This window comes from Pseudoalteromonas sp. T1lg21, from assembly GCF_002964625.1.
GTDB lineage: Bacteria > Pseudomonadota > Gammaproteobacteria > Enterobacterales > Alteromonadaceae > Pseudoalteromonas > Pseudoalteromonas gelatinilytica.
The window spans coordinates 404218-461888 of record NZ_PQBX01000060.1 but is presented as its reverse complement, the minus strand read 5'-3'; the positions used below and the strand labels follow the sequence as shown (position 1 = coordinate 461888).

52 protein-coding genes and 1 other RNA gene (1 of these 53 running past the window's edge) are annotated in these 57671 nt (G+C 40.8%); 21 read left to right on the top strand and 32 right to left on the bottom strand.

The window, feature by feature from the left end; translation table 11 throughout:
* From C2M25_RS16090 to pgi, 6 genes are all read right to left on the bottom strand, one after another.
* On the bottom strand, nt 1-974 hold the 5' portion of the coding sequence (locus C2M25_RS16090) for a tryptophan halogenase family protein (protein WP_199775187.1). Its footprint begins 574 nt before the window's first position; the window shows 974 of its 1548 coding nt (coding positions 1-974); the start codon lies at nt 972-974; its stop codon lies beyond the left edge, outside the window.
* 156 nt (nt 975-1130) lie between these two features.
* Complete coding sequence (locus C2M25_RS16085) at nt 1131-3206, bottom strand: TonB-dependent receptor (protein WP_234003598.1); 2076 nt, start codon at nt 3204-3206, stop codon at nt 1131-1133.
* Nucleotides 3207-3259: 53 nt separating this feature from the next.
* A complete protein-coding gene (locus C2M25_RS22045; RefSeq protein WP_234003591.1) occupies nt 3260-3766 on the bottom strand; it encodes a TonB-dependent receptor plug domain-containing protein in 507 nt (168 codons plus the stop codon).
* Between the two features lie 656 nt (nt 3767-4422).
* Entirely contained in the window at nt 4423-5133 is a 711-nt protein-coding gene (pgl, locus tag C2M25_RS16080; RefSeq protein WP_054563611.1) for a 6-phosphogluconolactonase, read from the bottom strand.
* A 5-nt stretch (nt 5134-5138) separates the two neighbouring features.
* Entirely contained in the window at nt 5139-6611 is a 1473-nt protein-coding gene (gene zwf, locus C2M25_RS16075; protein ID WP_063706958.1) for a glucose-6-phosphate dehydrogenase, read from the bottom strand.
* Between the two features lie 269 nt (nt 6612-6880).
* A complete protein-coding gene (pgi, locus tag C2M25_RS16070) occupies nt 6881-8527 on the bottom strand; it encodes a glucose-6-phosphate isomerase (protein ID WP_063706956.1) in 1647 nt (548 codons plus the stop codon).
* A gap of 348 nt (nt 8528-8875) precedes the next feature.
* Between pgi and C2M25_RS16065 the strand changes: the two genes are divergently transcribed.
* Complete coding sequence (locus C2M25_RS16065) at nt 8876-9907, top strand: LacI family DNA-binding transcriptional regulator (protein WP_063706954.1); 1032 nt, start codon at nt 8876-8878, stop codon at nt 9905-9907.
* A gap of 65 nt (nt 9908-9972) precedes the next feature.
* Here the strand turns inward: C2M25_RS16065 and C2M25_RS16060 are convergent, their stop codons facing one another.
* The 3 genes from C2M25_RS16060 to C2M25_RS16050 all read right to left on the bottom strand — a co-directional run bounded on the left by C2M25_RS16060 (nt 9973) and on the right by C2M25_RS16050 (nt 13625).
* The gene (locus C2M25_RS16060) at nt 9973-12228 is read right to left on the bottom strand and encodes an aminotransferase class V-fold PLP-dependent enzyme (RefSeq protein WP_105181550.1); all 2256 of its coding nucleotides are present in this window, start codon (nt 12226-12228) and stop codon (nt 9973-9975) included.
* 118 nt (nt 12229-12346) lie between these two features.
* On the bottom strand, nt 12347-13414 hold the full coding sequence (locus C2M25_RS16055; RefSeq protein WP_105175172.1) for an AI-2E family transporter: 1068 nt from the start codon (nt 13412-13414) through the stop codon (nt 12347-12349).
* On the bottom strand, nt 13407-13625 hold the full coding sequence (locus C2M25_RS16050; protein ID WP_063706947.1) for a hypothetical protein: 219 nt from the start codon (nt 13623-13625) through the stop codon (nt 13407-13409). Before C2M25_RS16050 ends, C2M25_RS16055 begins: the two co-directional genes overlap by 8 nt.
* Nucleotides 13626-13780: 155 nt before the next feature.
* Here C2M25_RS16050 and C2M25_RS16045 point away from each other — a divergent pair, with 155 nt between their 5' ends.
* Genes C2M25_RS16045 through C2M25_RS16025 form a run of 5 tightly spaced genes read left to right on the top strand, consistent with a single transcriptional unit; the run spans nt 13781 to nt 17316 of the window.
* Nucleotides 13781-14446, top strand: coding sequence for a hypothetical protein (locus tag C2M25_RS16045; protein WP_063706945.1), 666 nt, complete (start codon nt 13781-13783; stop codon nt 14444-14446).
* Between the two features lies 1 nt (nt 14447).
* The gene (locus tag C2M25_RS16040) at nt 14448-15908 is read left to right on the top strand and encodes a M48 family metalloprotease (RefSeq protein WP_105181548.1); all 1461 of its coding nucleotides are present in this window, start codon (nt 14448-14450) and stop codon (nt 15906-15908) included.
* Nucleotides 15909-15962: 54 nt separating this feature from the next.
* Nucleotides 15963-16310 carry an arsenate reductase (glutaredoxin) gene (gene arsC, locus C2M25_RS16035; protein ID WP_063706941.1) on the top strand — a complete coding sequence of 116 codons (348 nt, stop codon included), beginning with the start codon at nt 15963-15965 and terminating at the stop codon, nt 16308-16310.
* Nucleotides 16310-16864 carry an NAD(P)H:quinone oxidoreductase gene (gene wrbA, locus C2M25_RS16030; RefSeq protein ID WP_063706939.1) on the top strand — a complete coding sequence of 185 codons (555 nt, stop codon included), beginning with the start codon at nt 16310-16312 and terminating at the stop codon, nt 16862-16864. Before arsC ends, wrbA begins: the two co-directional genes overlap by 1 nt.
* Entirely contained in the window at nt 16861-17316 is a 456-nt protein-coding gene (locus tag C2M25_RS16025; protein ID WP_062566939.1) for a DUF2069 domain-containing protein, read from the top strand. Before wrbA ends, C2M25_RS16025 begins: the two co-directional genes overlap by 4 nt.
* Before the next feature lie 83 nt (nt 17317-17399).
* Here the strand turns inward: C2M25_RS16025 and C2M25_RS16020 are convergent, their stop codons facing one another.
* The gene (locus C2M25_RS16020; RefSeq protein ID WP_063706937.1) at nt 17400-18737 is read right to left on the bottom strand and encodes an ankyrin repeat domain-containing protein; all 1338 of its coding nucleotides are present in this window, start codon (nt 18735-18737) and stop codon (nt 17400-17402) included.
* A gap of 301 nt (nt 18738-19038) precedes the next feature.
* Nucleotides 19039-19632, bottom strand: coding sequence for an MlaC/ttg2D family ABC transporter substrate-binding protein (locus tag C2M25_RS16015; protein ID WP_063706935.1), 594 nt, complete (start codon nt 19630-19632; stop codon nt 19039-19041).
* A gap of 235 nt (nt 19633-19867) precedes the next feature.
* Between C2M25_RS16015 and C2M25_RS16010 the strand changes: the two genes are divergently transcribed.
* Both C2M25_RS16010 and C2M25_RS16005 read left to right on the top strand, forming a co-directional pair.
* Nucleotides 19868-20404: an acyloxyacyl hydrolase gene (locus tag C2M25_RS16010; RefSeq protein WP_105181546.1), complete on the top strand. Its 537-nt coding sequence runs from the start codon at nt 19868-19870 to the stop codon at nt 20402-20404.
* 40 nt (nt 20405-20444) lie between these two features.
* Entirely contained in the window at nt 20445-20591 is a 147-nt protein-coding gene (locus C2M25_RS16005; RefSeq protein WP_105175176.1) for a DUF2897 family protein, read from the top strand.
* Nucleotides 20592-20624: 33 nt separating this feature from the next.
* Here the strand turns inward: C2M25_RS16005 and C2M25_RS16000 are convergent, their stop codons facing one another.
* Entirely contained in the window at nt 20625-21992 is a 1368-nt protein-coding gene (locus C2M25_RS16000) for a YjiH family protein (protein WP_105175177.1), read from the bottom strand.
* A gap of 71 nt (nt 21993-22063) precedes the next feature.
* Complete coding sequence (gene bamC / locus C2M25_RS15995; RefSeq protein WP_063706928.1) at nt 22064-23125, bottom strand: outer membrane protein assembly factor BamC; 1062 nt, start codon at nt 23123-23125, stop codon at nt 22064-22066.
* Nucleotides 23126-23493: 368 nt separating this feature from the next.
* Here bamC and C2M25_RS15985 point away from each other — a divergent pair, with 368 nt between their 5' ends.
* The 4 genes from C2M25_RS15985 to C2M25_RS15970 all read left to right on the top strand — a co-directional run bounded on the left by C2M25_RS15985 (nt 23494) and on the right by C2M25_RS15970 (nt 26262).
* Nucleotides 23494-24027, top strand: a complete 534-nt coding sequence (locus tag C2M25_RS15985; protein WP_105181545.1) for a glycine cleavage system protein R — start codon at nt 23494-23496, stop codon at nt 24025-24027.
* Between the two features lie 10 nt (nt 24028-24037).
* Entirely contained in the window at nt 24038-24517 is a 480-nt protein-coding gene (gene bcp / locus C2M25_RS15980; protein ID WP_055199277.1) for a thioredoxin-dependent thiol peroxidase, read from the top strand.
* Between the two features lie 217 nt (nt 24518-24734).
* Entirely contained in the window at nt 24735-25223 is a 489-nt protein-coding gene (locus C2M25_RS15975) for a DUF6622 family protein (protein ID WP_105181544.1), read from the top strand.
* Between the two features lie 73 nt (nt 25224-25296).
* Complete coding sequence (locus tag C2M25_RS15970) at nt 25297-26262, top strand: acyl-CoA desaturase (RefSeq protein ID WP_199775186.1); 966 nt, start codon at nt 25297-25299, stop codon at nt 26260-26262.
* 37 nt (nt 26263-26299) lie between these two features.
* Here C2M25_RS15970 and queE read toward each other — a convergent pair whose 3' ends face one another.
* The gene (gene queE, locus C2M25_RS15965; protein ID WP_063706915.1) at nt 26300-26965 is read right to left on the bottom strand and encodes a 7-carboxy-7-deazaguanine synthase QueE; all 666 of its coding nucleotides are present in this window, start codon (nt 26963-26965) and stop codon (nt 26300-26302) included.
* Between the two features lie 122 nt (nt 26966-27087).
* Here queE and queC point away from each other — a divergent pair, with 122 nt between their 5' ends.
* Nucleotides 27088-27768, top strand: a complete 681-nt coding sequence (gene queC, locus C2M25_RS15960; RefSeq protein WP_267894589.1) for a 7-cyano-7-deazaguanine synthase QueC — start codon at nt 27088-27090, stop codon at nt 27766-27768.
* 40 nt (nt 27769-27808) lie between these two features.
* Here queC and C2M25_RS15955 read toward each other — a convergent pair whose 3' ends face one another.
* From C2M25_RS15955 to C2M25_RS15940, 4 genes are all read right to left on the bottom strand, one after another.
* Complete coding sequence (locus tag C2M25_RS15955) at nt 27809-29983, bottom strand: exonuclease domain-containing protein (RefSeq protein ID WP_105181543.1); 2175 nt, start codon at nt 29981-29983, stop codon at nt 27809-27811.
* 66 nt (nt 29984-30049) lie between these two features.
* Nucleotides 30050-30238: a DUF3185 family protein gene (locus C2M25_RS15950; RefSeq protein ID WP_054553751.1), complete on the bottom strand. Its 189-nt coding sequence runs from the start codon at nt 30236-30238 to the stop codon at nt 30050-30052.
* 75 nt (nt 30239-30313) lie between these two features.
* The gene (locus C2M25_RS15945; RefSeq protein WP_105181542.1) at nt 30314-31723 is read right to left on the bottom strand and encodes a sensor histidine kinase; all 1410 of its coding nucleotides are present in this window, start codon (nt 31721-31723) and stop codon (nt 30314-30316) included.
* Complete coding sequence (locus tag C2M25_RS15940; RefSeq protein WP_062566930.1) at nt 31723-32397, bottom strand: response regulator transcription factor; 675 nt, start codon at nt 32395-32397, stop codon at nt 31723-31725. Before C2M25_RS15940 ends, C2M25_RS15945 begins: the two co-directional genes overlap by 1 nt.
* A 175-nt stretch (nt 32398-32572) precedes the next feature.
* Between C2M25_RS15940 and C2M25_RS15935 the strand changes: the two genes are divergently transcribed.
* The 3 genes from C2M25_RS15935 (at nt 32573) to C2M25_RS15925 (ending at nt 36557) form a co-directional block, all read left to right on the top strand.
* Nucleotides 32573-34516, top strand: a complete 1944-nt coding sequence (locus tag C2M25_RS15935; protein ID WP_105181541.1) for an LTA synthase family protein — start codon at nt 32573-32575, stop codon at nt 34514-34516.
* Nucleotides 34517-34531: 15 nt separating this feature from the next.
* Entirely contained in the window at nt 34532-36088 is a 1557-nt protein-coding gene (locus tag C2M25_RS15930; RefSeq protein WP_325051042.1) for a phosphoethanolamine transferase, read from the top strand.
* An 88-nt stretch (nt 36089-36176) separates the two neighbouring features.
* Entirely contained in the window at nt 36177-36557 is a 381-nt protein-coding gene (locus C2M25_RS15925; RefSeq protein ID WP_058586251.1) for a diacylglycerol kinase, read from the top strand.
* Here the strand turns inward: C2M25_RS15925 and C2M25_RS15920 are convergent.
* The 5 genes from C2M25_RS15920 to C2M25_RS15900 all read right to left on the bottom strand — a co-directional run bounded on the left by C2M25_RS15920 (nt 36554) and on the right by C2M25_RS15900 (nt 39828).
* A complete protein-coding gene (locus tag C2M25_RS15920; RefSeq protein WP_063706903.1) occupies nt 36554-36787 on the bottom strand; it encodes a hypothetical protein in 234 nt (77 codons plus the stop codon). The genes C2M25_RS15925 and C2M25_RS15920 overlap by 4 nt on opposite strands.
* Nucleotides 36788-36866: 79 nt before the next feature.
* Nucleotides 36867-37616: a hypothetical protein gene (locus C2M25_RS15915; RefSeq protein ID WP_158679733.1), complete on the bottom strand. Its 750-nt coding sequence runs from the start codon at nt 37614-37616 to the stop codon at nt 36867-36869.
* A gap of 3 nt (nt 37617-37619) precedes the next feature.
* A complete protein-coding gene (locus tag C2M25_RS15910; RefSeq protein ID WP_105181538.1) occupies nt 37620-38342 on the bottom strand; it encodes an SIMPL domain-containing protein in 723 nt (240 codons plus the stop codon).
* A 153-nt stretch (nt 38343-38495) separates the two neighbouring features.
* Nucleotides 38496-39341: an HDOD domain-containing protein gene (locus C2M25_RS15905; protein WP_063706899.1), complete on the bottom strand. Its 846-nt coding sequence runs from the start codon at nt 39339-39341 to the stop codon at nt 38496-38498.
* 187 nt (nt 39342-39528) lie between these two features.
* Nucleotides 39529-39828, bottom strand: coding sequence for a hypothetical protein (locus C2M25_RS15900; protein WP_063528276.1), 300 nt, complete (start codon nt 39826-39828; stop codon nt 39529-39531).
* 281 nt (nt 39829-40109) lie between these two features.
* Between C2M25_RS15900 and C2M25_RS15895 the strand changes: the two genes are divergently transcribed.
* From C2M25_RS15895 to C2M25_RS15885, 3 genes are all read left to right on the top strand, one after another.
* A complete protein-coding gene (locus C2M25_RS15895; RefSeq protein ID WP_105181537.1) occupies nt 40110-41900 on the top strand; it encodes an ATP-binding protein in 1791 nt (596 codons plus the stop codon).
* Between the two features lie 227 nt (nt 41901-42127).
* Complete coding sequence (locus tag C2M25_RS15890; protein ID WP_063706895.1) at nt 42128-42328, top strand: hypothetical protein; 201 nt, start codon at nt 42128-42130, stop codon at nt 42326-42328.
* Nucleotides 42329-42577: 249 nt separating this feature from the next.
* Nucleotides 42578-43957, top strand: coding sequence for an alpha-amylase family glycosyl hydrolase (locus C2M25_RS15885; protein WP_105181536.1), 1380 nt, complete (start codon nt 42578-42580; stop codon nt 43955-43957).
* Between the two features lie 165 nt (nt 43958-44122).
* Here the strand turns inward: C2M25_RS15885 and ffs are convergent.
* Both ffs and C2M25_RS15875 read right to left on the bottom strand, forming a co-directional pair.
* An RNA gene (gene ffs / locus C2M25_RS15880) (signal recognition particle sRNA small type) lies at nt 44123-44219 on the bottom strand.
* A gap of 136 nt (nt 44220-44355) precedes the next feature.
* Nucleotides 44356-45225 carry a DUF3014 domain-containing protein gene (locus C2M25_RS15875; protein ID WP_105181535.1) on the bottom strand — a complete coding sequence of 290 codons (870 nt, stop codon included), beginning with the start codon at nt 45223-45225 and terminating at the stop codon, nt 44356-44358.
* Nucleotides 45226-45359: 134 nt separating this feature from the next.
* On the opposite strand from C2M25_RS15875, the gene C2M25_RS15870 reads away from it, so the two are divergent.
* On the top strand, nt 45360-46505 hold the full coding sequence (locus C2M25_RS15870) for a patatin-like phospholipase family protein (RefSeq protein WP_063706888.1): 1146 nt from the start codon (nt 45360-45362) through the stop codon (nt 46503-46505).
* A gap of 7 nt (nt 46506-46512) precedes the next feature.
* Here C2M25_RS15870 and C2M25_RS15865 read toward each other — a convergent pair whose 3' ends face one another.
* The gene (locus C2M25_RS15865) at nt 46513-48486 is read right to left on the bottom strand and encodes a monovalent cation:proton antiporter family protein (protein WP_105181534.1); all 1974 of its coding nucleotides are present in this window, start codon (nt 48484-48486) and stop codon (nt 46513-46515) included.
* A gap of 139 nt (nt 48487-48625) precedes the next feature.
* Between C2M25_RS15865 and C2M25_RS15860 the strand changes: the two genes are divergently transcribed.
* Nucleotides 48626-49522, top strand: coding sequence for a GGDEF domain-containing protein (locus tag C2M25_RS15860; RefSeq protein WP_105181533.1), 897 nt, complete (start codon nt 48626-48628; stop codon nt 49520-49522).
* Between the two features lie 25 nt (nt 49523-49547).
* Here C2M25_RS15860 and C2M25_RS15855 read toward each other — a convergent pair whose 3' ends face one another.
* The 6 genes from C2M25_RS15855 to lpxB form a co-directional block, all read right to left on the bottom strand.
* Complete coding sequence (locus tag C2M25_RS15855) at nt 49548-49892, bottom strand: hypothetical protein (protein WP_105175187.1); 345 nt, start codon at nt 49890-49892, stop codon at nt 49548-49550.
* Nucleotides 49885-51195, bottom strand: a complete 1311-nt coding sequence (gene tilS, locus C2M25_RS15850; RefSeq protein ID WP_105181532.1) for a tRNA lysidine(34) synthetase TilS — start codon at nt 51193-51195, stop codon at nt 49885-49887. The genes C2M25_RS15855 and tilS overlap by 8 nt, the downstream gene beginning before the upstream one ends.
* A gap of 91 nt (nt 51196-51286) precedes the next feature.
* Nucleotides 51287-52243, bottom strand: coding sequence for an acetyl-CoA carboxylase carboxyl transferase subunit alpha (accA, locus tag C2M25_RS15845; protein WP_063706877.1), 957 nt, complete (start codon nt 52241-52243; stop codon nt 51287-51289).
* A 16-nt stretch (nt 52244-52259) separates the two neighbouring features.
* Nucleotides 52260-55751, bottom strand: coding sequence for a DNA polymerase III subunit alpha (gene dnaE, locus C2M25_RS15840; RefSeq protein WP_063706875.1), 3492 nt, complete (start codon nt 55749-55751; stop codon nt 52260-52262).
* Nucleotides 55751-56356: a ribonuclease HII gene (gene rnhB, locus C2M25_RS15835; RefSeq protein ID WP_105181531.1), complete on the bottom strand. Its 606-nt coding sequence runs from the start codon at nt 56354-56356 to the stop codon at nt 55751-55753. Before rnhB ends, dnaE begins: the two co-directional genes overlap by 1 nt.
* Entirely contained in the window at nt 56346-57503 is a 1158-nt protein-coding gene (gene lpxB, locus C2M25_RS15830) for a lipid-A-disaccharide synthase (protein WP_105181530.1), read from the bottom strand. Before lpxB ends, rnhB begins: the two co-directional genes overlap by 11 nt.
* Between the last annotated feature and the right edge of the window lie 168 nt (nt 57504-57671).

Genomic DNA, 57671 nt, shown 5'->3' with positions numbered 1-57671 from the left:
CCGATTTTCATTTTAATTAGACGTGGCTCACAATGGTCAAACTCTGACCCTAGATAGGTTCTAAGCTGTTGTTCTGCTTGCTGATGAGAAATATGATTACACGAATAAACATGCCCTACACCACGACGCTCTGATAATCCAATATCCCAAATCCAACCAGCAGTCTGTGCTGTTGCTATTGTATGACTTGCAATTGGGTGTTGCTCGTTAAGGTAAGGAACCTGAATAGCAAGTGCATGATCAGCAAATAAAACATCGCTTTTGTCGACAAAGTCCACACCCAATTTTTCGCCTATTAATAAAGCATTAAATCCAGTGCAATCAATAAATACATCAGCTTCTATAACACCATGCTGCTCTGTAAGCACAGAGGAAATTTCACCTTGTTCAGAGAGTTGAATATCAATCACTTCATCTTTGATATGCGTGACCCCCAATTTATTGACGGCATTTTCCGTCAGCATCATTGAGAACTTGGCCGCATCTAGATGATAAGCATATGCCGTATGCCCTTGATATTGTTTATCAGTTATTCTCTTTGGTGCCAGATTAGCGTCACAAATTGCGCCTTGCACAGCAACCGAATCAGCGAATTTAGTGGCTTGTTCTTGCATAAGCCAATAAGGTGTCGAGTTAAATTCGTTTATCAATGGGTAGTCAAATAAGTGATGATAATAGTGCTGACCTGCTTGTGCAGGATCGTGTGTCCAATTTACAAATTTGATACTTTGCTTAAATGTGGCATCACAACGACGAATAAACTCGCCTTCATCAATACCAAAATATCGCAAACTTTCGCGCATAGCCGGCACAGTGCCTTCGCCAACCCCTATAGTTGGAATATTTGGTGATTCAATTAGGCTAATTGCTATGCCATTTGGCTTAGCTAATTTCTTTGCTAAATGGTTAGCGGTTATCCAGCCTGCGGTACCACCACCCACGATTACTATTTTTTTTATGATTTTTTTTTGCACGTCAATACTCACCCTACCAGTAAATTACCATTACTAGATCGTTTACTTATTTAATATCACACCTTTGGGATGAGATTAAATAAACTTACCGTACTAAATCCAAGGCAAATAAAAAGGGAGTTGAACTCCCTTTTTATTGAACAGGTGCAGCTATGCTTAGAAGCGCACAGATAAACCTAAGTTGTAACGAGTTGCTTGCTCATACTCGTAAAGAGGGAATCCGTCAGTAAAGCCGCTATAAGGCATTGGACGTTGGTGATTACCAAATTGCTCTGAGCTTTCGCCTAAGATGTTTACCACGTCTAGTTTCACATCAACGTTATCTGTTACATGGTATACAGCGCTAAGGTCTAAGCTACCAAAACCTTCATGTAAACGGTTTCCATATGAACCTGCTTCACGCATCATGTACTCACTACGGTAGTTGTAAGATAAACGAGCGTAGAATAGTTCATTTTCATAATAACCAGATACGTTGAACGCATGATCTGAGCTATCAGTTAATTCGACATTCCAATCATCGAATACGCCAACTTCTACACCCTCTTCATTTTTATACGTTGCGTAATCAGCTTTAGCATCAGTGTATGTATAGTTGATTAACGTACCAAAACCATTACCAAAATCTTGTTGATACTGAAGTTCTAAACCAAGGACTTCACCACCTGGACCGTTTGAGTTCTCTTCGATTTGGTAACCAAAATCTTTTTCGTCACCCGTAAGCTCAGGAACACCAAATGCTGCTGCTTCTTCAGCAGTTGCATCACGACGACCGATTACGATGAAGTTTGATACATCTTTGTAGAATACAGTTGCAGCTAACAAAGAAGATTCGTTGAAGTACCACTCAATACCTGTTTCAAACTGATTTGCTGTAAATGGCTTAAGCGCTGGATTACCCACAATAATACGTTGGTTATTTGGTAGGTCGTCACTTACACCCATTAAACTTGGATTGAAGTACATATCGTTATATTGTGGACGGGTCATTGTACGCGCCGCATTCACACGCCAAATCATGTCATCAGAGATATCGTATGCAAAGTTTACACTTGGTAAAAATTCATTGTAATCTGCATCTTCTGATGTACGTGCATTTACATCTGCACCTTTATAGTATATTGATTTAGCATCAGTTGTTACATAACGAACACCAAAGTTACCACGGTATTTTTCGCCGCTGTAATTAGCCATAATGTAAGCGCCGATATTGGTCTCTTCGATGTGGCTGTATGCACCATAATCTTCTGTTTTACCAGTGATACTTGCTTTAGCCCACTTCTTCATCGCATCAACATCAAAACGCTGAATTTGGTAACTACCTGCGCCTACATCATAAGTGCCAGTAGAAGCATTTGATACGTCATAAACATTATCAAAACCATCAACTTGTGTGAATTCGAAGCGACGGCTTGTTGCTTCATGGTCAGCCCAACGAACACCTGTTTTAACAGAAGTAATAAAGTCATTGTCTAACATAAATTCGATATCGAATTGTGCAAAGCTTTCTTCATCTGTTTTTGGTGTCGCATTGAAGTTAGTACCCGTACCCATTACAAGTGTACCTGGGTTGTACTCAGACATATCAAAGTCTGCTGGCAGGTTCCAAGATTGGCCACCACCAGTGAAATCGTATGTACCGCCAGCTAGAGATGGATTTAAACCATCATCCATTACCATTTCAAAGTCTGTACCACCGCTTGATGTTGTTTTACCTGCAACAAACTTCATCTTATAAGTGTCACCAGTGTATTCTAAGTTGATATCAACAAAATCAGACTTCATCGTCGCTTCACGAGGACGCATTTGATAGAAAGCAATATTTAGAGGACCTGCAACTTGAACACCAGGGTTATCACCGGTGCCGTTACCACCTAACCAAGTCGTTTCGCTTTGGTCACCCCAAGTTGTATCAGCTTGAGTTAACCATAATGCATAGTTAGTATTGTCCGCTTCCATCTGCATGTCGATGTAGTTAACAACAATGTTTAACTGATCATTCGGTTGGTATTCAAGTGCAGTAGAGAATGCTGTACGTTTACGATCCTGTTCAAAACCAACTGGACCTGCACCCCATTGCCAGAATGCTTCGTTACCTTGACGCTGTAAGTTACGTTCTTGTGAAACTGCAGAAACTAAGAAACCGAAGTTTTCGTCTTCATTTTTCCAGCTGTAAAGACCTGAAAATTGTGGATCTGTTTCACCAGAATCATCAGAGTATTGTGCTTCGATTGAGCCATATACCGTGTGTTGATCTAAGTCTAAAGGAGTGCGAGTGTTAACGATTACGTACCACCAATACCACCTTCAATTAAGTCAGCTTGAGAAGATTTATAAACCTCAAGACCACCTACTAGCTCAGATGGTAATAAAGTGTAGTTGAATGAACGTTTTGCTGGCTCAAGTACGAACCAACCAGTAGAAGCTACATTTTGGCCATTTAACGTTGTTTTAGTGAAATCAGCACCAGCACCGCGGATTGAAACCGCATCTGCTTCACCAAATTGGCCTTGTACAGTAATACCAGGAATACGTTTTAGTGATTCAGCAACGTTCTTATCTGGAAATTTACCAATATCTTCTGCAGTAACAGCATCAACAACTGAATTTGCAAAACGTTTAGTGTTTAAAGACGCTTCAAGTGAACGGCGAATACCGCGAACTTCAATTACTTCAACATCTTCTTGAACTTTAGTTTCATCTGCTGCGTATGCAGCGCCAGTGAACCCAGCACTCATTACGAGGCCGATATTAACTGCTAATAAGCTTTTCTTAAAATTTTTAGCTAACACAGGATTCCCCTTGAATCATTTTGTTGGTTTTTTATATCACTTCTGCCCAGTGATGATGACAACGCTGTCATCTAGTAACAAACCATACACTCTAAATTACATTTGTGCTACATCTTTTTGGTTAATTTGTGCAAAAAATTTACAACGAAATAATCAAGTTATTGATATAACTAATATTTAATATTGAGTTTTTAAGAATTGTTACAAATAAACGGCGCAAATATAGCATGAGTGATATTGCAGATGAAAAGACCAAAAGGATGAGTTTTTGAAATTTGCTAAAAATCACATGTGTTTTTGTAAGCTTTAGTTTCCACTGAGCGTTTATTAACCATAACTAAAAGTTATATAAAACCTGTTATCTAACAATAAATTAGCTTAAAAAACTACCGTGTTTCTAAAAGCACGCTGTCATGTACAAATTATTTTTAACTTTTTCTGGGCAGAATGAGTTAAAGGGAATATTAAGAATAACAATCAATAACAATGACAGCGCTGTCATTTTAATTATATAGAGCCCTTTTGTACTTGTCTAACTCTTTATCGGGCTATTTAAAGAAAACGAGTTTATGCAAAACTGATCGTTAAAGGTGAGTATTTAAAAACAAAAAAGCGAGCATAATAGCTCGCTTTTGGCATAGAGTTTAATCTGGCGATTAAGGTGCCCAATAAACTTCAATATTGATATGTGGGTGATTCAATACAGCACGTAAAGGCATGTCAGCAACTGCACCGCCCTCTTTCGCTTGCTTGTAAACAGCGAGCTTTTCTTCACCACTAATTAAAAGCTTCACAACTTTAGAATCTGCAATCGCAGATAAAGTTAGTGTCATACGCTCAGTGATTTTACCTGTTACATCGCTTTCAATGGCATTAATTGCACATACTAAATCATCTGTTGCTAGACCGTGTTCAAGACCTTCGGCATGAGGGAAAAGAGAAGCCGTATGACCATCAGGGCCCATGCCTAAAATCGTCACATCAAAAGGACGCTTTAATGCTTTGTATGCAGCTTCACATTCAGCTACACCGTTTTGCGCCGTTAATGCGTCATTTTTCATTGTCACGAAATTAGCAGCTGCGCCATGGTTTTGTAATAGCGTGCTTTTGATAAATGCTTCATTACTTTTTTCATGATCAGCATCAACCCAACGCTCATCAACCATAGCAACATCAATGTTTGCCCAATCAAGTTCAAGGTTTGATAAGTGCTTATATGCAGGTGCTGGCGATGAGCCACCCGATACCATCAATACCGCGCGACCATCTTCTTTAATACCAGCAACAAGGCTTTGCTCAAGGCTTGAAGAAAGCTCAGCTGTTAATTCGTCTTTGTTTGCAAAGAATTTTTCAACAATTGTTGCCATCTTAATTACGCCTTATCGCCTGTGTTAAACCAAACATGGTTGTTTTCTTCTAAAAGCTCATCTGCATCTTCAGGGCCCCATGTACCAGCACGGTATAACGATGGTGCACCTTTTTCTTGCCAACGCTCAATGATTGGGTCAATCCATTTCCATGCTTGACGCACTTCATCACGGTGAATAAACAGCGATGGGTTATTTGCTGCGGCATCTAACATTAAGCGCTTGTAAGCATCTGAATGGAAACCATTACTATACGCTTGCGATAACTCAATGTTCATAGTAACTGGCTCTAATTGCATCTCAAGGTTATCAAGGCGCTTAGACATCAGTGTTAATTGAATTGTTTCTTCTGGTTGCAGACGAATAACAAGACGGTTTGGTTCAATGTTACCTACGTTGTCGGTATAAACGTTGTGAGACACTTTTTTGTATTCAACAACGATTTCAGCACAACGCTTTTTCATACGTTTACCGGTACGAAGATAGAAAGGCACACCAGCCCAACGCCAATTATCGATATGCGCACGAATTGCAACAAAAGTTTCTGTTTTACTCGCACCTTCGTTTAATTCTTCTAAGTAACCTGGGACGATTTTACCGTCTAAGTTACCTGGTACGTACTGACCACGGACAATGTTTGCATCAACATCTTCCGCCACTAACGGACGTAACGACTCAAGTACTTTTAATTTTTCAGTACGGATGCTGTTTGCGTTTAATTTGTTTGGTGATTCCATTGCCACTAAGCAAAGTAATTGTAGCAAGTGGTTTTGAACCATATCGCGTAATGCACCCGCTTTATCGTAGAAACCAGCGCGGCTTTCTAGACCCACTGTTTCTGATAAGCTAATTTGGATGTTATCGATTGATTTAGCATCCCATAGATTTTCAAACAGTGAGTTTGAAAAACGCAGTGCCATTAAGTTTTGTACGGTTTCTTTACCTAAGTAATGGTCAATACGGAATACTTGCTCTTCTTTGAAGTATTCAGCAATTTTTGCATTGATTGCTTCAGCAGATTCACCACAGTAACCAATTGGCTTTTCAACAACAACACGTGATGTTTCTGTGATTAAACCTTTCTTAGATAGGATTTCACAGCAGCTACCGTAAACCGCAGGTGGTAATGAAAGGTAAAAAACACGAGACTTATCAGCATCGTGTTCATTAAGAATATCTCTTAGTTTATCCCAGTCATCGTCGGCTTCTGTCACATTAGATACAACGGGTACAAGGTAAGCTGAAAACGCTTTCCAATCTTTTGCGTTGTACTCACCTTTACCTAAAAAGTCTTGTAACGCTTTATGTGCTGTTTCGATGTATTCTTTACGTTTGCTTTCTTCGCGTACCGTAGGAAGGATACGAGAACCTTGAGGAAGGTTGCCCTCTTGATAAGCGCGATACATTGCAGGAAGTAATTTGCGTAACGCAAGATCACCGCCGCCCCCAAAAATTACGATATCAAATGGATTTAACATATATCACTCTCTACATTGGCAATGCCATGTTAATCGACTCATGCAGTATGGCAGTGCGTGTTGTTATCTGGTTGATTTGGCTGTGTTAGATGATCCCTTTAACAAAGCCTGTTGAATTTTTTTGTAAGTAGCTTACTCATTATTCTTATGTTGGCTGAAGTAAATGAGTCTTAGGGGCTCTGTAAATCCTCTCACAAAAATACAGGCCCTAAGAACTCCAGCGCTACCCGTTCAAAGGTATTCGGTTTGCAGCTGTTGCTGCGAATCTATTACTGCTTACGATGTGTTTTATAGTAAGCGATCAGTCCATTGGTTGAGCTGTCGTGTGGATGACTTACTGCGTCATCAAATAATTCAGCTTCAATTTTAGAGGCAAGTCCCTTACCTAGCTCTACACCCCATTGGTCAAATGAACAGATTTCTAAGATAATGCCTTGGCAGAAGATCTTGTGCTCATAAAGCGCAATTAAACGTCCTACCGTTTTCGCATCAACTTTATCTAATAACATTGACGTTGTTGGGCGATTGCCTTGGTGAATCTTGTGATTCAATAATTCTGCAATTTCTGCTTCAGATTTACCTTTCGCGGTTAAATCTGCAGTTACTTGCTCTGCATCAACACCGGCCATCATTGCTTCGGTTTGTGCAAAGAAGTTTGATAATAAAATATCATGGTGCTTACCAACATTGACTTGCGGCTCAATTGAAGCAATAAAGTCAGCAGGTACAATCACATTACCTTGGTGCAGACATTGGTAAAAAGCATGTTGGCCATTGATACCTGTCATGCCCCAAATGATTGGAACCGTCGTGTAAGGAACCGTTTCACCTGCGAAAGTAACATGTTTACCGTTACTTTCCATCTCACCTTGCTGCAAATATGCAGGTAACATGTGTAGTGCTTGGTCATACGGTAAAATTGCTTGCGCCGTATAGCCTAAAAAGCTTGTGTTCCAAACACTTAAAAGCGCCATTAATAATGGTACGTTATTTTCAAATTCAGCATTTTTAAAATGCTCATCAATTTCAAACGCACCTTCTAGGATTTCTTCGAACGCATCGAAGCCTAGGTACAGGGCGATTGGTAATCCTATCGCACTCCATAAAGAAAAGCGACCGCCTACCCAATCCCACATTGTGAATACGTTTTCATCAGCGATACCAAAGGCCGCTGTTTTTTCTAAATTGGTGCTTACAGCCACAAAGTGCTTAGCAATATGCTCTTGTGCTTGGGCTGTTTGTAAAAACCACTCAACGGCTGATTTAGCGTTAGTCATGGTTTCTGAGGTGGTAAACGTTTTAGATGAGATTACAAATAATGTTGTCTCAACGTCTAAACCTTGTAAAACAGATGCAATTTGAACGCCATCAACATTTGATACGTAATGCACATTTAATGTGTCATCAGCATAAGCTGCAAGTGCTTCAGTTGCCATTTGCGGGCCTAGGTTTGAACCACCTACACCAATTGCAACAACATCTTTCACCGCTTTACCTGTGTAACCTAACCACTCGCCACTGCGCACTTTGCTAACAAAAGCTTTCATTTTAGCAAGCTCAGCGTTAACTGCGTCTGTTACGTTTTCGCCATCAACCATCACAGCTGTATTAGCACGGTTACGTAAAGCAGTATGAAGTACCGCACGGTCTTCAGTGAAGTTGATTTTCTCACCACTGAACATTTTTTCACGCCATGCGCTAATGTCACACTCTTTCGCTAAAGCAATAAGCTGTTCAAAAACCGTTTTATCAATTTGTTGTTTTGAGTAATCGAATAATACGCCTGGGATTTGAGCTGAGAATTGCTCGAAACGCGTGCTATCTTTGGCAAATAAATCTTTAAGATGAATTTGTTTCATCTTCTTGGCACTTTCAGATAGTGCTTGCCAACTAGCTAATTGCGAACGGCTGCTCATATATATAATCCCCTCAAAACTTGCAACAAACTGATTATTAACTATCTTTTTATTAATGTTGAATAAAGACAGCAATTAAAAACACGATGAAAATTAACACTAAGTTAAAATGACAACGCTGTCAATGTTCTACTTTTACATTTTATAGTCGAGATAATAGCGCAATTTTTCTCTTTTGACACCGGTATCATAAAAATTATCTCAATTATTTTACTGCTAATTTGGTAGAACATTAGATACACTAACTAACTTATATTAAATATTAATGTACCTATTCAGAAAAAGCGCTCTGGCGAACACTTTTCGATATTATTATAATACAAATATAACTAACTATAAAGTAACAGTATGAAAGTAACCATAAATGATGTAGCCAAGCTCGCGGGTGTTTCAATGAAAACCGTTTCGCGAGTGATTAATAAAGAGCCATCGGTCAGAAAAAAAACCTATGACATAGTGATGGATGCTGTTAACACGTTGAACTATCAACCAAATCTTGCAGCTCGTAACCTAGCAGGCACATCGTCTTTTACTGTTGGTTTAGTTTATGACAACCCGAATGCTTATTATGTCATCGACATGCAGAACGGTGTCCTTTCGCGTTGTAAAGAAGAAGGCTATGAGCTGGTTATTCATCCGTGTAATTATCTTGATGGCAACATGGAAGAAGACTTTAAAACCATGATCAAGCGCTCTCGCTTGGCAGGCCTTGTGTTAACGCCACCACTGTCAGAACAAAACAGTATCATCGAGATGCTTGATGAAATGGGCATTCATTATGTACGCGTGCTTTCTGGTCGCCCGACTGAAGAAAATCAAGATACCTGTATTTATGTAAATGACTACGCAGCTGCGTATGAAATCACCGCTCACCTACTGTCACTTGGCCATAAAAATATTGGTTTCCTGTGTGGTGATAAAGAACATAAATCAACAACTGAACGTTTAGAGGGGTATCAAGCCGCGTTAAAAGATCACAGCATTCCATTAAATGATGAGCTGATCTACGAAGGCCAATATTCATTTGAATCAGGTGTAGAAGGTGCAAAAGCATTGCTGGGTGAAAGTAATCCGAAAAACATCACCGCCCTTCTTGGCGGAAACGATGAGATGGCAGCAGGCGCATTATTCGCCTCACGCTTAATGGGAATTGAAATTCCGCAGCAATTATCAATTACCGGCTTCGAAGACTCACCGTTCTCGCGTCAAACTTGGCCAAAACTCACCACGGCTCATCAAGCCAATGATGTAATTTCACAGCATGCAGCGCGTTTACTGTTTAGAAAAACCCGTGGTGCACGCAATCAAGATAAAGACATCATCACAACCTTTACCCCTTCATTGGTGGTACGGGAAAGCTCAGGTCCTACAACAGCCTAATTTATACAAGTTACGAAAAAGCCGCTCTATAGCGGCTTTTTTAATGACTGAATTGATATTACTTATTAAAGCAATGCTAAACCGCCATTCAAGTTAAAAACGTTTTCAAAACCTAATTGCGACAAATTGTTTGCCGCTTGTTTTGAACGATTACCACTTCGACAAACCAAAATGTAGCTATGGTCTTTATCAAGCTGTCCTTGCACGATGGCGTTTGCCATACGGCTCAGTGGAATGTTGATCACTTTGCTCTCAGCAACAGTAAATAACTCGGCCAAATTATTCGCACCATGCTCATACGGCTCGCGAGTATCGATTAGGTAAGTCCCCTTATCGTCTAACATTGCTTTAGCATCGGTTGCAGCAAGCTGTTTCATTGGCGTACTTTCAAGTGTTTCAACATAGCCACATAAAGAGTGACTCATTGAATGCTTTTGCTCATCTGCTTGTTGCTTTAATTCAACAAACTGAGCATCTGATACTTGCTCGTTTAATAATTTTGCTAATAACGGTGTCGTTGCTTTTTGTGCATGCCAATCCATTGCAAAACATTGCTGATAATCATGACCTGAACAAATCACCGTTGAATCTTGTACTTCCAGTGCAAGCTGTTTTAATGACAAGGCCATTTTTGCTGCATCGCCGCCGCTAATTGCCGTATTTCCCAAGCCACCTGGTAAAATTAAATCACCACAGAAACAATAGCTAACATTACCACTTAGCGTATCTTTCAATAAATAGCTAACACTATCATCACTGTGACCCGGTGTCGCTACTTTGCTTAAATGTGCACCGCTTAATTCGATAGCTGCTGAATCTTTAGGCCAGCCAAGTTCATCTATTTCATTAACAACATAGCGCTCTGCTAGCTCTTTGGTTAATAGACAGCGAGCCGATAAACGCTCTTGGTGATTATGCGTATCGATAATTGCTTTTACTGTTAAACCTTGTGTTGCGACAATTTTCGCCATACGCGGAATAAGCTCAATAATAGGATCAATTACCACTGCATTTTTATCGCTGTCGACATAAAGCCAACAGCACGCAGCTTGATGGCGCAGTTGTGTTAAGCCAATCGCACAGACTTCTTGCTGAGGCGATGTACTATCAGACACAACCAAACAGTTTGCTTCTAGAATTGGTTTTAAAGAACGAATTTTTTCACAAGCAAAGTCAATTTCTTGCTGGCTTGCAGCTGGGCCAAATGACATGCGAATCGCATTTTCACTTTGCCAATCACTGGCTCCCATCGCATCTAAAACAAAACTACGATTTGCACCTGAGCTACACGCAGAGCCGCCACTCACACGGATACCCGCAGCATCAAATAAATCCATTACTTCTTTACTGGTTAATTCGTTCACCGCAAAGTTCAAGGTTGTTGGCACTGAATGCTCAAAACTGTGGTTAAAAGTAATACTGCCAAATGTATCTAATAGCGCACCCAGTAATTGCTCGCGATAAGCATGTAACTGCTCAAGCGGCTTAAATGTTTGATTTTGTTTATCAAGTAATAAAGAGAACAGCTTATTTAAACCAGCAATACCGGGTAAGTTCTCTGTGCCTGAACGCATTCCGCTTTCTTGGCCGCCACCGGCAATAAATGGCGTATACGCACTGCCTTTACGAATATAAAGTACACCAATGCCTTTAGGCGCATACAATTTATGACCAGAGAATGGGGCATAATCAATGGTTGTTTGGCTTAGCGCCAAGTTGGTTTTGCCTAATGCTTGTACACAGTCAACCATCCAAGCCACATTATTGTTTTCACTGCGAATAACTTGCTCAATTGCGGTTAAGTCTTGGAATACACCGGTTTCGTTGTTGACTGCCATAGTACAAATCATCAGTGCATTCGCAGCATGTTTACGAATAAACTTATGATCTAAAATACCATTTTTATCAACAGGGATTGCTAGCACCTGAGCGTTGATATCAAGCACACTGTTCCAATGCTTGAGCGTATTTGGCACCGCTTTGTGCTCTGTTGCACCATACAGTAATACCGGGTTTTCAACTTGATGATTTTTAGCTGCAATCAGTGTTGAAACAACCGCTGTTTGAATACCTTCGGTTGCACCTGAGGTAAATAAAATATCACCATCAGTCGCGCCAATAACTTCACGCGCTTTATTACGTGTTTGCTCTAATAAGTGTTTTGCTTGAATACCCGTAATATGAGAGCTTGATGGATTACCAAAACACACACGCATCGTGTGCGAAACCACATCGGCAATTTCAGGAAGTACAGGAGTCGTTGCATTCGCATCTAAATAAATTTGCTGATTAGCATCGTCAGGAAGGTAAAAATTTGCCATGTAAAACGCACCATATTACTAAAAGATATATCTTATAACCTATTTTACATTTTTCATGGCTAAATTATAATAATCAATTAGTCAGTAAAGTGCGCTTTCTATACTTTTTAAGACTAAGCTAACTTTCTATTAGCTCAACCTTCTTAGAAGACCAGGCATTTATAAGCGCTTTTACTAATGAAGCCAGCGGTATTGCAAAGAACACCCCCCAAAAACCCCACAAACCGCCAAAAAACAGTACTGCAACGATAATAAACACGGGGTTTAAATCGACCGCTTCAGAGAACAGTAACGGCACTAACACGTTGCCATCAAGTGCTTGGATCACGCCATAGATGATTAAAATGGTCCAAAATTGTGTTTCTAAACCAAACTGAAATAACGCCACGGCGGCTACAGGAATGGTCACCAATGCCGCCCCTACAAATGGAATAAGCACCGACAAGCCAACCAACACACCGAGTAAAGCTGCATAGCGAAGGTCAAGCACTGCAAAAGCGATAAAAGATGCAGTACCTACAATTAATATCTCAAACACCTTACCGCGAATATAATTCATGATTTGCTGATTCATTTCTTGCCAAACTTGAATGATCAAGCGGCGCTGTTTAGGCAATAAACGCTCAGCACTTTGCGTGAGCTCTAACTTATCTTTAAGCATAAAAAACACTAAGAGCGGCACTAAAATCAGATAAATCAACCATGCCGCCACGTCTTTTATCGAGGTTAACGACACAGAAAGGACTAACTGGCCAAATTCAATGGCTTTGGTTTCAACACTGGCAACAATTGATTTAACCTGATCTTCCGTAATTAAACTCGGGTAATCTTCTGGAAGGTGTAATAGCAGTGCTTTGCCCTTTTCGATCATATAAGGCGTTTCTTGAACAAGGTTACTGGTTTGCTGCCAAAGCACCGGCCCCATACCAACAATAATTGTGATCATTAATCCACTGAATACCAACATCACGATAATCGTCGCGGTAAACCGTTTTAAACCTAGCTTTTCTAAATGGGCAACGGGCCAATCAAGTAAATAAGCAATCACCAAGGCGACTAACACTGGTACGATTAACGAACCAAAAAAATAGAAAAATGCAAAGGTTGCAATAAGCAGTAACAACAAAGTTACTGAATGGGGATCTGAAAATTTATTTTCGTACCAGGCTTTTACATACTCAAACACGAATGGGCTCCACGGTTAGCACACCTAATTCTAGGTCAATTTTAAAATGGTAATGATGTTTTTCTAAAAATCGCTGCATATCGTCCGTTGCCTCTGCAGCATTGAATGTAAAAGTCACGGCTTGTTGAGCCGATATTGCCTTATTCAAGCCTAATTTAAACTGAATAAATTGTTGAGGACACTTATAGTCCCTTAAATCAACCGTTAACATAGCGAATCAACTGCGTTATTAATATGAATAATAAGTATAAGATGTCAGCATCTTGCAAAAATAAGTCTTTATAATGAGAAACAACTCATTTTTTTCTTAAAACACGCAAAACAATAGTTTATCCTTAATCAATAACTGGTAGTAAAGGAAACGAGATGCCTGCCTCGCATAATAAAGCGCAATTACCTGCGAATCCAACTCTTAAAGAGATTAACTGGTATAAAAAACAAATAAATTGGGGCGAGCTGCCGCCTTTTTATCATATGGTGGCATCTTCTGTTAGCGAATCTGAAGGGATTTTGGATCACGGCTTTGATAATGCGGTGAAACGATTAATTGATCCACGCAACTGGAACCTCGATTTATTAGACGGCTATGAAACCGACATGGGCGAAATTGTCTGTGAGCAAAAACCACGTATCGCATTACATCAAAGTTTTACCGACCGAGGCTTCGAATTATGGGCCTATCCTTATGCAAAAGATGTTACAGTAGATCAGTACATTAAAGACAATCGCTTTATGGAATTTAAGGTGTGGGATCCACACACCATGAAAAACCTAATTCGCTTTAACCAGCTTCATAAATTCATCGCTTTTTACTTTGAAAGAGGCGATAAAGCTGACAAAGCATTAATCCTTCATGCCCATAAAGTAGTGCATAAAATCATAACTTTTTTACAACGAGAGTTGAACGTTGTTAAGCTAGATGGAGTCACAATAAAAGATTTCTATCAATTGTGCGAAAAAGACAGCCGAGCATGCAGCGACGAAATAGACATAGCAAAAGTCATGTTAGGTGAGCAAATCAACAAGGAATAAGATGCGACTAAAATCAGCCTTTATTACACTATGCAGTGCATTACTCACATTTTCGATACTGCATAGTGAGCCGTTGAAGGCACAAACTAACTTTAAGCTGCCCGATTTAGGGACCTCAGCTTTACAAGCTTTGCCGATTGAAAAAGAACAAGCAATTGGTGAAGTGATGATGATGCAAATTCGTGGCTCATCACCCGTTGTAAGTGATCCTGTTCTTGATGAGTACCTGACCACTTTGGGCCGTCGTTTAGTCGCAAACGCCAACGATGTGCGTTTTCCATTTTCATTTTTCTGGTTAAACAACGCTGAGATTAACGCCTTTGCCTTTTACGGTGGCCATGTAGGTGTGCATACGGGTCTTATCGCTCAAGCGGATAACGAAAGCCAATTTGCTTCAGTACTTGGACATGAGATAGCTCACGTAACGCAGCGCCATTTAGCCCGTCGTATTCAACAACAGCAAGATAACAGTGCGTTAACCATCGCAGGTATGATTGCAGGTATTTTAGCTACCGTTGTGGCACCTGATGCCGGTATTGCAATTATCTCTGCAAACCAAACCCAAGCGGCATTTAGTCAATTAACTCACAGCCGTGCAGCAGAGCAAGAGGCAGACCGCATTGGTATGCAGACCTTAAATAATGCCGGATTTGATCCTCGCCAATCGAGTGAGTTTTTAACTAAACTTGCTGCACAAATCCGTTATAAATATAAGCCGCCGGCATTCTTGCTGACTCACCCATTACCTGAAAGCCGGGTTTCTGATGTGCGCTTGCGTGCCGAGCAATACCCAAAAAAACACTATGCTGATAGCTTAGAATTTAACTTAGCTAAGAGCCGTGTTATTGCCCGTTATCATCAAAAAGCCAAAGCAGCTGAAGATCTGTTTCGTAAATTAATGCGTGAAAACACCGTACATAATGATACGGCACTCAAGTACGGTTTAGGGATTAGTTTATTAGATCAGAAAAAGCTTGATGAAGCAGCCAGCATTTTGAATCCATTACTTGAGCAAGATCCAAAGAACTTATTTTATATCGATACCCACACCGACTTATTGATTGCACAAGGCAAAGCGAATGAAGCGGTAGAGTTTTTAGCTAAACTAGATATCGATAGACCAAACAATCAGGTGATTGCCTTAAACTATGCAAATGCCGCGATGGAAGCAAAACAATTTGACCTTGCTGAGCGTATTTTAAAATCTTACTTATTAGCGAAACCTGAAAACAATCTTGCAAAAGAGCTCATTGCTGATGTCTATAAAAAGCAAGAAAACATGGCTTCTTATCACGAAGCCCATGCTGATGTGCTTGCCCAATATGGCGCTTATTTAAAAGCAGCGGATGAAATTCAAAAAGCACTCAACTTTGTTGAGCCAGAAGAATTAGTAAAACAACAGCGTTTAAAAGCTCTACTCACGCAATACCGTCAATTACAAAAAGAGCTTGCGAGACTTTAAGTCTCGCAGCGCTTGCCCTAAAATAAGCCAAATTATTAAATGTGAGAACACACCATGTCTGTGACTATTTATCATAATCCGCGTTGTTCAAAATCGCGTGAAACACTTGCGCTATTAGAAAGCAATAACGTACAACCAAGTGTTGTTGAATACCTAAAAACTCCGCTTAGTGAACAGCAAATTGCGACTTTAATTAACCAACTTGGCTTTACCTCTGCCCGTGAATTAATGCGCACGAAAGAAGACATCTACAAAGAACTTGAACTTAAGAACGAACAAAACGAAGACAAGTTAATTGCAGCGATGGTTGCAAACCCTAAACTCATCGAGCGCCCTATTGTTGAGCACAATGGTAAAGCAGCCCTTGGTCGTCCGCCAGAAAACGTATTAAGCGTACTTTAATGGCTATAAACATTGTTGTGCTATATCACTCAAGCCATGGCTCTGTAGAAGCTATGGCGCATGAGATAGCCGAGTCGATTGAGCAACAAGGTGCTACAGCCTTGCTGCGCACATTTGTAAAGCGACAGCCACACGATATTGTGATCAGCAAAGATGATCTTATTAATTGTGATGGCTTGGCCTTTGGCACCCCTACGCGATTTGGCATGATGGCCTCACAAGCAAAAAGCTTCTGGGAAACCACCAGTGATCTGTGGCTTAAAGGTCAGCTGATAGATAAACCAGCTTGTGTTTTTTCGTCATCAAGCAGTATGCATGGTGGTAACGAAGCCACCTTGTTGAATCTATCATTACCACTGTTACATCACGGCATGATGTTGCTAGGTGTGCCTTATGAGGTGCCTGAATTACTTGCAACTGAAACCGGCGGTACGCCATACGGTGCAACTCATGTGGCCGGTAGCAATAACAGCAATGTATTAAGTAAAGACGAAATTAAAATTTGCCAAAGCGTTGGAAAACGCTTGGCACTGATTGCGAGTAAATTAAAATGAGCTTGGAACCTGAGCTGAATCAGCCTGTTGCCAAAAAACCAATTACAAAACGATTCCAACGTTTTGCGCTGATTGGCTATATCGGCTTATTAGTTTTAATGCCAATTTGGCTGTTTTTAATTGCCCCAAGAGAAGGCCACAGTAACGCCTTTATCTTTGTTGTATATATACTGCCTCTGCTGTTACCACTTAAGGGCATCATTCAAGATAAACCTTATACCTATGCGTGGGCGAACTTTATCGTAATGTTCTATTTCATCCATGGTTTTACATTACTATGGGTCGCACAAGAGCAGCTGATTTGGGTATTACTTGAGTTAACTTTTGCCAGTCTGATGTTTATTGGCTGCACCTATTATGCACGCCATCGTGGACAAGAACTTGGCCTTAAGATACGTAAATTAAAAGAAGAGCTGGCTGAAGAAAAAGCGGCACATGAGCACGACAAATAAACACGTTTGTTTTGCAAAAATGAAATAAAAAACGGCAACCTAGGTTGCCGTTTTTTATGTCACTTGATATAGCTTTTATGTCATCACACCAACTCAGCTAAGGTGGCTAGCGCGACAATACTTGCTAGACCCACTTGGCCAATTAAGCTAAACAATGAGAACAGTCTTAATATAAACAGCCCCCATGGATGACGGATATGCGGGTAAAGTGCACAGCGTTTCAAGCTTGTAGCAAAGAAAAAACATAAGATCGAAACCAGCGTAAAGCTCAGCGTTAATTCGCTTTTAATGGCAATACTGTCATCAAAAAAGAAGAACAACTGCACAGGTAATAACAAGGTTACAATCGCGTGTAGTAAGTGCACTTTTTTAACGCGATCAAACTGCCCTTCTGGCGAAAGCTCTTTAATGCCGAAGTCATGCTCAAGGCACTTCACTAAGTTATCTGCTTTAATGCTTACTGCTAATCGGTAGCAACTTAAACCGTCGTTGTTACGCACTCTAAAGTCATAACCCGCTTTTAAAAGCAACACGAGTAAAGGTCCATTCTCGGCTAATACAGCGTAATGTAATGCTGTATTCCCTTTGTTGTCTCGGGCTTTTTTATCTTGATGCTCAAGTATAGTCTCAACAACATTCACATAGCCTTTTTCGGTCGCCCACATAAAGGCTGTTTTACCGTTTTCGTCAGCTAATGCACCGGTTGCACCTTGCTCAATAAAACGTTTTGCCATGGTTTGTTTAGCATTTTCATGACTTAAATGAGCAAGTAAAGCTTGTTCAAGTAACGAGGCCGAATCAACATCCGGAGACACCAGTTTCAACAAGGTAAAGTAATCTTCACCATGGGCAACTTTTTCGGCCGCTAGCACTGTTAGTGGTTCAAGATCAGCCACAGAGTCAGGGATAAAACCACTAAAACGATCTCTAAAATCAACTTCGGTCCACAGCTCTAAAACATCGTCCGCAGACATTTTTGCACCGTGGTTAAGAACATGTTCAATCACAGTAAAATAGCGACGATTAAATAACTGATGGATGAGTGTAATAGGTGTTTTAACGGCTGATTGAGCGAATGCGCTGGCGTATTTCTCTAAGCGCTGGCACAACATCAAAACAAGACTTTCTGGTGTGTAGTCGTTTTCTAAAAAGTGCGCTTTCATAGCATTAATATAATGCAACGCCGCTTCATCAAACTCAGAAATATGTTGGAAATAGCACTCTTCAAACGGTTCAAGAGGAGTCAACCAAGTAAGATAATAAATCGGCGGAAGAACCGTCGTACACACACCGTCATCTTCATTAGTAGAACGACATGCCGGCCAAGCTTCTAAAGCATCTAAAATATAGGCCCCGTTTTGCTCAGCTAATCCTTTGATCAGTAACGGGTATTCCTTTGGCCAAATCAGTACATTTTCCATTAAAAAAACACAACTCCGCTGCACATTATTCGATGTCTTATTAAGCAATTAGTTATAACAAAATTTAACTGACAGTTTGCTTAATATTGCGACCAATAACACAGTATCTGAACAGATACTTTGGTAAACAAGAAAAGTAGCATGATTCTACCACAGAGGGTTACAGGTGCTAGCGCAAAGTAGGTGATTTTTAAAGAAAATAGAAAAGCAGCGGCACATGGACGGTACTCACTGCTTGGTTGGAGACTGAAAGTAGCTAAAATGCCCGATGAGGTGAAGTTAATCGAGCATTTGGGCTAACTTACTTACTTGCTAATTCGTGTGTTACTTCATCAATGCCAACTTGGCTGATGCGTTGTAAAACTTCCTTTTGCTTCGCGCTTAACAGTGAGATGCCTTCAGCAACGATATCGTATACTTTCCACTGCTTATCTTTGCCTTGACGTAATTTAAAGTGCAAATCAATGGCTGGTGCGTTGTCATCAACAATTTGCGTTTTAACGGTTGCATAACCGTCGTCGATGAGTTGTGATTGGTCAAAAATAACTTTTTGGCCTGTGTATTTCATCAGCGCGCCAGCGTAAGTGACAGTTAAGTAATGCTCAACTGCTGCTATAAAATCAACAGCTTGCTCACGACGTAAGCCCTTAATGTGCTTACCTAAAAGCTTATACGATACAAACTTAATGTCCATGTGTGGCAATAAGCGTTTTTCAACAATGCTTGCCATCGCTTCTGAACTTGCATCACCTTTCGCATTCACATTTGCAATATCAACAAATAAATCTGCTGTGACTGACTCTAATAATTGCTTAGGCGAACTGTCTTCGCTGGCAAAAGTAGATGCTGTAAAAAGAGCTGCAATTAGCAAAAATGAGTTAACTAGTTTGGTCATCGTATTCACCTCTTAACGAAAATTTTCGCTAATATACCGATAATAAATCCATAAAAAAAGAAACAATCCGACACCGTTTTAATGCCAATTAAGCACCAATCAATTTTCCCCATAGTTTTCAGTTAATTGCTAAAAAATATGAGGATGTGCACAGCGTCTGTGTATTTACGCACATTGAAAAGCCCTCCCCCTCGCCCTTATCTACTTGCTCACAGTCATAATGAGAAGTACCGAGATGAAACTAAAACGCCCATTAAAAGCACTTATGTTAAGTGCAGCTGCACTCTTAGCAGCACCCATTTATGCCGCTTCAAATCATGGTTATGCCGTTGATTACATTCAAGGGGAAGGAGATGTAAAAGGTTTAAAATTGGCTTATCAATATCATATACCCAATGAAATGTTGCCCTTGCAACACGCCCGTCTTTACTTCGAATCAAGCTTTAATATTTGGGAATATGGTAAACATAACAAACATCAAACCAATGTAGTGTTAGCCATGTCTCCCGTGATCCAATACCCTGTATTCAACGTGAAAAGCATGCCTGTGTATGTGGAGTTTGGCATTGGCGTTTCCCTGTTAGATGACACCCATTTTGCCGGCAAAAATGTCAGTACTCACTATCAGTTTGAAGATAGGTTGGGTTTAGTTGCTGACTTAGGGAGTGGCTCTACTTTAGCGCTAAGATATTTACATTACTCCAATGCTGGCTTTAAAAGCCCTAACCCCGGCCTTGATTTCATTTCTTTGTCTTATGCTAGACGGTTTTAAGTGCTACTATGAAAGCCATGTATAACTGCAGGATTTAAAAATGGAAACATGGCAAATTATTGCGGTCATTGTCGTTGTATTTGGGGTGGTTATTGGCAATTTATTGCTGCTAAAACATGCGGCGAAAATGGATTTCAAACTACCAAAAACAGATGATGAAAAAGATAAAAAAAGCCCTGATGAATGATCAGGGCTTTTTCGTTGTAAGTTTAAATTTATCTTACACTAACCAATGCGCCATTAAGACAATCACCGGTAATGTCACTAAGGTTCTCAAAATAAAGATTAAAAACAACTCAACAATATTCACCGGAATTTTGCTACCTAAAAGCAATGCACCTACTTCTGACATATAAATCAATTGAGTCACACTCATTGCAGCAATAATAAAGCGCGTCACATCACTTTCAATGCTACCCGCTGCAAGAATTGACGGAATAAACATATCAGCAAAGCCGACCATAATTGTTTGCGCAGCAGCCTCAGCTTCTGGTACTTGTAGTAACTCTAAGAATGGTACAAATGGCTTGCCCATGTACTCAAAAATTGGCGTATATTCAGCAATGATCAAAGCAAATGTGCCCACAGCCATAACCACAGGTAATACTGCAAATACCATATCAAATGCGTTATGTAAGCCTTCTTTTAGTGTGCCGCCTACTCCAGGTGCAGTGCGCGCTTTTGCCAATGCAACATCAAGTGAATGGGCAACCAATGTTTTACCCTCAGGCACTGACTCAGCATCTTTATCAGGCTCTGTACCATCTACATAGAGGTCTTTTTTGAAGCGCAGTGGAGGTAAACGAGGCACAATTAATGCGGCTGCTAAACCCGCTAAACACACAGTTAAATAGAAAGGTGCGAAAAGGTGCTCAAGCTTTACTTGGCCTATAACAACTAAACAAAAAGTGATTGATACAGCAGAGAATGTGGTACCAATAATAGCCGCTTCTCGTTGCGTATAATGTTTATCTTCATACTGGCGAGCGGTCATCAAAATACCCACACTGCCATCGCCTAACCATGATGCCACACAGTTAACCGCACTGCGGCCTGGCACACCAAAAAGCGGACGCATCACTTTAGTTAATAAGGTACCGACTAATTCTAACAAGCCGAAATTTAGTAATAACGGTAATAGTAATCCCGCTAAAATAAATACAGAGAATAATACTGGCAGTAAATCGTTGAGTACCAACGCCCCCGTATTACCGGAAATAATCATTTCTGGCCCTTGCTTTGTGTAGGTCAGAACGATAAATACCATGCCCAGTAATCGAACACTCAGCCAAAGCCAACTAACATCAAATAAATGCTTAATTATAAAGAACTTAAGTAATGGTTGTGGCTTAAATAGCTTTATCACTAAAGATAAAATACCGGTGATGCAGACAATACTGGTGATCAAACCCAATGCGAATGGGGCAATCCACTCCTGTACTGCTTTTGCCATAACAGCAATCGGAATGGTCATTGCTTCACCTATGGGTACCGGCGTCATAAATAAGAAGACACCTATAAGTGAAGGAACGAAAAAGGTAAACAAGGTTCGCAAGTCACTGCGATTTGCTGTGTTTAAGTTAGACATATTTTCAACCTGTAAAAACCACAAAAAGAGCGGCTAAGCTCTTTTTGTGGTGGTTTTAACTTTTTTAATTATTAAATATTGATACCGCGCTGACGCAGTGCATTTTCTAATGCTTGCTGGAGGTCATTCATTGTACCAGGCTCTAATGTCGAACCTTCAGAGTCCATCCACGTTAAACTTGTACCGCCATCATTGGTGCGGCTAACAAGAATTTGGTATTGGCCATCTTCAATTGGCAGCTCAGCTAACTCTTCGCCCCAAATTGAATCCCATACGCTTGACTCTGGCTTTTTGTAATCAGCCGTGATCAAACCACGTTCTTGGTCAATTTCTACAATAGTGAAAGATAGACGCTCTAAGAAACCAGAGAAACGATCAAACACCATGTTGTAATCTTGCTCAGTAACCAGTGCTGCATTACCTTTGTTATCAAAGCCCATTTCTAAAGAAATAATGCCTTGTTGTTTGCGCATTTCAACTTCAAGCTGACGATAACGATAATCAAACTCTGCAATCACTTGATTTAATGCGCGTACTTCTAGTTGTTGTTGAAGTAACGGCGTTAGCGGTACAGAATCACTCTTATAATCGGCAAGCTTAGACGTTAATGAGGCTGTACGTTGATGTGACTTTTCTTCAATTGTGAAGATGAAGCGCTGTTGAGATACTTCCGTTTCGGTTTCCCAGAACCAACCTTCTTCAGGTTTAATAATGGCATACCAACCTGTTTCAATTGAATTTGAAGCTTTGTCTTCTTTTAAAGCGGCGGTATTTTTTTCAGCTAAAACGGCTTTGATAGAGTCCCAGATAAAGACATCTAAATCTTCTATACCATCGTTTTTATCAAAATAAACACGCGCTTCTGTGTCACCTTCTTCAACCCAAGTACCTTGAGCAATAGTAATCACTTGCGCTGGCGGACGATAGTTTTTAGCTTCAGGATTGTTGTCGTATTGCGCAACATCCATTTTATAAGTTGGATCTTGAGCTGGTTGCGCTAACCCTGCTGGTGCTTTCACCGCATCATTAGCACGATAATTACGTTTGTGGTGCGCTTCATCGGTGAATACACCGCACCCAGTTAAACTTACCATTACGCTTACAGCAAGCGCCTTTGAGATCCAATACTGCACAGATATTTCTCCTTAGCAAACCCTTAATTTTTTTAACAAATGTATGAGTGGGTAATGCCGATTTGGTTCACTGTAAAATCACTTTTAACTTTACATTTATTGTTTTTATGCAAAAAACCCGAATAGATTGGGCTAGCGTAACGTGTTTGAATGCTTATCGCCTTGCAAAATTTTAACTATGGTACTTTCTGATGCCCCTAAAAACAAGAAAGAGCGTACTTTATTCACGGCTTAATTAATCGCCGCTATCGTTAACGGTGCAAATTATGTTAAACTTCGCCGCCGTGCGTTATTAAACTCACGTGAAATCAAAGCTTATTCAAGCTTATATCCATTGGTATTGTTAATTACTAGGTATTTAAAATTCCATGACTGCTTTTACAAATCATCAGATAGTGCTCACTGCGATTGGCGAAGATAGACCCGGTATCGTTAGCGAATTGACTCAGTTAGTGAGTGATTGCCATTGCAATATAATTGACAGTCGCATTGCTATTTTGGGCAACGAATTTACCTTTATCATGCTATTAGCAGGTGACATGTCGGCTATTAGCCGCATTGAACACACATTGCCAACTAAAGGTATGGAACTTGGTCTTTTAACCATGATGAAACGCACTGCAAGTCATGTTGCATGTGAATTTTGTGCCGGTTATACCCTCGAATACACAGGTATTGATACACCTGGAACATTAAGTAAAGTTACGCGCTTTTTTGCTGATAACCACATTAGTATTTGTTCTCTTAAGTCAGACACCTACGATGAAGGTGACGAGCTTAAAATGCGCTGTGAACTCGAGTTTAATATTCCTGTTGAAGTCGATATCGATAACTTTAAAGTGAGCTTTGAAGATCTTTCTCGTAGTTTGAACGTAGATTATATTTTCAGACGCATTCGCTAAGGAGCAAAGCATGAAAACAATTAATCCATTACAAGCAGGCGATACAGCCCCTGCTTTTAGCTTACAAAATCAGAATGACGAAACTATCGTACTCGCTGATCTTTTAAAAGAGCAGCAAGTACTGGTTTATTTTTACCCTAAAGCGTCAACACCAGGTTGTACTGTTCAAGCAGAGAACTTACGTGATGAAAAAGCTGAGCTTGCTAAATTAAATACGCGTGTTGTGGGTATCAGCCCAGATCCAATCAAGCGTTTAAAGAATTTTGAAACTAAAAAAGAGCTTAACTTTGATTTATTAGCCGATGAAGATCACGCGATTGCTGATGCCTTTGGTATTTGGGGCTATAAGAAGTTTATGGGTAAAGAATACGAAGGAATTCATCGCATTAGCTTCCTTGTAGGCCAAGACGGTAAAATCAAACACGTGTTTGATAAGTTCAAAACCAAAGACCATCATCAGGTGGTGTTGGATTATTTAGCGCAGAATTGATAGTTACGAGTTACGAGTTACGAGTTACGAGTTACGAGTTACGAGTTACGAGAACATAGTAAAAAAGCGTTGCCATGGTGCAACGCTTTTTTGTTTTTAAAGGCTACTGACTCAATTGACAAACTTTTATAAATAGCAGATAAAATAGGAACACGCGCTGCGTTTTAAACGACACGATTAAATAACTTCCTAAAAATAATAAAAACAAGGATGTAAAATGATTATTGAAATTTTAACTCACACACCACTTTGGGTTTATGGTCTGTTTGTTGGCCTTATTTTTGTTGGTTGGCAACAAACTCGCGAGCGCCATGTAAAGCAGCCTACATTATTGATACTGCCGCTGGGCATGCTTGCTTTATCATTTTTTGGTGCGACTTCAAGCTTTGGTTATAGCTTAACGATTATGTTGCTTTGGCTAGCTGGCGTTTTGAGCAGTACGATCATTGGTTTATTGCTGTTTTCTGCTTCATCAGCAAGTTATCAAGCCCAAAACGCCTCTTTCAAAGTACCAGGCAGTTGGTGGCCAATGATATTCATCATGGCTATCTTCTTTACTAAATATGCGGAGGGTGTTTTAACAAGTATTAAGCCAGAGCTTTTTGCGAATGCCGCTCTCGTGTTATCACTTGCCACTTTTTACGGTATTTTATCGGGCACTTTCATCGCTCGAGCAATCAGAGTGTTAAAAGTCAGATCCTCTTAAAAACAAGAGATCAACTGTAAAGTTCCACATTAGCGCTATATTTAGGATTTGTTTTCATAAGTTAAGGATTAAGATGATTGATACCGATAGAGTTTTTGCAACTCACTTAAATGCAGCATCATCTGGTGTCGTTATCTGGAGTCCTATTAAATCCTTATGGTTTTTATCTAATTTACTAATTGCGATTATCGCAGCTCCTATCTTTTTTACCTTCTCTGCATTTTTTATTTTTTTAATTCTGACGAGTATCACTCTATGCTTTGGTCATTCTTTAGGTATGCATAGACTGTTAATTCATCGCTCTTATGAATGTCCAAAATGGATGGAATACCTGTTTGTGTATTTAGGCGTTTTAGTGGGCATGGCAGGCCCTATAGGTATGTTAAAGCAACATGATTTGCGAGACTGGGCACAAAGACAAACTCATTGCCATGATTACCTACTTCATGGCTCGTCTATTTTTAAAGATGCATGGTGGCAATTAAATTGCGAACTAAAACTTAATCATCCACCTCAATTTAATATAGAGCCAGAAGTTCAAGACAATTCGTTTTATCAATTTTTAGAATCAACATGGCTATTACAAGCACTATTAATAGGATTACCTTTGTATTTTATCGGCGGAACTAGCTGGCTTGTATGGGGACTGTCTGTTCGTGTTGTAGTGTCTGTTGGCGGCCACTGGTTAATTGGTTATTTTGCCCATAATCAGGGGGAGCGCAGTTGGTATGTTAAAGGAGCTGCTGTGCAAGGTCATAATATTCGAGTTGCTGGTTTTATGTCCATGGGTGAAGCTTGGCATAATAACCATCACGCCTTTCCTGGCTCAGCTATGTTAGGTCTATATAAAGATGAGCCAGATCCTGGATGGTGGGTGCTTAATGCATTGAATAATTTAGGTTTGGTTTACAATATTAAGCTCCCAGAACATCTCCCACCAAGACAAGAGCTACTTCTTGAGCAGCAAAATTTATCAAATAAAGTGAGGCGATATCCAGAACAATGTGAAATAGCAAACTTTATAAATAAAGTTCGATAATAATCGAGAAATTCGCAGTCGGAACTAGCCAGATAAACTAGCTAATTCCTAAATATTTATGTACTTGAACCGATAAACGCCAGTTCTTTGCAATACAGGTTTCAATGGCAAGTTTGGTTGCTGAGGTCTTTTGACTAATTGGTTGCAGATACACTAAACGTGGATTCACACCTGTTTTTAAGAATAAATCTTCGAGCTCTTCCACATGCTTTTGCATTGCAACTGGGTGCTTAATTTCATCAGCACGCTGCATAGCACTGCGTAATACGTTGTAGCCACCACGCATATTAATTTTTGGTGATACAGTGACCCATGTCTGCTCTGGGACTAAAATTTCAAATGTGCCGCTGGTTTCAATTTGAGTTGAGTAGCCATTTGCGTGTAGTAGCTCGCACACTGGATTTAGGTCGTACATGCAAGGTTCGCCACCGGTGATCACCACATGCTTTGCGTTGTAGCCACGTTCTTTAAATAGCGCTAACACTTGCTCCGCAGTTGCTTCAGCCCAATGATCTGAGTCTGCTTTTTTCTCTACCGTCTCATCAAGTGACACTTTATATACATTATCAACGTCCCATGTTTGTTTTGTATCACACCAAGCACAACCCACAGGGCAGCCTTGTAAACGTAAAAAGATTGAAGGTGTACCCGTAAAACTCGCTTCACCTTGAATTGTTTCAAACACTTCGTTAATTTTGTACAAAAGACATCTCACTTACGACGCAACGGTATAAAATACATACCATCAAAAAAACCAAAAACACGCGCAAAAATTGTTATTTAGGCCCGAGCCGTGTAGTATATCGCGCCCTGAAGTAAACCTCTATCAAAAGTAAGAGCAAAACAGATATGACGCAAAAAGTAGTTGTGATTTATTCCGGCGGTATGGACTCATTTACCGTATTAAATAAAGCCCTGCAACAAGGCCACGAAGTGTATGCCCTGTCTTTCGACTACGGCCAGCGTCATGTTAAAGAGCTTAAAGTAGCCGCTCAAGTATGTGAAAAGTTAGGTGTTTCTCATAAGATTGTTGATATTTCAGCAATCAACCAACTCATTGGTGGTTCATCACTGACTGATGATATTGATGTGCCAGAAGGTCACTACGAAGAAGAAAGCATGAAGAGCACAATTGTGCCTAACCGCAACATGATTTTACTATCACTGGCTGTGGGTTATGCGGTGTCTTTAAAAGCCAGCAAAGTTTATTACGGTGCCCATTCAGGCGATCATGCAATTTATCCAGACTGTCGTCCTGAGTTCGTACAAAAGATGGATGATGTTTGCCGTATTGCCAACTACGATGCTGTTGAGATTTTCAGCCCGTATTTAAACAATACTAAAATCGACATTTTAACAGACGGTCTAAAAATGGGTCTTGATTATAGCCAAACGTGGACCTGTTATAACGGTCGTGACAAAGCCTGTGGCAAATGTGGTGCTTGCCAAGAGCGCTTAGAAGCCTTTGCATTAAATAACGTTACCGACCCTATCGAATACGAATAACCTTATTTAGCATGGGACAGATTAAGTTTAAAAGGCGAGTTTAACTCGCCTTTTTTGATTGTGTTTGTTGAATCAGATTTAACAGCTCTGCTGTGGCAGTTGCATCAGCTAACGCTCTATGATGATTTGTTAAATTCAATTCAAAATGTGCTGCTAAGTTACCGAGCGAATATGACTTAAGCTTTGGAAATGCCTTACGTGATTCAACTACGGTACAGAGCTTTGGCATTTTAAAGCCTTGCCCGATTGCAGCGTATTCTTTGCGAATAAAGCCGTAATCAAAATTCACATTATGGGCAACAAATACACTGCCTTTTAATAGTGAGCGTAGTGTATCGGCAATCTCTTCAAAGCGTGGCGCATCACGTACCATAGCGGCATTTATCCCAGTTAACTTGGTGATAAAAGCAGGAATACTACGCTCAGGATTGATTAAACTCGCCCATTGGTTGATTACTTCGCCCGCTTGTAACTGCACAACCGCTATTTCGGTAATTTTATTATTACCTTGAACACCACCTGTGGTTTCTATATCCACCACACTGTAAATTCGATTCGGATCATTAAACCAATTTACCGCAACGATATTCACTGCAAAGCCATGTTGTTTTAACACCTCAATACTGACAAGTTGGTTACGTCTTAGTTTGTCGCCAGGGGCTTTCACTTCTTCAAAGGTGAGCTTATCCTCTTTAAGCACCATCAAATCTGGGTAGCCATCTTTAAGCTGCTTAAAGGTTTTTGTCATTTGTAGTAAATGCGCTTTTAAATTTGTCAGCGGGCTGTGTTTTATTAATACCTCTAGCGGCTCTAACATATCGCTGTGCCACATAAACACGCTATTGGGGGCTTCGTAAAACTGCCCTGCGTTTTTGCAGATATATTTATACAGGGCTTCATTGCTAGTGAATTTTGCAAGCTTTTGTTCAATTTGTGTTTGTTGCACTGTGTAAAAACAATCAGCAAGCAACACCTTTGGATATAGATCAAATTCATTACACGGCGGATGCGGCGTCTCTATAAAGAGTTCTTGCCAAAACGTTAAGGTAAAAAGACTCAACCAAAGATTATTTTCAGTAAAAAATACCGTATTGCCAAGCTGTTGATAGTGCTCGCACACTCCTTGCTCAACATCGCCTCGGTAAATGTCATCAACCTCCAATTGATGCTCTGTATTAATGAGCATTTGTGTTAAGCGTGAGCGTTGTTGCTTGTTATATTTACGCTGTAAAAAGTCCTCCGCAAAATACAAAATGCCATCATCAAGTGGGTCTTGAATAACTTGCTCAAGCTTTTGTTCTACCCAGCTTTTATCACCTTGTTTGTAACGCTGGCGAATTGCCAGCTCTTGCGCTTCACTGCTGCCTTCACAGTGCTCAAGTAACTCAAATGCAAATGCTAAGTCATGCTCTTTAAGCTGCTTATATAAGCGGATCAGTAATTTGTTTTTGATACTCTGGGCTAATTCATCTTCTGAGCTAATGGCTAAAAGTGCTTGGGCTAAGTTCTGATACTCTGTGTGTGACTCGCTTTCTTTGAACTGCATTCGCAGCTTATTTAATTGATAATGCGTTTGTGCTTCGGCTAGTGTTTGAAAACGCGATATGCTCTCATTAACATCCCCACGTACTTTTGCAATTCCTAAATCACGCATCACAAAACGATTTTGATGATTGATATCACCGCCACTTAGTCGGCCGCTATGTAAAAACTCAAAATATTCATAAAACTGACTTCGGCTATTGACCACGAACTGACTAAACAACGCCTCTAATTCACTGTGGGTGCGATCAATATGTTCTTTACACAGTTGGGTTAAGCGCTGTTTACTGGCTGACTTTTTGTAATCAGGTTGAGTCGCCATTAACTCATCGTTTGCCAATAAGGTTAACAGGGTTGGTTTTGTTAAATGCTCAAGTAATAGATCTAATTCGTCGCTGCTGGGATGTGCCACCAGCCCTTGCTGTTTTAGCTTAAAAATAGCACCGTGCAGATTAGGGATCTCTTCATAATTTAATGATGACAACGCAACGATTTTTGGCTTTCGAGAATAAATACGCAGTAAAGTACATAAGCTCTGCTCATCCAGCTGAAGGAGTTTTTCAAGAAATAACTGCTGCTCTTCTAAAAGCAGATGCCTGCAATGAGATTGTATAAATTCAGCAAGCTCAAAGAAGTGACTTAAATAATATTTTGCTGGTAATTGTGTTTTCATAGCCAAACCCGACACTGTATATAAATACAGTATCAGGTATTAGCTAATTGATTTCAATGTTTGCGGTTATTTAACTTTTAAAATACCCACAATTGCGCAAATTGCGCCCCCGACCATACCGAGCCAAGCTTCAATTGGTGTATCACCACTAAACGTGCGGCTGATTTGCGCACTTGCAGAGTCATACACGTTATACCCCCATACGGCTAGCGCCACACCAATAACGATTAAAGCAATACCTATAATTTTTCCCATCGTGTTGTTCCTTATTGTTATTAATTTCTTTTTGATAACCTCAGTGTTGCACACATATTAAACGCCTGCAAAGCCTTAAGAAATAATCAAACTAAAGGTTATGTTTTGCCCACTTAACGACACCTGAAGTTCAGCATCAATTGCTTTACTTAACGCTTTGGCAATAGATAAGCCTAACCCAAAGTTATCATTAGAGGTTCTGGCACTGTCTTTTTGCCAGAGTGGATCAAATAACTGGCTCAAATCGTCTTCTGTTAAAGGCACTTTTAATTCATTTGTAACAGTGAATTGCAGCTTATCCTCTTTATTCAATAGTGTGCATACAGTCACAACGCTCTTATCAGGGCTATATTGCTTGGCGTTATTTACAAGGTTGGTGATGATTGATTCAAGGGCAAATAAGTTACTGACAATGGCAGGAATATCATCTTGAAACTCAAACTTAATTCGCTCTAAATCATATTTTTCTAAGATACGTAAAATAACCTGGTTTAAATCACATGCATCTTGCTTTGGGAGTGCTTCATCACTGTACTTATGCAGCAATAATAAGTTCGACACAATGCTCTTTAAGCGCTGGCTAATTTTTAGCACTTCGGGTTTAAAGTCTGCCTCAAACTCCTTTTCATTTGGAAAAAGAATGGCCACTTCAGCCATATTAATAAGCTCAGCAATCGGCGTTTTTAACTCATGAGCAATATCTGAGGTTAAGCGTTTTTCACGAAAATAAAGCTGGCGGTTTTCTTGGATAAAAGCATTTAAGCTATCAACAATAGGTTGCAGCTCTTTAACAGGCTCTTTTATTGTTATCACGGCACTTTTATCCGCGATACTAAGCCTACTAATATCCCGATTTAGTTTATTCAGCGGCGCTAAAGAACTGTCGACTGATTTGCGAACAAAAAGCCGAATAAACACAATGACGGTCACTGTGGTAACAATAAAAATAACGTCAATTAACCACAAAATAAAATCAACTTCTTCAGAAGACGCGGCATAGGCCAAAGTAAGCGTGCTGTGATGTGGTCTACTCACTCCATCATAAAAATTCCTATGTGAGTGCGAGTCAAGTTGCGGCTCAAAACGAGTATAAATGACTCGTCCATCACGACCATCCGGTAGCTGGGTGCTCATTATTTTCGTTTCACCCAATTTTAACTCTTCAAACTTAAGGTTCTTCAACGCAAATAAATTAAGACTTTGTGAGCGTGTAAACACCCCCTCCTCAGTCCACATCTGAAAATACTCAGGCTCAAGCTGCCCATCAAACTCTGGCATAAATTCACTCGAGAAATTAAAAGCCAACCCTTCTTCATCTTCATGAACCAGCGTCATCAGCATGCCAGCTTTAGAATGTAAGCCTCGATTAAATTCATTATCAACCCAGCTATCAACAGCGATGTCCGTTGCTAATAATATACTTAATACAAGCCCTGTTATTGCTATCGAAAGAGTAACAACCAACTTACTGCGAATTGATTTCATTATTTTCCTTGAATGATATAACCAAAACCACGCTTAGTTTGAATAGGTAACTCGCCACCTGCTGCCCTCACCTTTTTACGCGCCGATGATAAATGTGCTTCAATGGAGTTTTTTGAAACTAAGTCATATTGCCCAGCAATATAGGTACTTAACTTTTCAGCTGTGATCACTTTGTTTTGATTACTAAACAAGCACTCGACTATTTTATATTCATTAGGGGTTAAATCGATAACGGTGTCGTTAACTTGCAAAAGTTTTAATTGTAAGTTTAAAGCCAAGTTATCAATGCGGATCACATCACTGATTGTTTTCAAGCCGCCGCGACGCATTAAATTTAATAACCTTGCATGCAGCTCATCAAACGAAAATGGTTTGGTCAGGTAATCGTCGGCCCCGGTGAGTAGCCCTTTCACTCTATCTTCTGGTTCTTGCTTGGCAGATAAAATAAGCACTCGCACGTCGAGCTGCTTTGCTCTTATGGTTTGTAATAACGTAATGCCATCAATACTGGGTAACATAATGTCTAGTATGATTAATTCGTACTCACCTGTCATTGCCATACTCAACCCTTCAGCGCCATCGCCAGTTTCATCAATAGTAAAACCTAGATTCTCAAGGCCAATTCGTAGACTACGTCTTAATGACACCGAATCTTCTATAATCAACAATTTCATATATTACTCATTTAGGTAAAAACCGCTTTAGCGTCATCAGGTTACGCTTTGAATCTTAAGATTCACTTAAGATTTACTGAAGTTTTTCTAGTTTAGAAAATATTAAGATTACCATAAGGATTTCTTAAGTTTCGACTCCTAGTATTGCCGTAGTTTCGATTAAGTAAGTACGACTATGACAGCAAAACTCTCTATTTTAAAACCTTTGTTCCGTTTTTCATTAATATTAATGTCAGTATTTATACTGTCGAGAATAGCCTTGCTAGTATGGCAACACCAAAGGTTAGCTGATGGCGATAGCCTAGCCGTTTTATTTGGCGGCTTAAGAGTTGACTTAAGCAGCTTAGGCTACTTGTCAGCCTTGGCTGTTTTAATGTTACTCGCTCATGTGCTTTTGCGCAGCAAAACTGCTTTTTTTCAGCATGTTTTTACTCTTTATAGCAGCATAGTTGTGACTTTAATCGTGGTTGTTGAGGCTTCGACTCCCGCGTTTATTACCCAGTATGATGTACGACCAAATCGTTTATTTGTCGAATACCTAGACTACCCTCAAGAAGTCTTTTCTATGCTATTACATGGCCACCTATTTGCCATGATAAGCACCTTAATTATTGCAACGCTTAGTTGTGTGTTTGCGTATCGTTTTTTAAGTGCAGCATTTAGCAAGCAGCAAAATGCTAAAACGGTTAGCCAAGTGGTGATACTCGTTACGACTTTATTAGTTTGCTTAATTAGCGCAAGAGGCACTGTCAGCCATCGCCCGTTAAACCCTGCATTAGTGTACTTTTCAAGTGACTCACTGATTAACTCCTTAGCCCTTAATTCAACTTACAGTGTTGCATTTGCTATTAAGAATATGAGCAATGAAAAAAATGCCAGTAGTTTATACGGTACCATGCCACGTAATGAGATTTTACAAACAGTAAAGCAAGCAGCCTATAGACAGCAGTTTATCACTGAGAGTATTCCTACCCTTGCCAACAACACACCTTTTAACACAGGCAAACAAAAGAATTTAGTGATCATTTTAGAAGAAAGCTTAGGCGCACGCTTTGTTGGTGAACTAGGTGGCATTGGTGTGACTCCTGAACTAGATAAGCTTTATCAACAAGGATGGGGGTTTGATAACTTATATGCCACTGGCACACGCTCAGTGCGCGGTATCGAAGCGGTAACAACTGGGTTTACCCCATCACCTTCGCGCTCGGTGGTCAAACTTTCTAAATCTCAGCGTAACTTTTTCTCACTTGCTGACGTATTAAGCCGCACAGGCTATACCACCCAGTTTATTTATGGCGGTGAAAGTCATTTCGATAATATGAAAAGCTTTTTCTTAGGCAATGGTTTTAGCGATATTGTCGATATTAATGACATGCAAAACCCTGAGTTTATTTCGTCATGGGGAGCAAGCGACGAAGACTTGTTCAATCAAGCTGATATAGAGCTAAGTGAGCTAAATAAATCGGGCAAACCATTTTTCAGCCTTGTGTTTACCTCAAGTAACCACGATCCATTCGATATTCCAGAAGGTAAAGTAACACTGCCTGAAGGCCACGACCCAGAAAACTACAAACGTGATCTAGCAATCAAATATGCTGATTATGCTCTTGGTAAATTCATCGCGAAGGCAAAAACGCAAGATTACTGGCAAGACACCGTCTTTTTAGTGGTTGCAGATCATGATGTGCGCGTGTTTGGTTCAGAGCCTGTGCCGCTTAAATCATTCCACATCCCTGCTGTGATCCTAAATAGTGATATGGATGCAAAGCGCGATACTCGCTTAGTCAGCCAAATTGATTTACCTGTTACTTTGTTGTCGTTATTAGGCGTTGAGCAAGCAACCCCTATGCTTGGTTATGATTTAACGAAACAATACCCTGTTGAGCGCGCCATGATGCAGTACTACGACAACTTTGCTTACGTAGAAAATGGTGAAGCCGTGATCCTGATGCCAAACCAAAAAGTGAGCTATTGGCGCTATGACCCTGCAAGTAAAACGCAAGTAGCCATCGATAACACAGATAGCAGCGTTGAGCTTGCCAAAAAAGCATTAGCGCACGTCTTATTTAGCAATTTAGCTTATACCGAACAGTTGTATCGCTTACCAAATAAATCGTAGCGATGAGGAATGATTATGAGCATGCAAATTAAACAACTCCTTACTAAAAAATGGCACGTTAGCTACAGCCAATTTGTCTGGCTGGTGTCGTTGTACTTGGTTATTGCATTTAATGGCCTGTTTTTATTTAACATGCTTGAAGCAGCCAGCAAACCTGAACATGTCAATTGGTTATTTATAGCAAGCGTACCGTTTTTCTTATTAGCACTGACGGCAATGGTGTTAAGTTGGTTATCGCTAATCACCTTTGTTAAACCGGTACTTTTAACAAGCATCGTGGTTTCATCGTTGTTGTTTTATGCAACCTTAAATTACGGTGTTATCTTTGATAAAAGCATGCTGCAAAATATCTTAGAAACAAATTCAGGCGAGGCATTTTCATACCTTAATGTACAAGTTATCGCTTTTATTGCTGTGCTAGGCGTACTGCCTGCTTACTTGTTTTCTCGCTTTAAAATTGTCGGAAACTTTCGTGTTCGTCTTAAAAGCTTTGCGCTTCTTAACGTTACAGCGTTTATTGCTGTAGCTGTTATTGCCGTTCCTTTTTATAAAGATTACGCATCTGTAGGGCGAAATAATCGCCAATTAACCAGCTACATTACCCCTTTTGCATTTTATACTGCGGGCTATAAGTACCTGCGAGATAATTATTTTTATCCACCTTTACCATTTAAAGTCTTAGATAAAACACCGCACCTATTAGCTAAGCAACAAAGTTCACTGACGATTATGGTGGTAGGTGAAACAGCCCGTGCAGCAAACTTTTCACTGCAAGGTTACGACAAGCCAACTAATCAATATACCCCTAAACTTGGCGTTAAATATTTCAGTGATGTTAGTTCATGTGGCACCGCAACGGCCATTTCTGTACCTTGCATGTTCTCGCGCTTAGACCGCAATCACTATGATTCTCGCATCGCGCAAAGCCAAGAAAATGCCCTAGATATCATTCAACGAAGTGGTGTCGAAGTAACGTGGATTGATAACAATAGCAGCTGTAAAGGGGTTTGCGTACGGGTAAACTCACAAACTGTAGAACCTACAAAGAGCAACCCACTTTGTGACGGACGCTATTGTTTTGATGAAGTACTGGTTGAAGAGTTAGCTGCAAAGCTTGCCAAAAGTGATGCGAAACACCAACTAGTGGTGTTACATATGATTGGTTCACATGGGCCAACCTACTTTCGCCGCTATCCAGAAAAAGACAGTAAATTTTTGCCTGATTGCCCACGTAGCGATATCCAAAATTGTAGCAGTGAGCAACTCACAAACACCTATGATAATACCATTGCTTATACCGACCTAGTGCTCAGTAAACTTATTAATTTACTGCAAAACAGTCAGGCGGATGACAAAGCCCTGCTGTATGTTTCTGATCACGGTGAATCACTAGGTGAAAAAGGCTTGTACTTACATGGCTTCCCGTATGCGTTAGCGCCTAAAGAGCAAACCCAAGTGCCTATGCTGTTTTGGAGTAATAAACTAGCCGATACCCGCTTTAATCATGTATCGAACAGCAGCGTAACCATGCTTTTTCGCACGATAACATTTTTGACACCTTACTTGGCTTAACCCATGTACAAAGCACTGAATATCACCCAGAGCAAGATATCTTTAATGCTTGCTCAACACAAAGCTAACGAAATAGAGATTTCATACTATGCAATTTGATAGCACTAACAAGCCCATTGGCATTAAACGTATTCGCCTCGCATTCAAAAACTCCCAACGTGCATTCACGTGGTTAGCAAAGCATGAGTCTGCTTTTAAACAAGAGCTGATTCTGTTGGTGCTTGCCATAGCAGTGGTTTTTGTTTGGCAGATTAGCCTGTATGAGAAAATTATGCTGCTTGTATCAGTGCTATTTGTGATGTTTGCTGAAGTCGTCAATACGGCAATTGAAGCCGCCATAGACCGAATAGGCCTTGAAATTCATCCATTATCAGGCCTAGCTAAAGACTTAGGATCCGCAGCCGTACTGATTGCTTTAACGATTTGTGCGTTGGTATGGGGCGGCGTGTTTGTTAATAACCTAAGCTAACTCGCTTTTTTATCATCAGGGGTGTCATTACAAAGTGCACAGTGGCGCCCTTTTGATGAATGATATAAACGGGTTGCGATAAAAATAGCCGTGGCAATAAAAGACCAAAGCAACGCAAAACCTAACGCGCTGAGCGTCTCGTGACCTTTTAGAATTTCCACCATAAATAACAAAATAGCCACCAGCGTAAAAACTTTAGCGGCTCTTAGTATCCAGAACTTTGTACCCACAACTTACTCCTTTAAATGAGACTCCTTAGAACGAGACTCCTTTGAAAGAATCAGTGTAGTACAAAATAAGAAAAACAGCCTAAAAACTTGAAGCTGGCTCAGACAATATCTGTACATTATTTTTAAATACCTCTAAAAGCCCCGGCGGTGAGTGCTCAGTACCAAGCACGGTAACATGACAGACATAACGATAACCGTTGTTAGTAAAGGTGTAAAAATGATTCCCCCCACTGCCATCAAAACTTAATGTGCCCCCTGTTATCACTAGGCTTGGCTCATCTTGCATTGATTGATCAACCTCCCATGCTGCATAGCGGTATTGATTATCAGCCAGTTCATCGATACGAATTAAATGCTGTTTAGTTTGCCACGTTAGTATCGGCTTTATGAATTCACGGAGGCTTTTGTGTAATGCTTGTTTTTGCTCGTCAATCAATGCTTCGCGTCGTGCTTTTTCTGCCTCTGATTCATAAGGCACAGCCCAAATGGAGCCATCAAAGTCTAACCACAATTTGCCTGAATCAAACATAATGCCACGCCACCCCATCATTTCCCAATCATGGCGAATACTTGAGTTCACGATTTTTTCGACAAACTCTTTATCAAAAATTTGCTCAAACTTTTCTATGAGCATTTGCTCATTTTCTATTGCTTGCAGCGGCGCTTTACGCTGCAAAGGATAATGCACTCGCTTGGCAATGGCAGCTTTGTCACCCGCCTTAAATACCGCAACCACAGGTTTGACGATATTTAGGTGCTTTGTTGCGGCAAGACCACTGAATGCCATCAACAAAAGGAATAGATAAACGCTGTACTTAAAAAATCTCATTAATTACTCAACCACCAAATCAAACACAACATTGACACTTGCTCTGAAGGTAATCGACTCTTGTAGATACTTACCTTCTGGGACTGTATTAATACGTGAGCCCGTAACCATAATTCGTTCAATATTTGTATTGCTACCATAGCCAAAATGACTACCTACCTCTTGCGATTGAATACTATACACCCGACCAAGTTTCGCTTCGAATGCGCTAGCGAGGCTACTTCCCTGCTGTTTGGCATTCGCTACTGCTTTATCAAGAGCGGCTTGCTCGTAATCTGAGGCTTTGGTTGATAAAAGTTGAATTTGCTCGATTTGATTGACACCCACTTTAAGCGCAAAATTTAAAAATCCGTCCAAAAGGGAGAGTTTTTTAAGGCTGACTTTGACCTTTCGCGTGGCTCGAAAACCATCTTTAACTTGATTATCATTTTCGTCATAACGCATGTTCGGCTCTACGAAAATTCGACCCGCAGAGATACTTTTTTCGTCTATAAAGAAATTATTTAAGCCCGCAAGGAGTTCATTGACTTGCGCATCTACTTGCTGCTTAGCCTGCACGCTTTCAGCTTTTACAGCTTCAAACTCTAACGTGATATCAGCCCTATCGGGGGCAGTACGCACAACTGCCTCACCTTTAATAACAATATGACGATTATCCGGCAGACTTGTAGCAGCCATCGCAGAACTGCTACATAAAACCAGTAACAACAAAGATTTAAGCATCATAACCTCTCCTTAGAAAAAAGTTATGATGCCTTGCGACAGCAGGAAAGTATAGTAATGCATACTTTCTTTCGATATAAAAAAAGCGAGTGATGATAACTCACCACTCGCAAACTCATCGAAGTTAAGATGATAGGAAATAAACGCTAATTGGCTTTAACTAGCCATCGCATTGTCGACGTAATCTTCGACCATATCGGCAAAATCTTGATCAACAATACCCAGCTCTGCAAAGCACTGCTCTTTAATTTTAAACCACTCGCTCGAATACTGTTGGTGACGGGCATAGTCCACAGCACTCTCCGCGCATTTTAAGATGGCATACGCCATACGTTGTTGCTCATCATTGTTTTGCTCTAAAAAGTGCGTGTTGTGATGATTTAAAATAACATGACAAAGTGGCTTTGGAAGGTGCCATGATACCGAGATAAAATAACCAATCACCGCATGATCGCACTGATAACGAGCCTGTTCTAGGTCGGTGATAGCCAGCTCTTTAGCTAGATTTGCTTGTTTAAGAACATCAACATAATCTCTGAACTTTAATGCCATAGCAGCAATACCGACATTATGGAAAAGCCCTAATGAATAAAGCTCGTCCACTGGCATTAATGACTTATAACTGTTTCCTAGCAGTACACAGGCATTTGCAACTTCAACCGACTCATCCCAAAAGCGCTCTAAGCTAATACAGGCATTACCTTTAAAATTTTGCTTAAGCAAGGCTAAGGTGACTAGCCGATTAAGCTGATCTAACCCTAAAAACATCGCCGCTTGGCGTATATCACTAATGGTGCGTTGTAAGCCAAACACCGGGCTATTTATAGTTTTTAATAATAAGGCCGACAGGCTAATGTCTCGAGAGATCAAATTGGCTATTTTATCTAAGCTTGCATCCGACTTTTGCATTTCATCGGCAATTTGGCTCAATAGCTCAGGTTTTGGTGGAATATGAAAACCGCGTTCAAGCGAAACTAGGCGTTGTTCATCTAAGTTGATCATTTGCCCAAGAGCCTCCGTTAATAAGCAACGAGCAATTTAATGGTTTAGATGTGTAAAATAACCTAAGAAGTTCGCCTTAGTATTGTTTGAGATCAATGTGTTGCGAAGAAAGGAAAATAATTAATGAAAGGCTAACACGGCACATTATGACAACTTGCTATAATATGCCGACTTTTTGAAGATTTGCTTAGTGGGCAAGTACGCTTAGCCACTCATCAGGGTTTGCTAGGATGAACTCAAATACATCGTTGTTATTTAGAGTAATGCGAATTCCATCTGCTGTAATTGGTAGAATACCCGCACCTTTACCCGAACACTTATCAACGTTATTGATGTGCGCTCGTGAAAGTGTGTATGGACCTAAGCCTAACTCTTTATTAAACGGTTCAAAAACAATCTCTTGTTCAGTCACTAAAAGCTTACCATCCGCTTTTGCGACACCCGATTGAATAGTCGCTGTTGATTCTTTGACTGTGTGTGCGTGCATATCCTTTACTCCAATTAACAGATGAGTGTTAACTTACACTCAATGAAACCTTAAAATTTCGTACCAACTTAAGATACACCACGTACGAATAAAGTACAGTGAAATTGATTTCAAAAAATTTTTTATAGAAACTTAATTATTCGCTTTAAGTTACTTTTACCTTAGTTGTTAAAATTTTTTATTACCCTCATAAAAAGTCATTCTGAATTAACCCCTTTCTTATGTGAACAAATAAAAATGCGCTATGCTTAAAATAACAACAGGATAGGTGCGGTAAACTGATGACAAAAGCGTTGCAGCAAACTAAAAACAAGTTGAAAGTGAATGCAATTATCGTGATTGCATTAGTAACCTCGCTTACTGTTACCTCATTATTCTTTTACAAAAATGTCGACTCACAATGGCATGACTATTCAAAAACCGCCGCTAACGTTTATGTACTTCACGACAAGCTCATTCAAAAACTCGGTTATGGTGGCTTTATTCACCATTTTAAAAACCTAGTGCTTAGAAAAAATACAGAACTGTATCTTCCGCCCATTGAAAATGAACTCATCGAAATAAAAGAGATCCTTGCCAAGCTTAGCGCAATAAAAGAATACGACAAAACTGCACTTACTGACGTTAAAAAAACGGTTCTTGAATATGAAGACAAACTCGATATTGTTTTAAGAATGATAGCTAATGGCGCGACTAGCGAGCAGATAGATACCTCTGTAAAAGTAGATGATACAGATGCATTGAAGGCACTTGCTACATTCGAGCGACATGTAAACTTAATGCTTAAAGATAAAAGCATCGCCATTGATGAAAACTTCCAAATTGCTTACATCGTGCATGTGTTAACAATCATATTGCTCACTAGCATATTGCTTATTTACTTTAGAAAGCTTTCAAACTCTTATAAACAACAGATTGAGCTTACTGAGCGCGCTTTAGAGGGCGCGAGAATAAAATCAGAATTTTTAGCCAATATGAGTCATGAAATACGCACTCCACTTAATGGCATTATGGGGCTTTTACAAATTTTGCAGCCAAACATTCAAAAACCGAAAAATATAGAAGTTGTGTCTAAGGCACTGTTTTCTTGTCGATCACTCCTTACTATCATCAACGATATTTTAGACTTTTCGAAAATGGAGGCGAACGAGCTTTCAATTGAACAGGTGGACTTTTCAATGTCGAAGGTTGTTGAGTCAATCAACTCTGATTTTCTGCCGCTTTGTAACGAAAAAGCAATTGAATTAAACATAGATATAGACGATGACGTTGAAGATTTATGGGTAGGAGACCCAGTTCGGGTTCGACAAATTATTTTAAACCTGGTTTCTAACGCCGTTAAATTTACCGAGCAAGGTGGCGTGCAAGTAAAAATTAATAAATCTTCGCAAAGCCAAAAACAAGGTGTTGAGATAGAAGTAATTGATACCGGCATTGGTATGAATAAAGAAGGTTTAATGCATCTGTTTAACCGTTTTCAGCAAGCCGATAACAGTATAACACGACGTTTTGGCGGGACTGGATTAGGGATGTCGATCACCGCGAATCTTATTAACCGTATGAATGGCAGTATTGATGTAGACAGCGCGCTCGGTAAAGGCACCCATTTCACCGTTTATTTACCGCTCAAAGTATCTGAAAAGCAGCACTTACATGATAGCTTTACCGATGTAACCGCACCTGACTTATCGGCTAAAACACTGTTGATTGCTGAAGATAACCCACTCAATACCATGATCATCAAATCAATGCTTGCAGAAACCAACGCTGAGCTTCATTTTGCAAAAGATGGCGCTGAAGCAGTCGAGCTATTTAAACAACTCAACCCCATTTTAGTTTTAATGGATATACAAATGCCCACAATGGGGGGGATCGAAGCCTGCTCACATATTCGTAGTATTGATAAAGAGGTGCCTGTTATTGCTTTAACTGCCAACGTGATGAAAGAAAATATCATCGAATACATGAATTGTGGTTTTAATGGTCATGTAGGCAAACCCATTGAAAAGCATTTACTATTTAAAGCACTGCATGATGTTATTGCAATTAGCCGTGACGAGCTCATAGACTAGGCTTCCCAAGCAGAAAAGTTTTATCTCCACTTTATTTTCAATGACTTACAACTTCACTTCTACGTTTCTCCTGCTGATTCAAAATCGTATAATTTTTATCCAATATTAATTGACTTGGCTAAAAAGATCCCTCATAGTCGAAAAAATCATCAGTACACATTAGACCAAATTATAAAAACCAAGTAGCAACTAAAACGCTATCAACAAAAATGTGGAGGAGATGCGTTATGAACCGTAAGTCAAAATTAATCTACCGTATTATGTTGGCCTCTAAGCTTCATAGCCGTAATAAAGAGATATCACTCGATAAACTAAAACAAGGCTGCTGCCTAAGTGACTCTGAATTACTAACCATTATAAAAGAGCTGGAAATTAAAAAACTGATCAGCTGGGATGCCAGTAAATCGGCTTTTATGATTTCAGCCTAGCTCAGCACATTTAAACGACAGCTTGGCTACACCTGGCTGTCGTTTTTACATATTTCCCCACCCTATTTAATCATTTAAGTATTTATCCGCCACCCACCTATAATTAAGCCATTAAATAAGACCTTAATCGATTATGTAACTGCATTGTGAATACGTATGCACATATTTGTTACATTCATTATCAGGGTATATATTTAGTCGAAGTGTTGTTTTTTCATGCAACACCTTTATTCGACAACAAGGCCTGATATGAATTCATTGCTAACCAAAAGTTTGCTTATTTTATTGCTAAGCCTCATTACTGCATGTACACACACTAAAACTGCAAACACTGCCTATGAGCCCAAGCCTTACGTAAAACTAATTCATCCTGAGTGGTCAAAAAATGCGGTGCTTTATCAATTAAATACGCGTCAATTCACTAAAGAAGGCACCTTTAATGCAGCACAGCAGCAATTGCCACGCTTGAAAGAGTTAGGCGTTGATATTATTTGGCTTATGCCAATAAACCCGATTGGTGAAGAAAATCGCAAAGGCAGTTTAGGTAGCCCTTATTCTGTAAAAGATTACCGTAAAGTAAACTCTGAGTTTGGCACACTTGAAGACATCAAAGCCTTTGTGAACAAAGCCCATGATATGGGGATGTACGTCATTTTAGATTGGGTAGCAAACCACAGTGCTTGGGATAACTGGCTTCGATATGAACACCCCGATTGGTACGACCGAGACTACAAAGGCCAATTTAGGCCAACACCGTGGTGGGATTGGTCTGACATTATTGACTTTGATTATTCGAAACCTGCTCTACGTGAATACATGACAGAATCGATGAAATACTGGGTAAAAGAAGTCGGTATTGATGGCTATCGCTGTGATGTAGCTGGCTTTGTGCCGGTAGATTTTTGGAATAATGTCCGCCGTGAGCTTGATAACATAAAGCCTGTCTTAATGCTGGCTGAGTGGGAGTCTCGCGATTTACATGCCGAAGCCTTTGATATGACTTACGCGTGGTCATGGTCTGAGCACATGCATAAAATCGTAAATGGTCATGCTGATGTCAGCGCCCTCTTCGTTTATTACTCATGGAACGAAAGTGCATTCCCAGCCGAGGCTTACCGCCTTGTAGGTGTTGCCAACCATGACACTAATGCATGGGAAGGCACCATGTTCGAAAACTATGGCGATGCACTTGAAGCCGTTATTGCATTATCTGTCGTTGGTGAAGGCTTCCCGATGATTTATAACGGTCAAGAAGCAGGTAACGATAAACGCCTCGCCTTTTTCGAACGTGACCCAATCAAATGGCAAAAGCACCCTATCGGTGACTTATATCAATCACTATTTTCACTCAAACATAATAATGAAGCACTGTGGAATGGCCAATTTGGCGGCCGCATGGTGCATGTACCAAACACCGCACCAAAACAAGTGCTAAGCTTTGTTCGTGCAAAAGGCAACGATAAAGTATTTGCCGTATTCAACCTATCAAAAGCGCCACAAACAGTTAGCTTTAAAGAACCATTGTTTTTAGGTAAATACACGGATGCTTTTTCAAAACAGGCAATGGAATTGACTCAAACAACAGAACTCACAATTCCTGCATGGGGATTTAGAGTGTTTGTAAAATAGTGTTAGAAGCCAAGGAGCTATAGTTAATTGTAATTACAAAGACATTATTCAGACAGGTTAATAAATCTGCGTAATTTAACTAGAACATAAAAGACGGTATCGAAAGCGTGTTTTAAAAAGAGATAGATATGAAGAAAGTCACCCAAAGAAGATTTTGGGTGGCAGTCTTACCAGCCGCATCTCGGCACACACGTCACACGCTGTGGCTGCTCCCTTCCGGGCCTGACCAGGTTCACCTGCTAGTGTTGCGAGAGGACCAATAAGACTACCATTGAGGGCCTTGTTTGGCGCGGGAGGGATTATCTCTACTTTTAGCCTGTTATTCAAGGGGTATTCGAAAAAGAAAGTGCGATTGCATACTTGGTATACAATCGCACTGTCATTAAGGGGGTTATTGCTTACTTTTCAAGTTCAGCTTTAATGTTGCGCAGCGCAGCTTTCACTTTTTTCATATTTTCTGGACCCATACGCAGCAATTGTTTTTGCGCATCAGGTAGACTTTCCCACTCTGAGTAAGCATATTGATACGTAACTGAGTTACGAATAAGCGGCATATCACCTTTTGGCTCAGGTGTATCAAGCAGTACGTCAATCGCCTCTTCTAGCGTGCCTGTGAATGCATCACCTTCGTAGCCAATTTCTGCATAAGCTTCGTTGATAAGTGGTTTGTATTCATCGTACATACGAATAACTTGAGCAGCGCTTAGGCTAGTAAATAGTTTTACGTATGGCGTGTAACGCTCATAGCTATTTGGGTCGATTGTTAAGATATCGCCCTCAATAACTTTAAACGACTCTTTAGGGCGCTCAACAGGCGCATGGCTTAATGCCACTTTACCTTTTGCAATGTTATCAACATACACAACACCACGACGAATAAGATCATCGGTCACCATTAAGCTCATCACTTGGTCGCTTAGTACTTCATCCATACGCGCAATCACCACATCATCGCTTTCATTTAACGTTGGTAGTGGCTCAACGTCTGGAACTGGCTCTGGAGTACGCTCTGGTGCAGTATCTACAACAACGGGCTCTGGCTCAGGCTCAGGCTCTGTCATTTCAGGTTCTGGTTCAGGCTCTTGATACTCAACAACTGGCGCTTGTTCGCTAACAATGTCTTCAACAACTTGAACTGGTTTATCTTCGGGTTTCAATAAAATAAACGCTGCTACACCAGCAACAAGGAGAAGAATAACCACCGCAAAAATCAGGTTGTTATTTGATGAACCCTTTTGTACTTCAGGTTCTGACGAATGCTCTGACATAGACACTCCCTTAAAATAAAACAGATAAAAAATACGAAAAAAACATTTAGCCTTGAGCTAATCTTTGCTTCTTCTAGCTTAAAGACTTACAGTTGATAAATAAAGTAAAGACGCACAAGTATTTAAATGCAACCATGAGCAGTAAGTTAAAAAAAACACAGCACTCTAAAATCGCTTTATTACTAACAGGTGGTGGCGCGCGAGCGGCTTATCAAGTTGGTGTACTTAAAGCGATAACGCAAAGTATGCCTCGCACAGCACCGCTGCCCTTTACTATTATTAATGGGACATCAGCTGGCGCAATTAATTCCGCTGCGTTAGCATGTTATGCATCGTGTGCACATTTAGCATGCAAAAAACTTGAATGGGTGTGGAAAAACTTTTCGACTTCTCAGGTTTATAAAAGCGACTTTTTAAGTGTGTTTTTGCATATTACTCGCAACATGCTCACGAGCTTTCAATCTGAACATATTAATCACCCACCAGCGAGTTTGCTGAACAATAAACCGCTGCGAAAACTACTGCACGAAATACTCGATTTATCGCGTATTGAACGGAATTTACATAAAAACTACCTAGATGCAGTATCGATTACTGCTTCGAGCTATACTACCGGTGACTCTGTGGCCTTTTTTCAGTCACTGACACAAAAGCCCTGGCGCAGAGCAAAACGTGAGGGGCAAGCAACGCGCATTAATGTTGATCACCTAATGGCATCCAGCGCTATTCCTATGGTGTTTCCAAGTGTGAATGTTTATAACCACTATTTTGGCGACGGCTCTATTCACCAACTTTCACCACTAAGCCCGTCGGTACACTTAGGTGCTGAAAAAATCTTTATTATTGGTGTTGATGAACCAAAAGAATTGCACCCACCGGGTTATCAGCCTCATTACCCGGGCCTTTCTAATATTGCTGGTCACTTACTCGATAGCGTCTTTACCGACACGCTACAGTCTGATTTAGAGCGCTTACAGCGTATCAATCGCACACTGAGCCTTTTACCTGCCCGCGACAAACACCAAGAGTTAAAACAAATCGAAACTTGCGTGATCAACCCATCGCAAAACTTTAATGCAATTGCTGCTCAGTTTTATGATGACATGCCCATGGCAATCAAACTGTTATTGCGTATGATCGGTGTGAAAAAACGTTCACAATCAAGTTTAACGAGCTACTTACTGTTTGAAAAACGTTATACCCAAAAGCTTATAGAAATTGGTTACCAAGACGGCCTCAAAAAATTACCTGAAATTCGTAAATTTTTAGAGCTGGAGTAACTTATTGTTACTCCATACCATCGAGTAAAAACCGTTCGACCCGCTCTACTCGCCTAGGCTTGCCTTGCAGCACTAAAATGTCGCCTGCCAATAAAATGGTTTGTGATGAAGGCGCGTCAATTTCGCGGTCTTGTCGGCGCAGCGCTCTTACCGACACACGGCGCTGCTCAAGCTTAAGCTCACTAATTTTCTGATTTACCGCATAAGCATGCTCAGGCAGTGCTATAACATGTAAATACTCAAGCCTGTCTGAACTTGCCTCTTCGCCATCAAGTTTATCGCCAGTGAAAAAGCCATTTAAAAACTTATAACGGTTGCGCCGCTCTTTACTTACACGGCGAATGATCCGTGTCATCGGCACGCCAGACATATACAGCACATGTGAAACCAACATTAAACTTGCTTCAAGGGTTTCTGGCACCACCTCAGTCACGCCGAGTTCTTTGAGGGTTTCAAGTTCAGTATCATCACGCATTCGTACCAGTATTTTTACTTTGGGCGCAATTTGTTTAATCGCATCAACGACTATTTGCGTTTGTTCAAAATCAGTAAAGGTAATAATGACTAGCCTTGCCCGCTCTACGCCCGCTGATTTTAAAATATCTTTTTGATTTACGTGGCCAAATATCACTGGCTCACCGGCCGCTTTTGCTTCTTGTAATAAGATGGGGTTGCTCTCAACGGCGACGTATTCGATTGCTTCTGGCTTTAAAAAGCGCGCAACAGTTTGCCCAACCCGTGAAAAACCACAAATAACGACATGATTTTGATACAAGGGACTACTAGTAGCAGGCTGTTGCCAATACTGCCCAGCATGGCTTAAAAGGCCGAGTTTTTTAAGAATGAGCGGTGTTTTTTCGATAAGATAAGGCGTTAGCGCCATTGAAAGTACGCCAACTGCAATTAAAAACGAAGCTTGCTCTGAGCTTATCAACAAGTGCTGCGAAGCAAGTGCAATTAATACAAAGCCGAATTCCCCCATTTGCCAAAGCATAATGCCCGCCGATACGGCATCTTGCTTACGCTCCCCCATCACTTGAGCCGCAATCGCGAGCACCGCAATTTTAAATAGCAATAAGCCAATTAATACGATGATGATCCAATACCAGCTATTGAGCACATAAAGCACATCTAGCTGCATACCGACGGTCACAAAGAATAGCCCCATTAATATGTCGCGAAACGGTCTAATATCGGCTTCTAGTTGGTGACGATAATGACTTTCACCTAACATCATGCCGGCTAAAAAGGCGCCTAACGCCATTGATAAGCCAAATAGGTAAGTCAAGCCTGCGGCAAACAAGGCAACCAATAAAGTCGTTAGCATAAATAGCTCATCGGTTCTTACGAGCGCTATTTCACTAAATACTTTAGGCAAAATCCATTTACCTATACCAAACAATAAAACACACACTAAAGCGCCTTTGGTGAGTGCAAAAGCCAGTGCGCCGACAATTTCTTCAGAGCCACTTTGAGCCAGTAAAGGATAGACAATGAGTAAAGGGACAACGGCAATATCTTGAAACAGCAACACCCCTATTGCCAATTGGCCGCGGCGCTGGTTTAAGTCTCCTGATTCTTTAAGTAACTTAACCACCACTGCCGTTGAAGACAACGCCATTAAACTGGCAATGGTAAAACTATTTAAAAGGCTGTGCTCTAGCAGCAGTAAAATAAGCATAAACACAATGCTGGTTACCACCACCTGCAAAGAGCCAAGGCCAAATACAATATTGCGCATTGCCATTAAACGCGGCAATGAAAACTCAAGCCCTAAGCTAAACAGTAAAAATACAATGCCAAGCTCGGCAACAAAGTGCATTTCATGACTTTGTGCCATCCAGCCAATACCATGACTCCCCGCCAGCACGCCGGTGGCAAGATAAGCAAGAATAGGTGGTAAACCAATTCGTTTGAAGAACCAAACAAATAATACGGCAGCGACGAGCAAGCCAAACACTTGAATCAGCACATTTTGCAAGCAATAAACTCCCTTCTACTTGATGATAAAGCTGTACCCTCCTTTAAATATAGCAACCTTCTGTTTTTCAGCCAGTTTAAAAATGTGGCACAAATCTCGCTATGTAGGAGTATCTAAACACTCCGGGGGGAGAATTATCATGGAAAATGTCCATATTTTGACGCAGCGGGTGTCTGCGCGAGGCGAGTTTCTGCCGTTTTCGGCAGAGCATTACCGAATAAGTGAACCGAATAGTCCACATGACTTGGTCGCGAGGTTACAAACCACGTTATCAATCGAAGGTATTTTGACGATTTTTGCAGAGCACGCAAAGCAATTGATCAATTTATCTGGATTACAATTCCAATCTGCACTCGGAGTGTCACAAAGCGTTGGTAGCGATACCAGTCAAACGCCGTATTCTTTTGATTTAGATATCGAAAGTGAACGACTAGGGCAGCTAATTTATTTTAGCCAATTCCCTATGGGTAAAGCGATTGAAGCGAAATTAAAACAGCTACATACAGCTTTAGTTTATCCACTGCGTAATGCACTTATGTATAACCGTGTTTTACGTTTAGCGACTAAAGATGCTTTAACCGGCTTAAATAATCGTAGTCAATTTAATGACAGCTTGGCACAAAAGCTAGAACGTTGCCGCCGTCAACATCGCCCATTTAGTTTAATGCTGCTTGATTTAGATAACTTTAAACAAGTAAACGATAACTTTGGTCATAAAATTGGCGATGATGTGCTGCAAGAATTTGCCAATGTATTACGCAGTAGTGTGCGCGGTACCGACTCAATTTTCCGCTTTGGTGGTGATGAGTTTGCATTGTTAATTGACGATCCTGAATTTACCACTAATAAAGTGATTGCCGATCGCATTATGAGCTTGGTTTCTCAATCCGGTTTGATGACACAGTATGATGTTACATCAAGTATTGGTTATACACTCGCCAATAACCAAGACTGCGAAAACGAAGTGTTTGCCCGTGCTGACAAAGGGCTTTATAAGGCAAAAGCAGCTGGAAGAAATTGCGCAAGAGCATTTTAATAAAAAGAAAGCCTAGCATCCCCCGCTAGGCTTTTTTATTCATAAATTTATAACCAAGTAATACCAACCAAAAACCACAGAAAAAGCCACTTAGTAAGTAAAGTAAGGCAGCCATGGTGGTAAGGGGCGATACCATCACTAATGCCAAAGGCGTTAGCACGCCCAATATAAAGAAAATACCGCCTTTACCTGACCAGTAACCGAGTAGCAATAACGAGCAAACAAGGCCGCCAGCAAGCGCATAAAAAAGTGTGTTTATTGTCAGCTCTGTATAAGCAAAACCAGCAATAACAGCCACTAACACCGACAGCAAAAAGCCAAGTGGTGCTTTATTAACTAGTGATAAACCAACATGTGGTTGTTCACTCATAAAGTGTCTCCCATAGAATTCCATCATCAACACTGTGCTGCTCACTAACAAAGTAGCCAACAACTTGCACAAGTTGATCGTTATAAAAAATAAGTGGTGTCTGCGCACGTAACCAAGGAGCTACTTTGGCATCTTTAAACCAATGCTTTAAGGTGTTTGAGCCTGGTTTATGCAATGGTTTGATACGCGCTTGCGGCCTATTAAATTCAACCCGTACCTGCTCATCCTGCCGTGGTTTTCTAATACCCTTGCCCTGTTTCACGGCTAGCGTTCGGCCATCTGTCAGTACAATGCTCTGCAAAGTTATATCCATCGCCTCAGGTATTGCCTGCTCTTTCACAAAGTACCAATGCTGCTGATGACGACGAACATCACCGCTTTGCAGACAAATTTTTAGCTGGGCATCGGCTTTGGCCGTTAAACCTTGCTCAATAATTTGCTGTAGCTGATTTTCTGAAGGCAGTTGATGGGTAAACTGATTCAGCCACGCACGCACAAGGTTTGCTTGTCTGGGCTTACTAAAACCCGCAATTGCCTCGCAGCTTAAACCACCCTGCGCATTTTGACACTGTGTAAGGTCGCTTTGCGTATATTCATCAAGTAACGATTGCTGTTTCTGTAACAGTCGAATACTGCGCGCCGCGCTTTTTTCAAACCCTTGAAAACGCTCCGTTAAAATAGGCATAACCTGATGACGTAAAAAATTACGGTCAAAGCGTTCATCAATATTTGAGTCATCGGTGATATGGATAATAGCAAATTCATCAGCAAACTGTTCAATTTGCTCACGAGTAATATTAATCAGCGGTCTAAAACATACTCGCCCAGATGCTAATAAGCGCTGTTGTTGCATTGACGCTAACCCCTGTAAGCCTGAACCGCGTTTTAGGCGAAGTAAGAAGGTCTCAAGTTGATCATTTAAGTGCTGACCAAGCAGTATTACACTACCTGGTATACAGTTTTCGTCGAGTGCTTGGTATCTTGCCTCTCGCGCTTGTGCTTCGAGTGAAGTACGCGAGCGCTGCTGAATTTCAACCTGCACGGCTTTAAATGCGACATCGAGCTCTTCACACAGCGATTGGCAAAATCCTTGCCATTCAGAGGCATGCTTACTCAAACCATGATTAACATACACAGCTTCAAGCTTAAGCTCAGAGTACTGCTGTTGAGCTTGCTTCAATAAATGTAATAAAACAACCGAGTCAACACCACCCGATAAGGCAACACTAAAGCGGCTGTGCTGAGCGGTCAGCAAAGGCTGTAGTTGTGCTAAAAAATGGTGGTATAAATCTGATGTTTGCATTAAAAACCAATGGGTATACAAGCGTCTGTGTTATCGGCATTATAAAACAAAAAAAGCCGCAAAAGCGGCTTTTTTCATTTATAAGCTATGTTTAGCAATAACCAAACGACATTAAACGCTTGTAACGCTGATCAAGCATTTCATCAGTTGAAAGGCTTTGTAAGTCAGCAAGGTCACGCTTAAGTTGGTTTTTAAGGTTACGCGCCATCGCATCGTAATTACGATGTGCGCCACCTAGCGGCTCATCAATGACGTTGTTGATTAAATCAAGCTCTTTAACACGTGCAGCTGTTACCCCCATTGCTTCTGCAGCTAATGGTGCTTTATCTGCACTTTTCCATAAGATTGATGCACAACCTTCTGGCGAAATTACAGAGTAAGTGCTGTATTGCAACATGTTAACGCGATCGCCCACACCAATTGCTAATGCACCACCTGAACCACCTTCACCAATAACAGTACAGATAGTTGGTACTTTTAACGCTGCCATCACTTTAAGGTTACGTGCAATTGCTTCACTTTGACCACGCTCTTCAGCGCCAACACCTGGGTATGCACCTGGGGTGTCGATAAATGTCATGATAGGCATTTTGAAACGCTCAGCCATTTCCATTAGGCGTAATGCTTTACGATAACCTTCTGGCTTTGGCATACCAAAGTTGCGTTTAATTTTTTCAGCCGTGTCACGCCCTTTTTGCTGGCCAATAACCATCACTGGTTGACCTTCAAAACGTGCAACACCACCTAAAATAGCTGGGTCGTTAGCAAAAGTACGGTCGCCTGCTAGCTCATCAAATTCCGTGAAAATGCGCTCGATGTAATCACGAGTATAAGGACGCAACGGATGACGGGCTAACTGAGAAACCTGCCAAGCACCTAATTCAGAGAAAATTTTCTCTTTCATTTCAGCACTTTTTTCTTTTAATCGACTGACTTCCTCTTCTAATCCAAGGTCTAATTCGCCAGCGCGGCTTACATTTTGTAATTCTTCAATTTTTGCTTCTAATTCTGCGATTGGAAGCTCAAAATCAAGATAATTGAGGCTCATGCTCTAAACTACCTAATTAATTAAATTCTAGTTCTACATCTTGCGCCGCCATCAGCGATAACTTATGAATTAAGTCATCACTCGGCGTAACACACCATTCGGTTCCTAAGGTAATCTCAGCCAACGCATCCGGACGTTGATAGAATACTTTAATAGGACAAGTACCAAACTTATAAGGTTCCAGTACTTTTTGTAAATTATCGAAGAAGTTCGCCTCGATTTGCACCATGTTCAAGGTCATTTTAATCGCTTTTATACGTTTTTCACGTGCCTCAGCGATGGTGCATATGTCTCTAGCGGTCATTGTAATGCCACCGGAGAAGTTATCAAAGCTGACCTGTCCAGATATTACCAAGATATTGTTTACTTGCAGCAAATCTTGGTACATTTCAAACTGTTCTGGGAATAAGCGTACATCAATACGGGCACTCTTGTCATCTAAAGTTATAAGACCCCAACGATTTCCCTTTTTGTTAATCAGTGTACGCGCTGCAATCACTAAGCCCGCAGCCGTTGACTGCACATCGCGATTAGTTGGCTGTAAATCGACGAGTTTTCCTGACGTATAATACTTTAACTCTTTACGATACTGATTAATTGGGTGACCCGTTAAATACAGACCTAAAGTTTCTTTTTCACCATCTAACCACTCATTATCGGTTAATGGCGTTGCTTTTTTAAACGCTTGCTCAACTTCGTCAGGTTCAACAGCCAGTAAGCCAAATAAGTCACTTTGACCAATTGCTTCAGCCTTATGATGTTGCTCAGCTGATTTCATTGCATCTGGCAAACTTGCTAATAAAGTAGCACGTGCAGGCTGTGTTTTTTCAGGGCCTAACTGATCTAAGGCGCCGGCGTATATCAGCTTTTCAACAACCCGTTTGTTTAAACGTTTTAAGTCAACACGGGCACAAAAATCGAATAAGTCTTTGAACGGACCACCTTGGCTTCGGGCTTCTAAAATGGCATCAACCGGACCTTCACCTACCCCTTTAATCGCACCGATACCGTAAACAATCTCACCTTGTAGATTAACCGTAAACTTGTACTCACCGGCATTTACATCCGGCGGTAACAAGATCAGTTTCATGTTTTCACATTCATCTACCAAGGTAACAATTTTATCGGTGTTATCCATATCCGCCGACATTACCGCAGCCATAAATTCTGCTGGGTAGTGGGTTTTCATCCACAACGTTTGATACGACACTAAAGCATAAGCAGCTGAGTGAGATTTATTAAAACCATAACCTGCGAATTTCTCTACCAAGTCGAAGATTTTCATTGCAAGTTCGCCGTCAACTCCGTTATTAACAGCTCCTTCTTCGAAGGTTGAACGTTGCTTTGCCATCTCCTCTGGCTTTTTCTTACCCATCGCACGACGCAGCATGTCAGCGCCACCTAGCGTATAACCAGCCAGTACCTGCGCAATCTGCATTACCTGTTCTTGATAAAGAATGATACCATAGGTCGGTTCTAGAATGGGTATCAAGCTATCGTGTTGCCACTGCACATCAGGATAAGATAACTCTTCGCGGCCATGCTTACGGTCGATAAAGTTATCTACCATGCCTGATTGCAATGGACCAGGGCGGAATAGTGCTACCAGTGCGATCATATCTTCGAAGCAGTCGGGTTTTAGACGACGAATAAGATCTTTCATACCACGGGATTCGAGCTGGAATACCGCGGTGGTTTCGGCGCGTAGTAGTAACTCAATACTCGGCTTATCATCAAGTGGGATAGCGTTGATATCAACGGGCTCTTTACCCTCTCGGGCTAAGCGCTCATTGGTCATATCAAGCGCCCACTGTAAGATGGTGAGTGTTCTTAGACCTAAGAAGTCGAACTTAACTAAGCCTGCCGTCTCAACGTCGTTTTTATCAAATTGAGTAACCGGGAATTTACCTTCATCATCACAATAAAGAGCGGCAAAGTCAGTGATTGTGGTGGGTGATATTACAACACCACCAGCATGCTTACCGGCGTTACGTGTACAGCCTTCAAGGATGCGACACATATCAATCAGCTCTTTAACCTCTTCATCACCGTCGTAGGCTTCTTGTAAACGCGGCTCAACATCAAACGCTTTAGCCAAGGTCATGCCCGGATCGCCCGGTACTAGTTTTGAAATACGGTCAACAAAGCCGTAAGGATGACCAAGTACACGGCCTACGTCACGGATAACCGCTTTTGCAGCCATGGTACCAAAAGTAATGATCTGAGATACCGCGTCACGGCCATAAAGCGCTGCTACGTGATCAATTACCTCATCACGCCTATCCATACAGAAATCGACGTCGAAATCGGGCATTGAAATACGTTCAGGGTTCAAGAAACGTTCGAATAGTAAGTCAAATTCGAGTGGATCGAGGTCGGTAATTTTTAGTGCGTAAGCAACCAATGAACCCGCACCCGAACCACGCCCTGGACCTACCGGAATATTGTTATCCTTACTCCACTGAATGAACTCCATTACGATCAAGAAGTAACCCGGGAAACCCATTTGGTTGATTACGTCGAGCTCTATTTTCAGACGCTCATCATACTCACCACGTTTTTCTTTACGCTCTTGCTCATCGGGGAATAAAAACTGTAAACGCTCTTCAAGACCATCTTCAGAGACCTTCACCAAGAAGTCTTCAATTTTCAGCGAACCGGTTGGGTAATCTGGTAAGAAGTAAGTTCCGAGCTGCACGGTCACATTACAGCGCTTAGCAATTTCAACGGTGTTTTCTAACGCTTCGGGAATATCGCTGAATAGCTCAGCCATTTGATCAGCTGTTTTAAGGTATTGCTGCTCAGAAAACCGTTTTGGTCTACGTTTGTCATCCAAGGTGTAACCATCATGGATTGCCACGCGGATTTCATGAGCTTCAAAGTTCTCTGGTTTTAAAAACACCACTTCATTCGTTGCCACCACAGGCAACTGCTCTTTTGCAGCAAGCTCAACAGCTAAGTGCAAATAGTCTTCTTCTAAAGCACGTTCGGTACGAATAAGCTCAATGTAGTAATGATCGCTAAAATGTTGTTTATAAAAGCTAACCACAGACTCGATAAGAGCTGGGTTGCCTTTTAATAATGCTTTACCTAAATCGCCATCTTTTGCGCCTGATAATAAAATCAACCCGCTTTTGTGCTCCACCAGCCATTCGCGGTCAACCACTGGGCGATGAAATAAATGCCCTCGTTGGTATGCTTTAGAGATCAATAAAGTGAGGTTTTTATAGCCTTCGTTATCTTTCGCTAAGATGGTAATTCGGCTAGGTTCATCTTCAAATTCAGGGCTTCTGAGCCAAAAGTCTGCGCCAACAATAGGCTTAATCCCCGCGCCATGGGCAGCACCATAAAAACGTACTAAACCACACAAGTTCATCTGATCGGTGATGGCCAGCGCTGGCATTTGCAGCTCTTCTGCTTTAGCGACAATTGGCTTAGTTTTAGCTAAGCCGTCCACCATAGAGAAATCTGAGTGAACACGTAAGTGAACAAATTGCGGCGCAGGCATTACAGTTGATCTCCTTTTAACGCCAAAATGCGCTGAACAGGTTTGAAGCTTTTACGATGCTCTGCAATTGCCCCGTATTGTTCAAGTGCTGCAAAATGTGCTTTAGTTGGATAGCCTTTATGGCCTGCAAAGCCATAGTCAGGATAACGCTTATCAAGCTCAATCATTTCATCATCACGAGCAACTTTCGCTAAAATAGATGCCGCCGAAATCTCTTCGACAAGGCTATCGCCTTTTACAACCGCCTGTGCTGGCACAGTTAACTGGCTAGGCACTCTATTCCCATCAATAAAAACAAACTCTGGTTTTACACTTAAACCTTCAACTGCGCGGCTCATCGCGAGCATCGTGGCGTGTAAAATGTTTAACTCGTCAATCTCAGTTGGGCTACAGCGACCAATGGCATAGCACAGGGCTTTTTCTTTTATTTCTGCGGCTAATAATTGGCGCTTTTTATCTGATAACTTTTTAGAATCAGCTAACCCGGCAATGGGTTTATTCGGGTCAAGTATTACCGCAGCGGTAACAACATCACCCACTAATGGGCCACGGCCAACTTCATCTACACCAGCAATATAATTAACATTCGGTCGTTCAATTTGCATTTAGTAACTCCGCGACTGCTGCTGCAGCTTGTTCATTGGCATTTAATCTAATGTTTTTATGTATGGCTAAAAAGCGCGCTTTTAGTTCGCTATTATCGCTATTAAGCATAGGTGTTAGCGCTGCAGATAAGTTTTCAACACTACACTCAGTTTGTAAGTATTCTGGAACGAGCTCTTCGTCGGCTAATAAATTAGGCAACGAGAAATACTTAATATTAAAAGTGAATAACGTTTTGAATATCCAGTAACTGAGTGGCTTAATTTTGTAGCCTACTACCATCGGTTTTTTATACAACATACCTTCAAGTGTTGCGGTACCTGAGGCAAGTAAAATGGCATCAGCGGCTTGCATTGCAAGATTTGACTGGCCATCCAATAATTGCAGTTTTAGAGCTGGGGCTGTTTTTTCTAAAATCTCACAAAATTGTGCTTTTCGTTTTTCATTAACTAACGGCACCACAATTTTAAGGTCAGGATTTTGCGCTTGTAATTTCGCCGCCGTTTGAATGTAGGTTTCGCTTAAAAGCCCTACTTCAGAACCTCGGCTACCTGGTAATAATGCAAGCACTTTGTCAGTTTGTGCCAAACCAAGCTGATTACGAGCCTCAGTTTGGTCGTGCTCAAGGGCAATATCATCTGCCAGTGTGTGGCCAACAAACGTACAAGGTACATCGTGCTTATCGTAAAAGGCTTTCTCGAACGGCAAAAGTGCCAGCACTAAATTAGTGGCAGCACTGATTTTATGTATACGTTTTTCGCGCCACGCCCACACTGACGGGCTAACATATTGAATCGTTTTGATTCCTGCGTCTTTTAACGGTTTTTCAACACGTAAGTTAAAGTCAGGCGCATCAATGCCAATAAATACATCTGGTGGGTTGTCGATAAAATGCTGCACCAGTTGTTTGCGTATTTTAAGTAGGCGCGGTAATCGACCAAGTACTTCAACCAAGCCCATTACTGATAATTCGTCCATATCGAATAATGTATTGCAACCAGCCGCTTGCATACGCGGGCCAGCAATGCCCTCAAAAATGGCATCTGGAAAACGGCGTTTAAGTGCTTTTATTAGCCCTTCACCTAAAATATCACCTGATAACTCACCTGCCACCAAGGCAATACGTAACGGCTTTGTTTGTTCTTTCATTCGTTGATAATTCGCAACTTTTGGCACTAATAAAAATTAGTTTACCGTGTTTTAGCAGTCGGATAAATGTCACAGAGTTAATAAATACTAGAAATCGAAATTAGCATGGCGACTTGCTCAATGGTTAAGCACTTTTTTTGCATCTGCAGGCTGCGGGTTTGTTGGCCA

What these genes read in the sequence shown, in the direction of transcription:
- pgl (WP_054563611.1), bottom strand. Translation starts at nt 5,133, where the DNA reads ATGGCAACAATTGTTGAAAAATTCTTTGCAAACAAAGACGAATTAACA.
- zwf (WP_063706958.1), bottom strand. Translation starts at nt 6,611, where the DNA reads ATGTTAAATCCATTTGATATCGTAATTTTTGGGGGCGGCGGTGATCTT.
- pgi (WP_063706956.1), bottom strand. Translation starts at nt 8,527, where the DNA reads ATGAGCAGCCGTTCGCAATTAGCTAGTTGGCAAGCACTATCTGAAAGT.
- C2M25_RS16065 (WP_063706954.1), top strand. Translation starts at nt 8,876, where the DNA reads ATGAAAGTAACCATAAATGATGTAGCCAAGCTCGCGGGTGTTTCAATG.
- C2M25_RS16060 (WP_105181550.1), bottom strand. Translation starts at nt 12,228, where the DNA reads ATGGCAAATTTTTACCTTCCTGACGATGCTAATCAGCAAATTTATTTA.
- C2M25_RS16050 (WP_063706947.1), bottom strand. Translation starts at nt 13,625, where the DNA reads ATGTTAACGGTTGATTTAAGGGACTATAAGTGTCCTCAACAATTTATT.
- C2M25_RS16045 (WP_063706945.1), top strand. Translation starts at nt 13,781, where the DNA reads ATGCCTGCCTCGCATAATAAAGCGCAATTACCTGCGAATCCAACTCTT.
- C2M25_RS16040 (WP_105181548.1), top strand. Translation starts at nt 14,448, where the DNA reads ATGCGACTAAAATCAGCCTTTATTACACTATGCAGTGCATTACTCACA.
- arsC (WP_063706941.1), top strand. Translation starts at nt 15,963, where the DNA reads ATGTCTGTGACTATTTATCATAATCCGCGTTGTTCAAAATCGCGTGAA.
- wrbA (WP_063706939.1), top strand. Translation starts at nt 16,310, where the DNA reads ATGGCTATAAACATTGTTGTGCTATATCACTCAAGCCATGGCTCTGTA.
- C2M25_RS16025 (WP_062566939.1), top strand. Translation starts at nt 16,861, where the DNA reads ATGAGCTTGGAACCTGAGCTGAATCAGCCTGTTGCCAAAAAACCAATT.
- C2M25_RS16020 (WP_063706937.1), bottom strand. Translation starts at nt 18,737, where the DNA reads ATGGAAAATGTACTGATTTGGCCAAAGGAATACCCGTTACTGATCAAA.
- C2M25_RS16015 (WP_063706935.1), bottom strand. Translation starts at nt 19,632, where the DNA reads ATGACCAAACTAGTTAACTCATTTTTGCTAATTGCAGCTCTTTTTACA.
- C2M25_RS16010 (WP_105181546.1), top strand. Translation starts at nt 19,868, where the DNA reads ATGAAACTAAAACGCCCATTAAAAGCACTTATGTTAAGTGCAGCTGCA.
- C2M25_RS16005 (WP_105175176.1), top strand. Translation starts at nt 20,445, where the DNA reads ATGGAAACATGGCAAATTATTGCGGTCATTGTCGTTGTATTTGGGGTG.
- C2M25_RS16000 (WP_105175177.1), bottom strand. Translation starts at nt 21,992, where the DNA reads ATGTCTAACTTAAACACAGCAAATCGCAGTGACTTGCGAACCTTGTTT.
- C2M25_RS15985 (WP_105181545.1), top strand. Translation starts at nt 23,494, where the DNA reads ATGACTGCTTTTACAAATCATCAGATAGTGCTCACTGCGATTGGCGAA.
- bcp (WP_055199277.1), top strand. Translation starts at nt 24,038, where the DNA reads ATGAAAACAATTAATCCATTACAAGCAGGCGATACAGCCCCTGCTTTT.
- C2M25_RS15975 (WP_105181544.1), top strand. Translation starts at nt 24,735, where the DNA reads ATGATTATTGAAATTTTAACTCACACACCACTTTGGGTTTATGGTCTG.
- C2M25_RS15970 (WP_199775186.1), top strand. Translation starts at nt 25,297, where the DNA reads ATGATTGATACCGATAGAGTTTTTGCAACTCACTTAAATGCAGCATCA.
- C2M25_RS15955 (WP_105181543.1), bottom strand. Translation starts at nt 29,983, where the DNA reads ATGAAAACACAATTACCAGCAAAATATTATTTAAGTCACTTCTTTGAG.
- C2M25_RS15950 (WP_054553751.1), bottom strand. Translation starts at nt 30,238, where the DNA reads ATGGGAAAAATTATAGGTATTGCTTTAATCGTTATTGGTGTGGCGCTA.
- C2M25_RS15945 (WP_105181542.1), bottom strand. Translation starts at nt 31,723, where the DNA reads ATGAAATCAATTCGCAGTAAGTTGGTTGTTACTCTTTCGATAGCAATA.
- C2M25_RS15940 (WP_062566930.1), bottom strand. Translation starts at nt 32,397, where the DNA reads ATGAAATTGTTGATTATAGAAGATTCGGTGTCATTAAGACGTAGTCTA.
- C2M25_RS15935 (WP_105181541.1), top strand. Translation starts at nt 32,573, where the DNA reads ATGACAGCAAAACTCTCTATTTTAAAACCTTTGTTCCGTTTTTCATTA.
- C2M25_RS15930 (WP_325051042.1), top strand. Translation starts at nt 34,532, where the DNA reads ATGAGCATGCAAATTAAACAACTCCTTACTAAAAAATGGCACGTTAGC.
- C2M25_RS15925 (WP_058586251.1), top strand. Translation starts at nt 36,177, where the DNA reads ATGCAATTTGATAGCACTAACAAGCCCATTGGCATTAAACGTATTCGC.
- C2M25_RS15915 (WP_158679733.1), bottom strand. Translation starts at nt 37,616, where the DNA reads ATGAGATTTTTTAAGTACAGCGTTTATCTATTCCTTTTGTTGATGGCA.
- C2M25_RS15910 (WP_105181538.1), bottom strand. Translation starts at nt 38,342, where the DNA reads ATGATGCTTAAATCTTTGTTGTTACTGGTTTTATGTAGCAGTTCTGCG.
- C2M25_RS15905 (WP_063706899.1), bottom strand. Translation starts at nt 39,341, where the DNA reads ATGATCAACTTAGATGAACAACGCCTAGTTTCGCTTGAACGCGGTTTT.
- C2M25_RS15900 (WP_063528276.1), bottom strand. Translation starts at nt 39,828, where the DNA reads ATGCACGCACACACAGTCAAAGAATCAACAGCGACTATTCAATCGGGT.
- C2M25_RS15895 (WP_105181537.1), top strand. Translation starts at nt 40,110, where the DNA reads ATGACAAAAGCGTTGCAGCAAACTAAAAACAAGTTGAAAGTGAATGCA.
- C2M25_RS15890 (WP_063706895.1), top strand. Translation starts at nt 42,128, where the DNA reads ATGAACCGTAAGTCAAAATTAATCTACCGTATTATGTTGGCCTCTAAG.
- C2M25_RS15885 (WP_105181536.1), top strand. Translation starts at nt 42,578, where the DNA reads ATGAATTCATTGCTAACCAAAAGTTTGCTTATTTTATTGCTAAGCCTC.
- C2M25_RS15875 (WP_105181535.1), bottom strand. Translation starts at nt 45,225, where the DNA reads ATGTCAGAGCATTCGTCAGAACCTGAAGTACAAAAGGGTTCATCAAAT.
- C2M25_RS15870 (WP_063706888.1), top strand. Translation starts at nt 45,360, where the DNA reads ATGAGCAGTAAGTTAAAAAAAACACAGCACTCTAAAATCGCTTTATTA.
- C2M25_RS15860 (WP_105181533.1), top strand. Translation starts at nt 48,626, where the DNA reads ATGGAAAATGTCCATATTTTGACGCAGCGGGTGTCTGCGCGAGGCGAG.
- C2M25_RS15855 (WP_105175187.1), bottom strand. Translation starts at nt 49,892, where the DNA reads ATGAGTGAACAACCACATGTTGGTTTATCACTAGTTAATAAAGCACCA.
- tilS (WP_105181532.1), bottom strand. Translation starts at nt 51,195, where the DNA reads ATGCAAACATCAGATTTATACCACCATTTTTTAGCACAACTACAGCCT.
- accA (WP_063706877.1), bottom strand. Translation starts at nt 52,243, where the DNA reads ATGAGCCTCAATTATCTTGATTTTGAGCTTCCAATCGCAGAATTAGAA.
- dnaE (WP_063706875.1), bottom strand. Translation starts at nt 55,751, where the DNA reads ATGCCTGCGCCGCAATTTGTTCACTTACGTGTTCACTCAGATTTCTCT.
- rnhB (WP_105181531.1), bottom strand. Translation starts at nt 56,356, where the DNA reads ATGCAAATTGAACGACCGAATGTTAATTATATTGCTGGTGTAGATGAA.
- lpxB (WP_105181530.1), bottom strand. Translation starts at nt 57,503, where the DNA reads ATGAAAGAACAAACAAAGCCGTTACGTATTGCCTTGGTGGCAGGTGAG.